The organism is Streptomyces sp. NPDC014733 (genome assembly GCF_043083385.1).
Lineage (GTDB): Bacteria > Actinomycetota > Actinomycetes > Streptomycetales > Streptomycetaceae > Streptomyces.
On the sequence record NZ_JBIBYO010000006.1, the window covers coordinates 1 to 57,671 of the forward strand.

Here is a 57,671-nt window from a genome sequence, read left to right on the forward strand (position 1 = left end):
TCGCCGTCTACGGACAGGGCCGCATCGAGCAGTTCGACACCCCCGCAGCCGTCCTCGGCACACCCGCCACCCCCTACGTCGCCGAATTCGTCGGCAGCGACCGGGCGCTCAAGCAGCTGTCGGTCACCGGGATCGACCGGGCCGACCTGGAACGCCCGCCGCTCGCCCGGCTCGGCGAACCGGCCACCGAGGCGGCGGCCCGGCTGCGGGCCCACGGCGCCCGGTGGGCGGTGGTCCTGGACGACTCCGGCGCGCTGCACGGCTGGGTCGGCGCCGCGGAGCTGGCGGACGCGGCGGGGCCGGTGTCCGGGCACGCCCGCCGGATGGAGGCGTGGGTCCCGGTCGGCGCCACCCTCAAGCGGGCGTTCGGCGAGATGCTCCAGCACGACGCGGGCTGGGTCGCGGTCCTGGACGGCGACCGCTTCCTCGGCGTCCTGACCCCGGCCCGGCTCCACGAGGCGCTGCGCCGCACCATCGTCCCGGGGGAGCGCGGGGAGCGGCGGGGGCTGGGGGAGGTGGAGTCGGTACCCCTGGGGTGAGGCGGGTCGCCGCCCACGGGGTGAGGGGGGATCAGTGCCTCTCGGGCAGCAGCCCCTTCTCCGTCAGATAGGCGTGGGCGACGTCCTCGGGGAGGCGGCGCCAGCTGTCGACGCGTTCGCCGAGGCGCCCCAGGTCCGCGGTGGTCAGGACGGTGTTGAGGCGGCCCAGCGCGGCGGCGGCGCGGCCGCCCCCGGCCCGGGAGCGGTTGACTAGGGGCACGACGTAGTCGGCGTTCTGGAGCTTGCGGTCGTCGGCGAGGACCACCAGCCCGAACTGGTCCAGAGTGGCGTCGGTGGTCGTGGTCAGCACCATCTGGTCCTGCCCGTTCTGCACCGCCTGTTTGGCCGGGGTGGTGCCGACGCCCTTGGGGTCGACGGCCGTGATGTCGATGCCGTACGTCTTCCGCAGCCCCGGCGCGCAGAACGGCCGGCGGACGCACTCGTCGCCCGCGGCGAGCCGCACCGGCAGCTTCGCCCGGCCCAGGTCGCTGAGGGTGCGCAGCCGGTGGCGGGCGGCGTAGGAGGCGCTGACGGCGAAGGCGTTGCGGTCGACGGCGCGCCCCGGGGCGAGCACCGTCAGCCCGCGCGGGGCGGCGAGGGCGCGCAGCGCGCCCATGGTGGCCTTGAGGTCGGGGGAGGCCACCGGGCGGGCGCCCGCGCCGTGCGTTCTGGCCTGGAGCCAGTCCGCGAAGGTCGCGGCGTACTCGGGGACGACATCGATCCGGCCACTCTCCAGGGCCGGTTCGTACAGCTCGCGATTGCCGACGGTGACGAGGTCGGCCCGGTATCCGGCGTGCCGCAGCAGCGCCGCGTACATCTGCGCAAGCAGCTCGCTCTCGGTGAACCCGGCCGAGCCGACGGTCAGGTGGTGCCGGTCCCCCGGCGCGGCGGTGACGGCACCCCGGTCCTCCAGGGAGGGGCCGCCCCCGCAGGAGGTGAGGAGTCCGGCGGCGAGGACGAGGGCGCAGACACGGCGGACGGCTCGGGGAGCGCGCGCGGCGGTGGCCCGCGCCCCGGGCGGCGGCGGGGCGCCCCCGGCGCGCGGCGCCGCTGCGGGCGCCCCCGGCGGACGGCGGACGTCCCCGGCGCGCGGCGCCCGGCCGCACGCCGGGCCGGGCTCCCGGACGCGCCCCGCCGCCTCCGGTACCGTCGCCCGCCCGCGCCCCCTCACCGGGCGGCCCGTTTCCGTGACCACCTGGGCCCGCAGCGCGTCCCGATCTCGAACGCCGCCTCCATGAGCAGCGCGAACACCGCGACGACGACCGCTCCGGCGACGACCTGCGGGGTGGAGGCCAGGTTGAACCCGGCGGTGATGATCCGGCCGAGGCCACCGCCGCCCACCAGTGCGGCGAGGGTGGCGGTCGCGACGAGCTGGACGGCGGCGATCCGTACGCCGGTGAGCAGCAGCGGCAGCGCCAGCGGCAGTTCGACCCGCCACACCAGCTGACCGCCGGTCATCCCCATGCCGCGCGCGGCCCGCACCACGTCCCGGTCGGCCTCGCGCATCCCCACGTACGCGTTGGTCAGCAGCGGCGGCACGGCGAACAGCACCAGGGCGATGACGGTCGGCCAGGCGCCGTGCCGTCCCAGGGGCGTGAGCAGCAGCAGGACCAGCACGGCGAAGGTGGGGACCGCGCGGCCGACGTTGGCGAGGTTCACGGCGAGCGCCCCGCCGCGCCCCAGATGCCCGAGGACCACCGCGACCGGCAGCGCGAGCAGACAGCTCAGCAGCAGGCAGCCGATGGTGAGCGCGGCATGCTCGGCGAGCCGGTGCCCGATGCCGTTCTCGCCGGACCAGTGGGCGGCGGTGGTCAGCCAGGCGACGGCGCCGGAGACCGCGTTCACGGCTGCCGCCCGGCCACGACCGGACGGCGCGCGGCCGTCCGCACACGCCCCCGCCGGGCGGTGCGCGCCCCGCGCCGCCACGGGGTCAGCAGCCGCTCCGCGCCCAGGAGCAGCAGGTCGAAGGCGACGGCGAGCAGCACACAGAGCACCGAGGCGGTCAGCACCTGCGCCTTGAAGTAGGAGTTCATCCCGGCGTAGATGAGGTTGCCGAGCCCGCCGTGTCCGACGATCGCGCCGACGGTGGTGAGCGCGACGGCGGAGACGGTGGCGATCCGCACCCCCGCCATCGCCGCGGGCAGCGCCAACGGCAGCTCCACGGTGAGGAGTTGCCGGGTCGGCCCGTACCCCATGCCACGCGCGGCGTCCTTCGCCCCGTCCGGTACACCGTCGAGCCCGGCCAGCAGATTCCGCACCAGCAAGGTCAGCGAGTACAGCGCGAGCCCGACGACGACCAGGGCGGACGAGAGGCCGTAGACCGGCAGCAGCAGGGAGAACATCGCCAGCGACGGGATCGTGTACAGCACCGTCGTGAGCCCCAGCACGGGCCCCGCCGTCCACCGGTACCGGCGGGCCAGCAGCGCCAGCGGCACCGCGACGACCAGCCCCAGGGCGACCGAGACCGCCGTCAGCTGCACATGCTCGGCCACCGCGCCGAGCAGGATGTGCCGGCGGCTGCTGAGGTAGTCGCCGCAGATCCAGTCGTTGCGGGCCAGGCAGTCGTCCGGCGGTGCGGTCACGGTACGAGTCCACCGCGGGGCGGGGCCCGCTGTCGCGCGGGACGCGTCCGAACGGGCCCGCCTCCCAGCAGGGAGCCGAGGCCCCCGGCCCGCACCGCCCCACCTCCGCACAGCACGTAGACATACCGTGTAGACACCGCATCTCTACACGCTATGTATAGTTCCCGGCAGCCGGCGGACACCCATCCGGCCGGCCACCGCCGTACCCCCGCGCCGCCCGGAGAGTTCCATGCCGAAGACCGCCCGACGCCCCCTCATAGCCGGGCTGCTGGCCGCCACCTCCCTGGTGCTCGGCGGCTGCACCCCCGCCAACCAGATCGCGCCCGTCGACGCCCGGGACGACGCCCCGGCGGCCGACGTCAAGGCCCGCGACGCCCAGCTCGCGGGGGACGGCAAGAACAGCAAGGACGGCACGGACGTCGACTGCCGCGAGGTCAAGTGCGTGGCACTCACCTTCGACGCGGGCCCCAGCGAGAACACCAACCACCTGCTGGACATCCTCAAGAAGGAGAAGGCCCACGCGACCTTCTTCATGCTCGGCAAGAACCACATCGCCGAGCGCCCCGCCGAGGTGAAGCGGATCGACCGCGAGGGCCACGAGCTGGCCAACCACACCTGGTCGCACCAGATCCTCACCGACGCCACCCCGGCGGAGATCAAGAGCCAGCTCTCCCGCGTGCAGAAGGCGGTCCACGACCTCACCGGCAAGACCCCGACACTGATGCGCCCGCCCCAGGGCCGCACCGACGAGAAGGTCGCCAAGGTCAGCAAGGAGCTGGGGCTCGCCGAGGTCCTGTGGAGCGTGACGGCGAAGGACTACCAGACCAACGACTCGAAACTGATCACCAAGCGGGTGCTCGACCAGACGGAGCAGGACGGCATCATCCTGCTCCACGACATCTACCCGGGCACCGTCCCCGCCGTCCCCGGCATCCTCAAGGAGCTGAAGCACCGCGGCTTCACGCTCGTCACCGTCTCCCAGCTGCTCTCGCCCGCGAAGCCGGAGCCGGGGATGGTGTACCACCCCTGAGCACGGCGGCGCGGGCCCCGGACACACGAACGGGCCGGACACCGGGTGACCGCTCACCCCGTGCCCGGCCCGTTCGCGTACGCCGTCAGTCCTGCGCGTCGGGCGCCACCGCGTCCCGGCGGCGCTCCGCCTGCGCCGGGGCCTGCTGCCCCGTGTGGTGCTCGCCCGGCTTGTCCTCGTGCGGCGCCTGCGCCCCCTTCGGAGCCGTGGGCTTGTGCGGCGCCGCGATGACGTCCTGCGGGAACGTCAGCTGACGGCTCTGCCACTCCAGCGCCGGAACCACCTCACGCCGCCAGGTGGCGAACTGGTGGCTGCCGCGGGGCAGGATGATCGAGTCGACCGTCATCGGCGCCTTCGCCGCGTGGATGAAGTCCATGGTCGCGCCGTAGTCCGGCTCACCCTGGCGGCTGCTGGCCACCAGCGCGGAGATCTGCGGGACGGGCAGGTGCTTCATCCGCCAGATCAGGTCGTGCTCCCGCTCGCGCTTCGCGCCCTCCGGACCGGTGCCGAAGAGGCTGCCGGTCGTCAGGTCGTCCTTGATCGCGTAGTCGCCGGAGAGCGAGACGGCGGAGGTGTAGATCTTCGGGTTGCGCATCGCCAGCTGGAGCGAGCAGGTGCCGCCCGACGAGTACCCGAACGCGCCCCACGCACTGGCATCGTGGCCGACCCGGTACGCGGACCGCATCGCGTCCGGCAGGTCCTTGGTGAAGAACGTCTCGGCCTGCGGGCCGCCCGGCACGTCCACGCACTCGGTGTCCCGCGGCGGCGCGATCGTCGGCCGCACCATCACCATCACCGTCGGCTGCATGGTGCCCTTGGCGATCAGCCGCCCGGCGTTCTGCGGGATCTGGAGGTGCTGCGCGAGGTTCATGATGCCGCCGGGGTAGCCGCTGATCACGACCATCACGGGGAACCGCTGCCGGCGGAACTGCGGCTGGAAGTACTGCGGCGGCAGATAGACGAACGCCGGGTTGATCGCGCCGCTGCGGCGACCCACGATCCGTACCGACTCCATCTTCCCGACCTTGTCGGCGGGGCCCTGCGGCAGGCCCGTCACCCGGTCGAGGCCCTGCGGCCCGGCGGGCTGGATCAGCGCGCCCTTCGCGGTGCCGACGGAGGCGTACTGGCCGCCGTTGTCGCTGACCGCGACCGGCGCCTTGTCCTCGTTGCCGAGCAGATCGTCCCAACTGCCGTAGAACTCGAAGCTGTTGTTGACCGCGAGGGCCAGCGCGCACACCAGTGTCACCTGGGTGAGCACGATGGCGCCGAGCCTGCCGAAGAGAACTCCTACGCCGCGTCCCGACAGCCGCGGCCACTGCCACACCGTCAACGCGACGAGCACCACCGCCAGCGCCACCACCGCGATTTCGAGCGACCGACTGGTCAGCCCCATGCGCCCCACATCTCCCGTCACCCTCGCAAGGGCTCTCGCCCGGCTCCCGGCTTGCGACCGCCTTGACCAACAACGGGCGGCTCGGACCGATGGTCACCGGATAAGAGGGGACCGACCGGACATCGGATACCAGTCCGGGCCCATTCCTTACCCGCACCTTGCCGACCTGTGTCCGCACCGTGATAAGAACCCACCCCCGCGCGGCCGCATTCACACACCAGGGAGGCGCGGTGATCATACGGGAACCCGCATAACGAAAAGGAATCCGGTCGGCCGGAAAGAGACCGGAAAGAGGGGCATGTGAGAGCGTGCCGCCGGAGAGGGGAACTCCTTGCGTCCGGCTCCCACCGGACACCGCACCACCCCCGGGAGCGCCCCCTCGTACGGGCAACGCGGCGCCCGAGATCCCACTGTGACGCCGGGGCGGGCCGCTACCCTTACGTATCCGTCCTGGTCAGGGACATGTCCGCAGCTTCACGGACATACGCCGCACCCACCACACCCCAGAGAGGTCCGCCGATGGGCATTCGGAGTCTGCTGCGCAACGCTTTCGGTCGCTCCAAGGCGACCCGGGAGGAGTCCGGCACCACACCGAGCGGCACGGAAACGCCGGAACCGGCCACCCCCGCCACCACCATCCCCGAGGCCCGCGAGGAGTCCGCCCCCGGCACCCCCGCCGACCGGCCCGCCGCCGAGGCCCCCGCGACCGAGGAGCCCGCGCCCGAAGCGCCCGCCACCGAGGCCCCCGCCGCCGAACAGCCCGCGCCGGAACGCCCGGTGGCCGAGGTCCCCGCCGCCCGGACGGCCCCCCAGGAATCCACCACCGAACCGGAAACCCCGACCGTCCCGGCCCAGGCGGGCCACGTGGACGACCGCGTCGAGCAGTCGGCTCCGGAGCCGGAGCCGCAGTCGGCCCCGGAGGCCGCGGCGACGCCGGATGAGGCCACGGAGAGCGCGAAGGACGCAGAGGTCACGGAGGACACGGAGGGCGCGAAGGACGCGAAGGACGCAGAGGCCACGGAGACGACCGCGGAGAACGCGAAGGTCACAGAGGCCCCGGAGGCCGCGGAAACTGACACGGCGCCCACGGAGCCCAAGACAACCGAGGTAACCGAAGCGACTGAAGCGACTGAAGCTGTCGAAGCGACCGAGCCCGTCGAGGCGGCCGAGGCTGTCCAGGCAATCGAGGCTGTCGAGGAGGCCCCCGCGGGCGACCGGTCCGCCGCGGCGACCCCCGGCAGCTCCGCCCTCCGCAAGGCCGAGGCGGCCGCGCCCGCCCTCGTCAGCCTCGTCAAGTCCGCCGCCGCGACCCTCGACAAGCACGGCCTCGGCACCCAGCGCGCCGCCGTGTACCTGGTGCTCGACCGCTCCGGCTCGATGCGCAACTACTACAAGGACGGCACCGTCCAGCACCTCGCCGAACAGGCCCTCGGCCTCTCCGCGAACCTCGACGACGACGGCGTCGTCCCCGTCGTCTTCTTCTCCACCGACGTCGACGGCACCGCCGAACTCGACCTCACCCGTTACGAGGGCCGGATCGCCGAACTCCACGCCGGACTCGGCCACATGGGGCGGACGAATTACCACTGGGCCATCGACGCGGTCGTCCAGCACTACAAGAAGTCCGGCAGCACCGCCCCGGCCTTCGTCATCTTCCAGACCGACGGCGCCCCGACCTCCAAGCCGGCCGCCGAAAAGGCGCTCTGCGAGGCTGCCGGGCTCCCCATTTTCTGGCAGTTCGTCGGCTTCGGCGACCCCGAGGCCAAGGGCTTCGACTTCCTCCGCAAGCTCGACGACCTGGCCGTACCGGAAAAGCGCGTCGTCGACAACGCCGGTTTCTTCCACGCCGGACGCGACCCCCGCGCCCTCTCCGCCGACGAGCTCTACCAGCAGCTGATGGTCGAGTTCCCCGAATGGCTCACCGAAGCCCGTACCGCGGGCGTGCTCAAGGACAACTGACGCCCGCACACCACCTGCACACTCCTTCCGGCCGGCCGCGGCGCCGGGCCCACCACGGGCCTGGCACCGCGGCCGGCCGGCGTTTCCGTCCCCGGTATTCCCCACCGCAATAACCGACCTGTGGGCCGGTTATTGCGGGGAAATACCCACGTCTTTCAGCCGCCCACCAGATCCTCGAACACACGACCCACCCCCTGTGACAAGGTGTCTTCGGCGACCCGGGGGGGCGCCCATGGCAAAAGGGGAAGGAAAGACGCAATGGGGGGCGGCATGTCCTTGCTTTCGGAGATTTCACGCATACGCGACGGCCAGGGCAATCCGGCGGCTCTCGTCGGGGAATTCCGGCGCACTCCGGTATTGATCCCGCTCAGCGGCGGCGACAACCTGATGTCGGCGGAGTCCGACGGCATCCGCTGGATCTTCGCCTTCTCCGACGAGGACGCCCTCACACGGTTCCTCGCCCACCGCGGCATCGCCGCCGATGACGCCCCGGACCATGTGACGGCCGTCGGCGCCCGCCTGCTGGACGTCGTCATCCCCGCCCTCGGCAGCCCGGCGGGCGTGGCGCTGAACGCCGGGAGCGAGCTGGGCATGCTCTTCCCGCCGGTGACCGGCATCGTCCCGGACGCCGTCGCCGTCGACCGCGCCGGCACCACCGGCGGTGCCGCATGAGCCCCGCCGACGGCTACGAGGTCGACCCGGCCGCCCTCCGGCAGATCACCAAGGGCCTCAACGGCGCGATATCCGAGCTGAAGGAATTGGGCTTCGACACCGACGCCCAACTCGGCCACGGATTCGACAAATTGGCGCTCTCCGGCCTGGAATGCGGGCATCCCGACGTGGCCGCGCCATTCGACACCTTCTGCGAACGCTGGGGCTGGGGCATACGCGGCCTCATCCACGAGGCCAATGAATTCGCCCGCCGCCTCGACCTCTCCGCCGGTCTCTACCACGAACAGGAACAGTACGTTTCGACGACATTGAAGATCGGCGTCAATGCGGCCATGGGCGACCCGACCAAGACCGCCGAACAGCTCCACGACACATCCTGGGACGGGGTGCTGGAAGAGAACCCCTACACCCAGTTCCAGCACGCCAACTGGGACCCCAGCTCCGCCGCGTCCATGCAGGAGCTCATGAAGGGGCGCGAGGCACTCAGCCGCACCGCCGACGACCTCCGGTCCAGCAAGTTGCGGCACCTGCTGCCCGACCCCGCCGGAGACGAACCGGCCGACCCGGACGACGCCGGAGCAGGCGGGGAGCAGCACTGATGGGTATCGGCGACGCCCTCGGCGCGATCAAGCACGGCATCGACTCCGCAGCCGACAAGGCCGGAGAAGCCATCGACGAGGTGAAGGAGGCGGCCGGCGAGACCGTCGAATACGCGACGGACAAGACCGCCGGCGCGCTCCACGCCGTCGGCGCGGACGGCGCCGCGCGCGCCGTCCGTTCGGCTGGGGACGACGTCGCCGACACCCTCGGCGCCCAGGTGGCGGAGCGGCAGCTCGGCGAGACCGACGACCCGAGGGAACTGATCCACGGCGACCCCGCCAAGATCAACGAGACCGTCTCGCACCTCAAGGACTTCTTCGCCGCCTTCGAGCGCGTCGGCCAGGGCATGCGGAAACTCGACGCGAGCGCCTGGAAGGGCAAGGCCGCGGACCGTTTCCGGGAGGAGTTCGACACCCACCCGAAGTCGTGGCTGCACGCCGCGGACGCCTGCGAGGCGGCCGGCAAGGCCCTGGACGCGTACGCCGATACCGTCACCTGGGCCCAGGGCCAGGCCCGGACGGCCATCGCCCGCCACCGCCACGCCCAGGACGCCACCGAGAAGGCGTCCGAGGCGTACAACCACAAGGTCGACGCGTACAACCGGAAGGTCGAGGCGTACAACGCGGGCGGCTCGGCAAGCGCCGACAAGCCGGAGAAACCGGGCAAGTTCACCGACCCGGGCGAGGAGGGCCGCACATCCGCCCGGCACCTGCTCACGGAGGCCCGGCGCCAGCGCGACGAAGCGGCCGAGCGCGCCCACCACGCCCTCACCGCCGCGCTGGAGCACGCCCCGAAGGCCCCGAAGTTCACCGAGCGGACCGTGCTCGACGCCGCCGACGGGGTCGCCGGCGGCGCGATGAACCTGATGCATGTCGGCGGCGGGCTCGTCAAAGCCGGGGCCGAGACCGTGAACCTCGCCCGGACGTTCAATCCGCTCGACCCGTACAACGTCAGCAACCCCATCCGGTTCATGAACAACACGACCACCGTCCTGATGGGCTTGACGAGCAGCGCCGCCCACCCCGGGCGGCTGGCCAAGGGGATGCTCGGCGAGGGCTGGGGCAGCGACCCCTACGAGGCGGGCGGCGCCTTCCTCGGCAATCTCGTCGGCGGCAAGGGCGTCGGCGCCGTCGGCAAGGGGCTGGTGCGGGCGGGCGCGCGGGACGCGGCCCGCACCGCCGCACGCACCGCCGCCCGGGACGCCGGCAAACTCACCCTCCGCGACCGCGCCCGCATCGCCTGGTGCAAGACCTTCGGCAACGACCCGATCGACATGGCCACCGGCCGGATGGTCCTGCCGCAGACCGACATCCAGCTGCCCGGCAGCCACCCCCTCGCCTTCACCCGCACCTTCGAATCGTCGTACCGCACCGGCCGGTGGTTCGGTCCCACCTGGATGAGCACGCTCGACCAGCGGCTGGAGATCGACGCGGAGGGCGTGATCCTCATCGGCGAGGAGGGAAACCTCGCCACCTACCCGCATCCGGCCGTCGGCGTCCCCACCCTCCCCACCGACGGCCCGCAGCGCCCCCTGGAACGCACCCCGGACGGCGACTACGTCCTCACCGAGCCGTCCACCGGCATGCGCTGGTACTTCACCTCGTACACCGAGGATCTCGCCGTCCTCGACGAGATATCCGACCGCCGGGGCCACCACCACACCTTCGACCACGACGAGGAAGGCACCCCGACCGCCCTCACCCACAGCGCCGGGTACCGGCTCCTCTTCACCACCGAGGGCGAGCGGATCACCGCCCTCCACCTGGCCGGCGGCGCCCCCGACGGCGGCGACCAGCTCCTCGTCCGCTACGGCTACGACGGCGCCGGGAACCTCACCACCGTCACCCGCTCCTCCGGGCTCCCGCTCCGCTTCGGCTACGACGACGCGGGCCGCATCACGTCCTGGACGGACACCAACGGCAGCAGCTACTCCTACCGCTACGACGAGCAGGACCGGTGCACCTGGCAGAGCGGCGTCGACGGCCATCTGCACGCCCACTTCACCTGGGGCGACGCGGACCCGGCCACCAGCCTGCGGACCAACACCCTCCGCAACTCCCACGACCAGGTCACGACGTACCAGGTCAACGACCGGCACCAGATCGTCGCGGAGACCGACCCGACCGGCGCCACCACCCGCACGGTCCGCGACGCCCACCACCGCGTCCTCGCCGTCACCGACCCGCTCGGCCGCACCACCCGCATCGAGTACGACGACGAGGGCCGCCCCACCCGCCTCACCCTCCCCGACGGCACCGGCTCCACCACCGAGTTCGACGGCGACAGCCACCCGATCCGCACCACCGGCCCGGACGGCACCACCTGGACCCACACCTACGACGACGCCGGCAACCGCACCTCCTCCACCGACCCCACCGGCGCCACCACCACCTACACCCACGACGGCAGGGGCCACCTCACCGCGGTCACCGACGCCCTCGGCAACACCACCCGCCTCGACTGCGACCCGGCGGGCCTCCCGCTCCGCGTCACCGACCCGCTCGGCGCGAGCACCCACTACGTCCGCGACGCCTTCGGCCGGGTCGTCTCCGTCACCGACCCGCTCGGCGCCACCACCCGCCTGACCTGGACCGTCGAGGGCAAACTCGCCACCCGCACCGACCCCACCGGCGCCACCGAGACCTGGACCTACGACGGCGAGGGCAACCGCACCTCGCACACGGACGCGGTCGGCCGCACCACCCGCTTCGAGTACGGCCACTTCGACCTGCTGGTGGCCCGCACCGACCCCGACGGCGTCCGCCACGAGTTCACCCACGACACCGAGCTGCGCCTCACCCAGGTCACCAACCCCCAGGGCCTGACCTGGGACTACGCCTACGACGCGGCCGGCCGGCTGATCTCCGAGACGGACTTCGACGACCGCGTCCTGACCTACACCCACGACGCGGCCGGTCAACTCGCCACCCGCACCAACGCATTGGGGGAGGTGACGACCTACACCCGCGACACCATGGGCCGCATCACCACCAAGGACGCCGCCGGACTCGTCACCACCTACGCCCACTCCCCGTCCGGCGCCCTCCTGACGGCCGCCAACCCCGACGCCACGGTCAGCTACACCCGCGACACCCTCGGCCGCGTCACCGCCGAAACGGTCAACGGCCGCACCATGACGTTCACCTACGACGCCCTGGGCCGCCGCACCTCCCGCACCACCCCCTCCGGCCACACCAGCACCTACGCCTACGACGCCGCCGGCAACCGCACCACCCTCAACACCGGCGGCAACCTCCTCACCTTCACCCACGACCTGGCCGGCAACGAACGCACCCGCACCATCGGGGACCACCTGCGCCTGGACTCGACGTGGGACGCGACGGGACGGCTGACGGGGCAGTCGCTGCTGCGGGTGGATGAGGTGGCGGGGCCGGGGACGGGAGTTCCCGGGAGCCCGGTGCCTGGCGGTTCACACGGCGCCGGAGTGCCTGGCGGTTCGCCGGGGGCCGGGCTTCCCGGTGCTGGGGTGCCTGGCGGTGCGCCGGGGGCCGGGCTTCCGCGCAGCCCGTTCGATCCGAGCAGTCCGTTGGATGCGGGCAGTCCGTTCGATGCGGGCAGTCCGTTCGATCCGGGCGGGCCTGACGGGGTGCATGGCCCGGGTGCCGGAGCATCAGGGGCCGGGACGCCCGGCAATCCGGCGGGCGCCGCGGCTCCGGACGGCATACCCGGCCTGAACGGTGTACCTAGCCTGGACGGTGTACCCGGCCTGGACGGTGTATCCGGCCTGGACGGTGTATCCGGCACCGGAGAAGCATCCGGCACGGCGCACGGCTCCGCGGCGACTCTCCTCCACCGCCGCTCCTACACCTACCGCGCCGACGGCCACCTCATCGCCCTCGACGACTCCTACTCCGGCCCCCGCACCTTCGACCTCGACCGCGCGGGCCGCGTCACCGCCGTCCACGCCACCAACTGGACCGAGACCTACGCCTACGACGAGGCCGGCAACCAGACCCACGCCACCTGGCCCGACCAACACCCCAACCCCACGGCCCGCGGCGACCGCACCTACACCGGCACCCGCATCACCAGGGCCGGCGCCTACCGCTACGAACACGACGCCCTCGGCCGCGTCACCCTCCGCCAGAAAACCCGCCTCTCCCACAAACCGGACACCTGGCGTTTCACGTGGAACACGGAGGACCGGCTGACGTCGGTCACCACGCCTGACGGCGAGGTCTGGCGGTATCTGTACGACCCGTTCGGGCGGCGGGTTGCAAAAATTCGGAAGCACGAGAACGACTCGGTCGCCGAACTGAGAGAATTTTCATGGGATGGCCCTAACCTCGCCGAGGAAGTCAGCGGCGCCAAAAATGCAACGAAAAGCATATCCATCACATGGGACTTCCACTCCCTGACCCCTATAACCCAGACCGAACGGAAAATAACCCACCCCAAAGGACCCCTTGCGGCGAAGATCGAAAAAAGATTTTTCGTTGTTCAATCCGACCATCTCGGGGCACCCATTGAACTACTCACCCAAGGGGGTGAAAAATGCTGGACCCCCAGGAAGTCCCTTTGGGGGAAAACCGCATGGAGACTTGACGCCACAGCGCACACGCCACTTCGATTCCCAGGGCAGTACTTTGACCAGGAAACCCACCTTCACTACAATTTCCAACGGTATTACGATCCAGATCTAGGCGCCTACATCTCGCCCGACCCGCTCGGGCTGGCAGCAGGACCAAACCCCGTCTCCTACGTTCGGAACCCCCATGCGGCAACCGACCCTCTGGGTCTATCGCCGTGCGAGAACATCAAGCCCGTATACAGGGGAGACACCAGGGCCCCTGAAGAGATCGCACGTGCCGGCGGCTTCATGCCGAAGGCCCCAGGCTCCGACACTTCGTTGCTGGATTACGTAAAAAAGAACATAGATAGCGATTACGTCTCCACTTCACAGTCCAGCGACATAGCAACCAGCATGTTCTCCAAACCCGGAGGATACGTCTACGAGATAGAAATGCCGGGAGGTATCGACGTCAACAAGGAGCTCGGAAAACTCAATCCAACACCCTACGAACAGGAAATCGCCTTCAAGGGCGGAATTCCCGCAGAATACATCAAAAAGGCTTGGGAATTGGATGAATTCTGGGAACTCGACGACGAATGCTTGGTGTACCCATGAATGGCAGTGAACGCGTCAAGACCATCCGTATATCGAATGGAACTCCAGGGCCAGAGGCTCTCATTGAGTGGAGCGTCGAAGATGTTGCGCACATTTCAGTCACGCTTTACGACGGACACAACGTATCGTCTTCAGCGCCCGACCTCTTCGAGAGCCTGATTGACCTTCGAAGGGACCTCGCAGCGCGGGACCTGCTGCTCTGCTGCAACGGGGCACGCCTCGACTGTTATCCGTCGCGAATGTCCCGAGAGATGGGGAAAGCCCAAAAGGTCCTTGTCCTCGAAAAAGGGAAGCCTCCTTCCGCACGATCTATGGTCGATATTTTCGGAGAGGCGGACGGGGCAAAAATTGGAACTCCTGAAGAGCAGGAATCGCACTACCGAGACTGGCTCGACAGCATCGCGTAGCCAGAGGCCACACCCTAGGAATTCGAACATATTGGAGAAAGAAGAGCTTCGCGCCGCACTCTTTCGCAAGGCCATCCGAATTTAATTTCCAGTAAATCAACCAAGGAAACTTAGCCCTCGCATGATCCAACGAGGCCGGAGCCCTCGCCCCACACCGGGCACTCCCACCCCATCCCTCCTACCCTGAGTGGGTGAACTGATCCAGTTGCCCCGACCTGTCCGTACGGGTGGCAGAGCCGGGGCGGCGGCCGGCGGAAGCAGGTCGGGCGATGGGTGGAGACGGCCAGGGGGATACGAGGACCGGCGGGGAACAGCCGCGGAAAGCCCCGCCCCGGCCCGGGCCGGGGGGCTGCCACCCCGCCCCCCGCCGCTGGTGGGCCCTCGTCACCATCGCTCTGGCCCAGCTCATGGTCGTCCTCGACGCCACGATCGTGAACATCGCCCTGCCGTCCGCGCAGCGGGAGCTGGGCATTTCGGATGCGGACCGGCAGTGGGTGATCACCGCGTACACGCTCGCGTTCGGTGGGTTGTTGCTGCTGGGCGGGCGGATCGCGGATCTCGTCGGGCGGAAGACGACGTTCATGGTGGGGCTCGTGGGGTTCGCGGTGGCGTCGGGGCTCGGGGGTGCGGCGGGTGGGCCGGGGTTGCTGTTCGGGGCGCGGGCGTTGCAGGGGGCGTTCGGGGCGGTGCTGGCGCCGTCCGCGCTGTCGTTGCTGACGACGACGTTCCGGGGCGGAAAGGAGCGCGGCAAGGCATTCGGGATCTACGGGGCCATCGCGGGCGGCGGGGCGGCGATCGGGCTGATCGTGGGCGGGCTGCTGACCGAGTACCTGGACTGGCGCTGGTGTCTGTATGTGAACGTGCCGATCGCGGCGCTGGCATTCCTCGGCGCCGCGGTGTTCCTGCGTGACCGCCCGGATCGGGGCGGCGCCCGCCTCGACGTCCTCGGGGCGGCGCTGGGCTGCGGCGGGCTCGTCGCGATCGTGTACGGGTGCGGCGAGGCGCGGCCGCGGGGCTGGGGCGATGCGCTGGTACTGGGGTTGCTGTGCGGGGGCGTGGCGCTGCTCGCGGCGTTCGTGCTGTGGCAGGCACGGGCCCGTCATCCGCTGCTGCCGCTGCACCTCGTGCGGGACCGCAATCGCGGCGGTGCGTTCCTGACGATGGCGCTGGCCACCCTCGCGCTGTTCGGGATGTTCCTTTTCCTGACCTATTACTTCCAGATCGTGCTCGGCTATTCACCGGTGAAAGCCGGATTGGCGTTTCTGCCGATGACCGCCGCCATCGTCACCGGTTCGACGCAGATATCGGCGCGGCTGCTGCACCATCTCCCGCCGCGGCTGCTGATGGTGCCCGGGGCGCTGCTGGCGGCCGGCGGGCTGTATCTGCTGACGTTCCTGACCGCACGGTCCGCGTACGCCCCGCGGGTGCTGCCCGCCGAACTCCTCGTCGGCCTGGGCATGGGACTGACCTTCATGCCGGTGACGGCGACCGCCACCGCCGGGGTCGCGCCGCGGGACGCCGGGGTCACCTCGGCGACCGTCAACACGGCGCAGCAGGTGGGCGGTTCGATCGGAACGGCGCTGCTCAACACCGTCGCGACCTCGACCGGGGCGGCGTACCTCGCGGCCCGGCTGGCGGCCGCGGAGCGGGCCGGGCGGCTGTCACCCGCGGTGCGCGCCGCCCTCGTCAAGGAGGGGGTGGTGCACGGTTTCACCGTCGCGATCGGCGTCTCCGCGGCGATCATGCTGCTGGCAGCCTGCGTCGCGGGCCTGCTGATCACCGCCCGGGCCCCGCGCCACGGCCCGGCCCCGGACCGCTCCACCGCGCCCGCCCCGGACACCGCCCGCTGACCGGGACAGCAGTACCGCACGCCCTCGCGCCCGCGGCATTGCCTGCGGAAATGCCGGCGAAAACGCCTGCAATCCAGTCTGGGCAAGTCCAGTACGATATTGACGTTCCGTAAAGCAATTCCTCACTCACCGTAGCGACTTGGGAGCAGCCGGCAATGGCTCGACACCTCATCACCAGCGCCCTTCCGTACATCAACGGGATCAAGCACCTGGGCAACATGGTGGGGTCCATGCTCCCGGCCGATGTGTACGCGCGGTATATGCGCAAGCGCGGGCACGACGTCCTCTACATCTGTGCGACGGACGAGCACGGCACCCCGGCGGAGCTGGCCGCGAAGGCCGCGGGCCAGTCGGTGGCCGCGTTCTGTGCCGAGCAGCACGACAAGCAGAAGGCGATCTACGAGGGCTTCGGGCTGGAATTCGACCACTTCGGCCGCAGCTCCTCGCAGCAGAACGTGGAGCTGACGCAGCACTTCGCGCGCAAGCTCCACGAGAACGGCTTCATCGAGGAGCGGGCGATCCGCCAGGTGTACTCCAACGCCGACGAGCGGTTCCTGCCCGACCGCTACATCGTCGGCACCTGCCCGCACTGCGGCTACGACAAGGCCCGCGGCGACCAGTGCGAGAACTGCACCCGGGTGCTCGACCCGACGGACCTGATCGACGCCCGCTCGGCGATCAGCGGCAGCGGTGACCTGGAGGTCCGCGAGACCAAGCACCTCTTCCTCCTCCAGTCCAAGCTCCAGCACGAGGTCGAGGGCTGGCTGGAGGGCAACGGCAGCAAGGAGTGGCCGACGCTCGCCTCCTCCATCGCCCACAAGTGGCTGACCGAGGGCCTCCAGGACCGCGCCATCACCCGTGACCTCGACTGGGGCGTCCCCGTCCCCGCCGACGTCTGGCCGGAGCTGGCCGCCGAGGGCAAGGTCTTCTACGTCTGGTTCGACGCGCCGATCGAGTACATCGGCTCCACCAAGGAGTGGGCAGACGCTGCGCGAGACACAGCTCCGGAGAGCCGCGACTGGAAGTCGTGGTGGTACGAGGCGGACGACGTGCGCTACACGGAGTTCATGGCCAAGGACAACGTCCCGTTCCACTCCGTGATGTTCCCGGCGACCCAGCTCGGCACCCGTGAGCCCTGGAAGAAGGTCGACTTCCTCAAGGCGTTCAACTGGCTCAACTACTACGGCGGGAAGTTCTCCACCTCCCAGCAGCGCGGCATCTTCACCGACGCGGCGCTGGAGCTGCTGCCCGCCGACTACTGGCGCTACTTCCTGATGGCGCACGCGCCGGAGTCCGACGACACCTCCTTCACCTGGGAGCTGTTCTCCTCCTCCGTCAACAAGGACCTCGCCGACACCCTCGGCAACTTCGTCAACCGCGTGCTGTCGTTCTCCCGCAAGCGGTTCGGTGACGAGGTCCCGGCCGGCGCCGAGGCGGGCGAGGCCGAGCAGAAGCTGGGCGAGGAGATCGCGCGGCTGCTCGCCGAGTACGAGGGCCACATGGAGGCGCTGCAGTTCCGCAAGGCCGCGGCGTCGCTGCGCGCCCTGTGGAGCGCGGGCAACTCCTACCTGGAGGAGAAGGCCCCCTGGCTGGAGATCAAGACCGACAAGGACGCCGCGGCGCTGACCCTGCGCACCGCGATGAACCTCATCCACCTCTACGCGGTGATCTCCGAGCCGTTCATCCCGGCGTCCGCGAAGGCCATGCGCAGCGCGTTCGCGCTGGCCGACGACACCGCGGCCTGGGTGACCGCCGAGGAAGCCGCGGCGCTGGCCTTCGTCCCGGCCGGTACGGCGTTCACGGTGCCGCCGGTCCTCTTCGCGAAGATCACCGAGGACGACCTGGAGGCGTACCGCACCCGCTTCGGCGGCGGTGACGACGCCTGATCCCGTCCGCCGCACACGGCGAAGCCCCCGCGGCCTTCCGGAAGGTCGCGGGGGCTTCGCCGTGTGCGGTGCGCGTCAGCCCTGGGTCTTCACCTGCGGCTTGCGGATGTGGAGGTGCAGCTCCTTGAGGCGCGCCTCCTCGACCTCGCTGGGCGCGCCCATGAGCAGGTCCTGGGCGTTGCCGTTGAGCGGGAAGGCGATGGTCTCGCGGATGTTGGGCTCGTCGGCCAGCAGCATCACGATGCGGTCGACGCCCGGGGCGATGCCGCCGTGCGGCGGGGCGCCGAACTTGAAGGCGCGGAGCATGCCGCCGAACTCCGCCTCGACGGTCTCCTTGTCGTAACCGGCGATGGCGAACGCCTTGTACATGACGTCCGGCTCGTGGTTACGGATCGCGCCGGAGGACAGCTCGGTGCCGTTGCAGACGATGTCGTACTGCCAGGCGAGGATGTCCAGCGGGTCCTTGGTCTCCAGCGCCTCCAGGCCGCCCTGGGGCATGGAGAACGGGTTGTGGGAGAACTCGATCTTGCCGGTGTCCTCGTCCTTCTCGAACATCGGGAAGTCGACGATCCAGCAGAAGCGGAACTCGTCCTCGACGAAGTGGCCGGTGCGCTTGGCCGCCTCGACGCGGACCGCGCCCATGATCTTGGAGACCTCGTCGAACTCGCCGGCGCCGAAGAAGACGGCGTGGCCCGGGGCCAGGCTCAGCGCGTCCACGAGCGCCTTGGTGTCCTCGTCGGTGAGGAACTTGGCGATCGGGCCGGTCAGCTCGTTGTTCTCGCCGACGCGGATCCAGGCGAGGCCCTTCGCGCCCTGCTGGACGGCGAAGTCGCCCATCTGGTCGAAGAACTTCCGGGACTGGCCCGCGGTGTCCGGCACGGCCAGCGCGCGGACGTGCTTACCGGCGAACGCCTTGAAACCGGAACCGGCGAAGACGTCCGAGACGTCCACCAGCTCCAGCTCGGCGCGGAGGTCGGGCTTGTCGGAGCCGTACTTCAGCATCGACTCGCGGAACGGGATGCGCGGGAACGGCGAGGTGACCGTGCGGCCGTTGCCGAACTCGGTGAACAGCTCGGTCATGAGCTTCTCGATCGGCTGGAAGACGTCCTCCTGCTCGACGAAGCTCATCTCGACGTCGAGCTGGTAGAACTCGCCCGGCGAGCGGTCGGCGCGGGCGTCCTCGTCGCGGAAGCAGGGCGCGATCTGGAAGTAGCGGTCGAACCCGGCGATCATCAGCAGCTGCTTGAACTGCTGCGGCGCCTGCGGCAGCGCGTAGAACTTGCCGGCATGCAGCCGCGAGGGGACCAGGAAGTCGCGGGCGCCCTCGGGGGAGGTGGCCGACAGGATCGGGGTGGCCATCTCGTTGAAGCCGAGCGCGGTCATCTTGTGCCGGATGGCGGAGATGACGGCGGTGCGCAGCAGGATGTTGCGGTGCATCCGCTCGCGGCGCAGGTCGAGGAAGCGGTACTCCAGGCGCTTCTCCTCGTTGACGCCGTCCTCGGCGTTGATGGTGAACGGGATCTGCTCGGCGGCGCCCAGCACCTCGACCTCGGAGACCTCGATCTCGATCTCGCCGGTCGGCAGGTCGGGGTTGACGTTGTCCGCGCCGCGGGCGGAGACCTTGCCGTCGATACGGACGACGGTCTCCTTGGTCAGCGAGGAGAGCGCCTCGTTGGCGGGGGTGCCGGGACGGGCGACGAGCTGCACCAGACCGTAGTGGTCGCGCAGATCGATGAAGAGGATGCCGCCCAGGTCACGTCGATTGTGCAGCCAGCCGCTGAGGCGGACGTCCGTGTCGACGTCCGCGGCCCGAAGCTCGCCGCAGGTGTGGGACCGGTACCGATGCATCGCTCATCCAAGTCGTCGCGAGTCGAGGTGGGGAGGCCGCACACGGACGCTGTCCGTCCGTGGCCGAACCGCTGCCGTCCGTGGAGGACCGCCCCGGGTATGTGATAACCGCTCCAGGTTACCGTCCCGGGGCCGACGGCTGGATTGGCATATACGTGACACCGGGCGCGGGGCGGACGGTACGGGGCGGGGGCCGGGCGCGGGCCCGGCGCGGGCCGGGCGCTTCCACCGTCCGCGGGCCCGCGGCTTCCGCCGGCTCCGCCGCCGCCCCGGCCGGTGGGCCGCACCGTGGCGGCGCACCGCGTTGGAGACCGTCGGAGGAATCAACTTAAAGTGAGGCAATGCGCACGAAGGATCTCCTGGCCGCCCTCGCGACCGGCCTGTGGCGCTGGGACGACGCCTCGGGACGGGTCCGGCTCGACGCCGAGGCCGCCCGGCTGCTCGGGCTCCCGGCGCGGGCCGTGGAACTCTCCCGGGCAACCGTGCGGTCCCGTTTCCACCCGGTCGACTTCGCCGAGATCAACGGTGTGGTGCAGCTCGCCGTCGCCGAGCGGAGCCTCGCCGAGTCCCGGCTGCGCATCGTCGACGCCGACGGCCGGGTGCTGCGCACCGTCCGCTCCCGGTTCTGCCCGCTGCGCCGCGACGGCACCTTCACCCTGCTCGGCACGCTCCAGGAAGTGCCCGACCCGCAGCCCGACGCCACCGCCGTACGCACCCCGGTCACCGGCGACTGGCGGCGCTCGCGCGAGGCGTTCCTGCTGGACGCCGGGCGGGCGCTGGCGGAGGCACGGTCCACCGCGGAGGTGCTGCGGGTGGCGGCCGGGCTGTCGATGCCGGGGTTCATACCCGATGGCCTCGCCGTCTTCGGCGTCGTCGGCGGCCGCCTCACCGTCATCGGCCACCACGGGCAGCCGGGCGGCGACGAGCGGCCGTTCACCGACATGACGACGGACACCGACTACCCGGCGGCCGAGGTCGTCCGGACCGGGCAGGCCATCTATCTGCCGACGCCCGAGGCGTACCGCACGCGCTACCCCACCGCCTGGCCGCTCGCCGCCCGCTTCGCGCGCACCTCGTGGGCGTTCCTGCCGCTGGTCAACGCGGGACGCACGATCGGTGCCTGCATGGCCGGGTTCAGTCACCCGGTGACCTTCACGCCCGACGAGCGGGCGGTGCTCACCACCGTCGCGCGGATGCTCGCCCAGGCGCTGGCCCGCGCCGGGACCCAGGAGTCACAGCACGAACTCTCCGTCGGGCTGCAACGCACCATGATGCCGACGGTCCGGCCGGACATCCCCGGGATGACGGTCGCCGCGCGGTACGTGCCGACCGGCGGCGGGCTGGAGGTCGGCGGCGACTGGTACGACATGATCCCGCTGCCGTCCGGCCGGACCGCGCTGGTCATCGGCGACGTCCAGGGCCATGACGTGCAGGCCGCGGGGCTGATGGGGCAGCTGCGGATCGCGCTGCGCGCCTACGCGGCGGAGGGCCACCACCCGGACGGGGTGCTCTCCCGCGCCTCCCGTTTCCTCTCCGGCATCAACGACACCGAGGGCGCCGATCCGCGCTTCGCCACCTGCCTCTACATCGAGGTCGATCCGGCGACCGGGCTGCTGGACATCGCCCGGGCCGGACATCCGGAGCCGGCGATCCGGACCGCCGACGGCACCATGCTGGTCCGCGCCACCGCGGGCGGGCTGCCGCTGGGCATCACACCGGACACCGACTACCCGACCACCCGGCTGGTCCTGGAGCCCGGCGAGACGATGCTGGTCTGCACGGACGGGCTGATCGAGACCGGCGGGCACGACCTGGAGACCGGCTGGGCCCGGCTGCGCGGCGTCGTCGAGTCGCATCCGGACGGGGTGGCCGACGGCGGCCTGGAACGGCTGGCGGACGCGTTGGTGCAGGCCGTCCACGGCCCGCCCTCGCACCACATGACCGGGCCGCTGGTGGACCGGCGGGAGGACGACATCGCGATGCTGCTGCTCTCCCGGGACGCCGCCGCGTGCCGGGTGGGTGCGGGCGGCCCGGAGGCGATGCGGCCGGTGCGGCGCACGGTGCTGACCGTCGCCCAGGCCGAACCGGAGCGGATCGCCGAGGCCCGGGCGCAGATCCGCGACGTGCTGCACGACTGGGCCGACCCGGAGCAGGTGGACGCCGCGGTGCTGCTGGTCTCGGAGGTCGTCACCAATGTGCTGATGCACACCGACGGGGACGCGCTGCTGGTCGTCGAGTTGTCGGGCCCGGCCGGGCACCGCCGGATGCGGGTCGATGTGACCGATGCCAGCGATGAGCTGCCGCACCGCCGCAGCCCCGGCGAGCTGGCGTCCTCGGGCCGCGGGCTGGTGCTGATGGAGCTGCTGGCGGGGGCGTGGGGCGTGGAGCCGCGCGGGGACGGCAAGTCGACCTGGTTCGAGATCTACGAGGACGCGGGCGCCGGCTCCCCGGCGGAGCCGGACGCCGAGGCGCCCTACGCGGGTGCGGAGCCGGGCGGCTCCGGTTCCGTGGCGTCCGGTGAGTCGGTGGCCGAGCTGACGTAGTGGCGGCGCAGTTCGTGCAGCGCGCCGAAGGCGGCGGCGGTCAGCGGCACGGCCAGCAGCATGCCGAGGATGCCCGCGACGCCGGCTCCCGCGGTGATCGCCAGCATGACGATCGCCGGGTGCATCTGGACGGTCCGGCTCTGGATCATCGGCTGGAGGACATGCCCCTCCAGCACCTGCACCGCGAGAACCACGCCGAGCGCCCACAGCGCCTTGACGAAGCCGCCCTCGGCAAGCGCCACCAGAACCGCGACGGCACCCGAGATGAAGGCGCCGAGGTAGGGGATGTAGGCGCCGACGAAGACCAGCGCGCCCAGCCCGAAGGCGTTGGGGACGCCCAGGATCAGCAGCCCCACGGTGATGCAGGTGGCGTCGATCAGCGCGATGAGGGTGGTGCCGCGCATGAATCCCTCGATCGCCTGGAAGCCCCGGCGCGCCATGCCCTCCAGCTGCGGCGCCGAATCGCCGGGCGCCCAGTCGCGCAGCGCGCTCAGCGCCTTGCCCGAGTCACGGAGGAAGAAGAAGGTCAGCAGCAGGGCGAGGACCGCAGCCGCGATGAACTGGCCGACGACACTCACACCCGCCAGCAGCCCCGAGGCGGCGGTGGTGCCGAACTTGCCGAGCAGCGTCTTGGCGTTGGTGGCGAGGTCGTCGAGGGAGGTCCCGGCGGTGCCGAAGTGCCGGGAGAGCTGCTTGGCCGCCTCCTTGAGCGAGGCGATGATCTGGTCGCCGGTGTCGACCAGCGCGCTGACCACGATGTACCCGGCGCCGCCGACCACGATCACCAGCACCGCGCAGGTCAGCCCGGCGGCCAGGGAGCGGTTCAGCTTCATCGCCACCATCCGCCGGTACAGCGGCCCGAGCAGTGCGCTGCCGAGCAGGGCCAGCAGTACGGGCGTGACGGCGGCGCTCAGCTCCACACTGAGCCAGACGCCGACCGCGATCACGCCTGCCACCAGCAGCGCCACCGCACACCAGGCGGCGGTCCGGCGGGCGGCGATCGGAAGCAGCGGCGCCTCGCCGCGGGGCCGGTCTCGTTTCAGGTCGTTTTGCACCCGAACAGTCCACCATGTGCACCGGCCGCCCGGGCACGCTCCGCGTTTCACGTGAAACGTGGCGCGGCCGTGCGGTGTTTCACGTGAAACGCCGCACGGCCGCGCCTGCTGCTCTTGCGGGACCCGCGCTCAGCTCTCCTCTGCGGGTACGGTCCCCAGCCGCCCCGCCTGGAAGTCCTCGAAGGCCTGGGCCAGTTCGGCGTGGGTGTTCATGACGAACGGGCCGTAGTGCCGCATCGGCTCCCGGATCGGCTCCCCGCCCAGCAGCACGACCTCGAAGTTCGGGCTGCGGGACTCCTGGCTCTCGTCCGCCCGGATGGTGAGCGAGTCACCGGAGCCGAAGACGACCGCCTGTCCGGTCCGGAACGGACGGCCTTCCGCGCCCGCCGTGCCGCGCCCGGCCAGCGCGTACGCGAGGGCGTTGAAGTCGGCCCGCCACGGCAGCGTCACCTCCGCGCCCGGGTTGACCGAGACATGGAGCATGGTGATCGGCGTGTGGGTGATGCCGGGACCCTTGTTGCCGTCGAGGTCGCCGGCGATCAGCCGCAGCAGCGCGCCGCCGTCGGCGGAGGTGAGCAGCTTGACCTGGCCGCCGCCGATGTCCTGGTAGCGCGGCGCCATCATCTTGTCGCGCTTGGGGAGGTTCACCCACAGCTGGAGGCCGTGGAAGAGCCCGCCGGACATGACGAGCGACTCCGGCGGCGCCTCGATGTGCAGCAGCCCGGACCCGGCGGTCATCCACTGGGTGTCGCCGCCGTTGATGGTCCCGCCGCCGCCGTGCGAGTCACGGTGCACGAAGGTGCCGTCGATCAGATACGTGACGGTCTCGAAGCCACGGTGTGGGTGCCAGGGTGTGCCCTTGGGCTCTCCGGGCGCGTACTCCACCTCACCCATCTGATCCATCATGATGAACGGGTCGAGGTGCTCGTACTTGATGCCGGCGAACGCCCGGCGCACCGGGAAGCCCTCGCCCTCGAAGCCGCTCGGCGCGGTCGCGACGGCCAGTACGGGGCGGGGACGTGCCTCGGCGGGTGCCGCCACACGCGGCAGGCTCAACGGATTCTCAACGGTCACTGCGGGCATGACGGCCTCCTCGGTCGTTCGGATTTCAACTTAGTTGAATGCTGAACAACCTGCAAGGCGTCTGACATTCCCCGGTGCGTCACCGCAGGTCGGTGCGGGATTTTTCGGCGCCACGGCATACCGAAGGGCCGGCCCGCGGCATGCGGGCCGGCCCTTCGGTCCGGTCAGTGGGGGCGGCTCAGCCGTACATCCGGCGCATCGCGAAGTCGACCATCTGCTCCACGGCCTTCGCGTCGAAGACCATCCGGTGGTCGCCCTCCATGTCGAGGACGAAGCCGTAGCCGGTGGGCAGCAGGTCGAGCACCTCGGCGCCGGTGATGACGAAGTACTTGGACTCCTTGCCCGCGTACCGCCGCAGCTCCTTGAGCGAGGTGAACATCGGGATCACCGGCTGCTGGGTGTTGTGCAGCGCCAGGAAGCCGGGGTTGTCGCCGCGCGGGCAGTAGACCTTCGAGGTGGAGAAGATCCCCTGGAAATCCTCGGCGGACATCGAGCCCGTCGTGAAGGCCCGCACCGCGTCCGCGAGTGAGGGCGGGGACGGCTCCGGATACAGCGGCTGCTCGCCGTAGCCCCCGGAGGGAGGTTGCTGCGGCGGGGGCGGCGCACCGTACTGCTGCCCTGCACCCGCACTCTGGTCGTAGCCGTACATGCGGCACAGCGTACTGAGTCGGGAGGGGACGCTCGTCACAGATGGCCGGATAGGGGTTGCTTCTTATTACCGATGGGTAGCATCATCGGAGCTACCTGCTGGTAATTGCGTGACGGGGCCCTCCACCGCACAGGACCTCGCGACGAGGCGCCACGCGCCACTCTCTTGCTGAACTGATACGGAGCCGTACCCATGGGGCACTACAAGTCGAATCTCCGCGACATCGAGTTCAACCTCTTCGAGGTGCTCGGCCGTGACAGCGTTTACGGCACCGGTCCGTTCGCGGAGATGGATGTCGACACCGCCAGGAGCGTGCTGTCGGAGATCGCCCGGCTCTCGGAGAACGAGCTGGCCGATTCCTTCACCGACGCCGACCGCAACCCGCCGGTCTTCGACCCGGAGACCAACACCGCGCCGATCCCGGACACCTTCAAGAAGAGCTACCAGGCGTACATGGACGCCGAGTGGTGGCGGCTGGGCATCCCGGAGGAGATCGGCGGCACCACCGCGCCCCGCTCGCTGCTGTGGGCCTTCGCCGAGACGATCCTGGGCGCCAACCCGGCGATCTGGATGTACGCCTCCGGCCCCGCCTTCGCGGGTGTGCTGTACGACGAGGGCACCGAGGAGCAGCACCGCATCGCGCAGCTGATGGTGGACAAGCAGTGGGGCTCCACCATGGTGCTGACCGAGCCGGACGCCGGTTCGGACGTCGGCGCCGGCCGCACCAAGGCCGTCCAGCAGGAGGACGGCAGCTGGCACATCGAGGGCGTGAAGCGCTTCATCACCTCCGGTGAGCACGACATGTCCGAGAACATCGTGCACTTCGTCCTCGCCCGCCCCGAGGGTGCCGGTCCGGGCACCAAGGGTCTGTCGCTCTTCATCGTGCCGAAGTACGACTTCGACCCGGAGACCGGCGAGCTGGGCGAGCGCAACGGCGCCTACGCCACCAACGTCGAGCACAAGATGGGCCTCAAGGCGTCCAACACCTGCGAGATGACGTTCGGCGCCAACCACCCCGCCAAGGGCTGGCTGCTCGGCGAGAAGCACGACGGCATCCGCCAGATGTTCAAGATCATCGAGTTCGCGCGGATGATGGTCGGCACGAAGGCCATCGCCACCCTCTCCACCGGCTACCTCAACGCGCTGGAGTACGCCAAGGAGCGCGTGCAGGGCCCCGACCTCGCGGCCTTCACCGACAAGACCGCGCCGCGCGTCACCATCACGCACCACCCCGACGTGCGCCGCTCCCTGATGACGCAGAAGGCGTACGCCGAGGGCATGCGCGCCCTGGTGCTCTACACCGCGAGCGTCCAGGACGAGATCATCGCCAAGGAGGCCGCGGGCGAGGACGCGAGCGCCGCCAACCGCCTCAACGACCTGCTGCTGCCGATCGTCAAGGGCTACGGCTCGGAGAAGTCCTACGAGCAGCTGGCGCAGTCGCTGCAGACCTTCGGCGGCTCCGGGTACCTCCAGGAGTACCCGATCGAGCAGTACATCCGGGACTCCAAGATCGACACCCTCTACGAGGGCACCACCGCCATCCAGGGCCAGGACTTCTTCTTCCGGAAGATCGTCCGCGACCAGGGCCAGGCGCTGACCGCGCTCTCCAACGAGATCAAGGAGTTCCTGGGCCAGGAGACCGGCGGCGAGGAGCTGGCCGCCGCCCGCGGCGAGCTGGCCAAGGCCGCCGCCGACCTGGAGGCGATCGTCGGCGCGATGCTGACCGACCTCGCCGCCACCGAGAAGGACGTCAAGTCCATCTACAAGGTCGGCCTCAACACCACCCGCCTGCTGCTGGCCTCCGGTGACGTCGTCATCGGCTACCTGCTGCTCAAGGGTGCGGCCGTCGCCGCCGCGAAGCTGGACGGCGCCTCCGCCAAGGACAAGCCGTTCTACACCGGCAAGATCGCCGCGGCGAAGTTCTTCGCGCACAACGTCCTGCCGGCCATCTCCGTGCAGCGCTCGCTCGCCGAGGGCATCGACCAGTCCCTGATGGAGCTGGACGAGTCGGCGTTCTGATCGTTCCGACCCCGGCGGACCCGGCCGCACCCGGACCCGCCTCCCACCGGTGGTGCCCGCCTCCCCCTCCCACGGGGCGGCGGGCACCGCTGTACGCAGGGCCGTCGCGTCCCGCGGTGCAACCCCGGCGAACACCCGCATCCTGGCCGGAAGAGGACGGAGCGGAACACGGTCCGCCTGCATCGGCGCGGACCACCGGGTGCCCTCCTCCTTATGCTGGAGCCATGACCAACTCCGCCCGCTTCGACCGCGGCCACACCGACGATCTGATGTCCTTCCTCGCCGCGAGCCCGTCGCCGTACCACGCGGTGGCGAACGCGGCGGCGCGGCTGGACGAGGCGGGTTTCCGGCAGGTCGCGGAGACCGACGCCTGGGACGGTACGCACGGCGGCACGTACGTCCTGCGGGGCGGAGCGCTCATCGCCTGGTACGTCCCGGAAGGCGCCGACCCCGCCACCCCGTTCCGCATCCTGGGCGCCCACACCGACTCCCCCAACCTCCGGGTCAAACCGCTGCCGGACACCGGCGCGCACGGCTGGCGGCAGGTCGCCGTGGAGATCTACGGCGGCGCGCTGCTCAACACCTGGCTCGACCGGGACCTCGGCCTCTCCGGCCGGGTCACGCTGCGGGACGGCAGCCACCGCCTCGTCCACATCGACCGCGCGCTGCTACGGGTGCCGCAACTCGCCATCCACCTCGACCGCTCGGTCAACACCGACGGCCTCAAGCTCGACAAGCAGCGCCACATGACGCCGATCTGGGGCCTGGGCGAGGTCACCGAGGGCGATCTGATCGCCTTCGTCGAACAGGAGGCGCAGCTGCCCGCGGGGGAGATCCGCGGCTGGGACCTGATGGCCCACAGCATCGAGCCGCCCGCCTACCTGGGCCGCGACCGCGAACTGCTCGCCGGGCCGCGGATGGACAACCTGCTGTCCGTGCACGCCGGCACCGCCGCCCTGATCGCCGCCGCCGAGAGCGGCGAGCTGACCACCATCCCGGTGCTGGCCGCCTTCGACCACGAGGAGAACGGCAGCCAGTCCGACACCGGCGCCGACGGCCCGCTGCTCGGCTCGGTGCTGGAGCGTTCGGTCTTCGCCCGCGGCGGTGCTTACGAGGACCGCGCCCGCGCCTTCGCCGGAACGATCTGCCTCTCCTCCGACACGGGCCACGCCGTCCACCCCAACTACGGTGAGCGGCACGAGCCGGGGCACCACCCGATGCCCAACGGCGGCCCGATCCTGAAGGTGAACGTCAACCAGCGGTACGCCACGGACGGCGACGGGCGCGCGATCTTCGCCGCCGCCTGTGAGCGCGCCGAGGTGCCCTGGCAGTCGTTCGTCTCGAACAACGCGATGCCGTGCGGCACCACGATCGGACCGATCACCGCCGCGCGGCACGGCATCACCACCGTCGATGTCGGCGTCGCCATCCTCTCCATGCACTCGGCACGTGAGCTGTGCGGCGCCGAGGACCCGTACCTGCTCGCGAACGCCCTGACGGCCTTCCTGGAGGGCTGAGTTGGACTTCTCATTGCTGGGCCCGATCGCCGTCACCACCGGCTCCGGGGAGCTGTCGCTCGGGCCGGCGAAACGGCGCAGTGTGCTGGCGCTGCTGTTGCTGCAGCCCAACACCACCGTCCCCCTGGAGCAGTTGATCGACTCGCTCTGGGAGGACGAGCCGCCCGAACACGCCCGTACCGTCGTCCAGGGACATGTCTCGCGGCTGCGCGCCACGCTGGCCCAGGGCGGCGCCGACGCGTTCGGCATCGAGCTGACCACCCATGGCTCGGCCTATCTGCTGCGGCTGCCAGAGGAGCTGATCGACGCCCACCGCTTCGGTGAACTCGTCGCGCTGGCCCGGCCGGAGGAGGCGCCTGCCGACGCGGTGCCGCTGCTGCGGGAGGCGCTGGGGCTGTGGCGCGGTCCGGCGCTGACGGGCACGGTCACCAGCCCGCCGTTCGCCGCGGCCGCGCATGCGCTGGAGGAGCGGCGGCTGACCGCCGTCGAGGCGCTGGGCCGCGCCCACGGCGCGCTCGGTGCCCACGAACAGGCCGCGGCGGTGCTCTACAACGCCGCCGTCAACCACCCGCTGCGCGAGGGCCTGATCGCCGGTCTGATGCAGGCGCTGTTCCGTACGGGCCGTCAGTCCGACGCGCTGGAGTGGTTCCACCGCACCCGACGGCTGCTCAACGAGGAGCTGGGCGTCGATCCGGGCGAGCGGCTGCGTGGGGCGTACGAGGAGATCCTGCGGGCGGAGAAGGCCCGCCCGGCCGCGAAACCGTCCGCTGTTTCACGTGAAACAGGCGCCGGGGCGCAGGCCGACGCCCGGGTGCCCGCGCAGGGCGGTCACGCGTCCGGCGGCGCGAGCGGTTCCGGGCGGAGCGGCGCGGCGCCGCGGCTGCTGCCCCGGCCACCGGCCCGCTTCCTGGGACGGGAACACCAGCTCGCGGCGCTCACCGCGATCCTGACGTCCCGTACGCCGCAGGAGAGTCCGCTCGCGGTGGTCGCCGGTCCGGCCGGGGTCGGCAAGACGGCGTGTGCCGTGCAGTGGGCACATCAGCACGCCGCGGCGTTCCCGGACGGTCAGCTCTTCGCCGATCTGCGCGGGTTCGGGGAGGGCGACGAGGCGGCACCGGCCGAGATCCTCCGTGACTTCCTGCTGGCGCTGGGCACCCCGCCGGAGCGGGTGCCGTCCTCCGCCGAGGCGGCGTCCGCGCTGTTCCGGTCGCTGGTGGCGGAGCGGCGGCTGCTGGTCGTCCTCGACAACGCGCGTGGTTCGGCACAGGTACGGCCGCTGCTGCCCGGCGGCCCGCACTGCGCCACCGTCGTCACCAGCCGCAGCCGTCTCGACGGGCTGGTCGCCACCGACTGGGCCCGGCCCGTCGGGCTGCAGGCGATGGGCCACGAGGAGGGCGCGGCGCTGCTGGGCGCGATGCTCGGCGCCGAGCGGGTGGCCGAGGACCCGGCGGCGGCGCAGGAGCTGGTCGCGCTCTGCGACGGGCTGCCGCTGGCGCTGCGGGCCGCCGCCGCGCAGCTGACGGCCCGGCCGCGCTGGCGGCTGGCCCGGCTGGCCGCTGCGCTGCGCGACGAGCGGCGGCGGCTGGCGCTGCTGTCCGCCGAGGACACCGGCATTGCGGCGGCGCTGCGGATGTCCGTGGCCCGGCTGTCGGCCGACGACGCCCAGCTGCTCAGCGCGCTGGCCACCAGCGCCGACGGGCATTTGAACTCGTCGGTGGCGGCGGCCCTCGCCGGGTACGACCAGGAGCGTACGCAGGACGCGCTGGACCGGCTGGCGGAGATGCATCTGGTGGACGAGGAGTCCACCGACGTCTACACGATCAGCACGCTCACCCAGCTGTTCGCCCGCGACGAGCGGGGGGAGAAGGACGGGCCGGGGGCCTGAGCGGGCCGCGCCGCGGGTCGGGGCCGGTCGGGCGAGGCCCGGCGGGGCCCGGCCCGACGGCTTCCCGGCTGCGGTTCCCCGTGGCGTACCGGCCCACTCCGGTAACTGCTTCCCGGGGCGTACGGCCCCGGTGCCGGCGGTGACCGGCCCCGGTGGGACGGCCGGCCGCCCCGGCTGCGACAGGGCCACGGCCCGGGCTCCGGAGCGCCGGCCGGTCGCGTTAGGCGTCCGTTAGCGTTGCGGCAGCGGCGGTCGGCAAGGTGGTGGACAGCTCGCAAGAGACCAGCCCACCGGGGGAGACCGCCATGACACGTACGTCGCAGCCGCAGTCGGCACCGCGCACCCGGCGGATCGGGATGCGTATCGCGGCGGCAGGTCTCGTCGCCGTCGCCGGGTTCTCCCTCACCGCCTGCGGCCAGTCGGAGGACCGGCTCAAGACCAGCGACGGGCGGCCCTTCGACGCGGCGCCGCAGGACAGCCTCGACACCGGCACACCCGGCAAGAACGGCGGGGTCCACACGGACGGCGGCCGGCCGAGCGGCGCCGGCGAGGAGGCCAAGTCCACCACGTCCGGCACCGGCGGCTCCGGCGGCGGGCGGACCGACTCCGGCGACGCCCCCGGCACCGGCGGCACGGCGCCGTCCCAGGGGGACACCGGCGGCGACAATGCCTGCGACCCGGCGCACCTCAACATCCTCGCCACACAGCTGCCCCGGCCCGCCAACCACCTTCTCCTGAGGGTCAAGAACACCTCCGGCGCCACCTGCAACCTGTACGCCTACCCGATCCTCCGGTTCGACGAGGCGCAGTCACCGGTCGCCCCGCTGGAGGACAGCAAGCCGCAGGCGGTGGTCACCCTGGCCCCCGGCGAGTCCGGCTACGCCGCCATCATGACCTCGTCCCCCGACGGCAGCGGGACCAACGGCCACCAGCGGACATCGCTGGGCGTCAGCCTGGCCGACCGCGACGGGCAGGGCGGCAGCGGAGAGATGCCGGTCACGCTGCCCGGCGGCGCCACGTACCTCGACGACAGCGCATGGGTCACGTACTGGCAGTCGGACATGGCCTCCGCCGCCAACCGGTAGGCCACCCCGGGGCATCCGCCCCCCGAGAACCAGGGCGCCCGCATTCCCCCAGCGGGCGCCCTGCCTGTTGTCCGGACCGTCCCGGGCGGCGCGTGCCGTCGTCCCGTCATGTCCCGGACGCCGCGCCCCACGTCCCGTTCCACCCCCGCTGCGGCCCGCGTCCCCGCAGGTCACCCGGGTGGGACGGTGGCCGGACGTCCCGCGGGACAGCCGCGGCCCCACCCGCCCGCCGGAGCGCTCCACGATTGCTCCGCCGCCGCGCTCCCGGTGCCCCGCCCCGACGGGCCGGACGCCCGCGGCGGCGCTGCACACGGAACGTACGGCACAGAAGGGGACCATCGGATGCGCGGCCACAGCACCACGGAAACGGCGTACGGCACCACCCTCGCGGGCAACGGCGGAGGCCCGGCGGACGGCTCCACGGCAACGGACACCCGGCAGGCCGGACGGCGGATGCTGCGGCGGGTGCTGCCCGCGCTCGCCGCCGCCGGTCTCGGCGTCACCGCCCTCGCCGGCGCGGCCCACGGTCAGACCGTCTCCGCCCGGCCCGCCGCCGCACAGGCACAGCAGGCGGCCGAGGCGTCCTTCCCTACCTGGGGCACCCGCTGGGTGGTGCACTCCTCCGCCGACGCCGGTTCCCCCGCCGTCGGCATGATCAACAAGACCACCGCCGGGCAGGACCGGATCACCGCCGACTACCAGGTCGACACCGGCCGCAAGGTCTGCGAGGGCGACGCCTGCTCCACCTACATGGCGCATGTGACCGGGCCCGTCGAGGGCTTCCTCAGCGTCGTCGCGGTGGCGATACCCGAGAACCGGCTGCCGGGCGTGCCGGTCAAGGACGGCCCGGCGCCGCAGGAGCCGAGCGCCTCCCGGGCGGAGATGCTGCGGCGCGCGGAGACCTGGCTCACCGCGAACGACGGCGCGCAGGTCCCGTACAGCCAGACCACGTACTGGAAGGACGGCTACCGGCAGGACTGCTCGGGCTATGTGTCGATGACGCTCGGCCTGCCGACGCCGGGCACCAACACGGTCGGGCTGGCGAACGACCGCTCGCTGACCCGCCCGATCTCCCTCGGCGAACTGACCCCGGGTGACCTGCTGATCGACGCGGACGGCGACAGCAACACCCGCCATGTCGTGATCTTCGAGAAGTGGAACGACGCCGCGCACAGCTCGTACACCGCGTACGAGCAGCGCGGCGGCCACGGCACCGACCACCGCAGCCTGACGTACGGGCTGAGTGACGGCTCCGAGTTCAAGCCCTACCGCCCGGTGGCCTTCGGCGACTGATCCGCGGGACGCGCCCGTACGGGCGACGGACGCGCGGGGATCACGGCCGGTCAGGTTCCGGTCCGAACCGGGTCACGAGGGGCACTTCCGCCGCAGGGGAGCGGAAGTGCCCCTCGCATGCGGGGGACCGCTGTGCTGGAATGCAGGGCGTGCCTGGCCACCAGAACCGCGCCGCGAACGTCCGCCGCAAGCCGCTCGCGCCACTGCCCACCGAACTCACCGGGCCCGTACGGGACTTCGTCACGGCCCTCCGGCGGATGCACGGCGAACTGGGCTACAGCCTCAAGGAGATGGAATCCCGGCTGCCGGCCAGCCGCTCCTCGCTCTCCCGGTATCTGCGCGGCCAGAGCCTGCCGGACGAACGGCTGCTGGTGGAGTGGTGCAAGCTCTCCTTCACCGGGGAGGACCGGCTGCCCGCCCTCGTCGCCCTGCTCCACGCGGCCTGCGCGGCGCAGGAGTCGGCGGGTGGGCCGGAGGAGGGCACCCCGGCCGGGGGTGCCGCTGCCGCGGCGCCGGTGGATTCCCCGGCGCCGGCCGAGGCCACGCCCGCCGAGGCCGAGGCCGCCGCGCCCGGGCCCGCCACGCCCGGGCCCGCCGTCGCCGTCCCGCAGCCGCCCGGGGCCGTCGCCGTCCCCGGCCCCCGGCCGGCCCCGCCGGTCCCGGTGCCCGCACCGGCCGCGTACGCCGCGCCCGCCGCCGTCCGCACGGGATGGCCCCGTTCCCTGCTCATCGGCCTCGGCGCCGCCGTCGCCGTCGCCGCCGCGCTCACCGTTCTCGCGCTCAGCGGCGCCGGCCGGGACTCCGGAACCGCCTCCGGGACGACGGACGCGACCGACACCGCGGCGCGGAACGACGGGGCGCGAGCCCCGTCCGGCCCGGGTGCCACGGTCAATGTGTTCAACGTCGAGCGCGGCTGCCGCGACGACCGCGGTACGAACTGTGCGCTGGGGCTGGCCCACGACCCGTACGAGTTCTACCGCCGCCCCAACGTCGCCGGTCATGTCTGGCACGGCGACGCCCTGCACGCCCGGTGCCGGATCGCCGACGGGGTCTCCGTCACCGACGAGGCCGGCGGACACAGCAGCATCTGGCTGCGCGTCGACCACGCCGGCGGGCAGGCGTGGATGCCGGGCATCCGCATCCGCCCGGAACAGCTCCAGAACATCGAACTTCCGGTGTGCCACCACTGACCCGGGCCGGTCTCCGAAGACCCTGGCGCGGTGGGCGCGAATCGATATCGTGGCGGTGCCATGACAGACAGCTCGCTGTGCGCAGCGAACCACTGGGGGAACCACTCATGACCGCACGCCGCCGTACTGTCGCCACCGCGACGCTGGCCGCAGCGCTCTGCGGCACGCTCGCGCTGACGGGCTGCAGCCACTCCAAGTCCTCGAAGTCTCGGAGGCACTCTTCGTCCTCTTCGTCCTCCTCTGTCCACAAGGACAAGAAGAACAAGAAGAAGCACCGCTTCATCGGCGCGGGGGCGGCGGGCGCCGGCGCGGGCGCGGCGGCCCACCGGGCCCGGCCCACCCAGTGCGTGGCGGGGCCCAGCAAGCTCAAGGCGATGTCCGAGACCAACCCGTCCGTGCTGGTGATCACGTATCACAACCCGCTCGGCCGCCCCTGCATCCTGCACGGCGCCCCGCAGGTGTTCGTCAACGACTCCACCACCCCGCTGGGCTTCCTGGAGGGCGACCCCAAGGACGACTTCATCGGCCGTCAGGTCACCGTCCGGCCGCGCTCCGACGCATACGCGCTGATCCCCACCACCACACCGGCCACGAAGGGCACCAGGCCCCTCAACAAGCTGACGATCAGCCTCACGGACAGCCGCGGGGTGAAGCGGGGCGGCGGGGCGTACCTCTCCTTCTCGCAGTACCAGCCGCGGTACGCCACCCAGCAGGCGAAGGTCGGCCACTGGTACTCCAGCCTCCCCGAGGCCCGGATCAAGGCGGGCGTCTCCCGGTGAACCGCGGCCGGTGACCGGACGGCTCCGCGCCCCCGGTCACCGGCCCTCCGTCAGCCCTCCGCGTCGAGCCCCGCGAGCACCAGACCCAGCCGGGCCCGGCCGCCGTCGGTGACCCGCACCGGCACGCCCCAGTCCTGCTGGTGCACATGGCAGGCCGGGTACTCGATCGCCGGGTCGTCGTCGCAGGACGCGGCCATCGCCGAGACGTGCAGCACGCCCTCGGTGACGCCGTCGGCGAGCGTCAGCTCCCGGGCCAGGTCGGTGCCCGGACCCGCGCCTCCGGCCAGCAGTTCCGGCGGGGTGGCGCTGACCAGCAGCCGGGTCGAGGGTCCGTAGCGGGTGTCCAGCTTCTGCCCGGCCGGTGCCTGGAAGACGATGTCGAGGCGGAGCGCACCGGGCGCCACCTCCGTCGCCGCGCGCTGCGTACGGTGCGCGACCGCCGCGACCCGGACCGCCTCCTCGGGCAGCCGCAGCCGGGTCAGCCGGTGCCGCGCCGACTCCACCACCACGATGTCGCCGCCGACGAGCACCGCGCCGGACGGCTCCCGCAGATCCGTCGCGAGCGTCGTCACCTCACCGCTCTCCGGGTCGAAGCGGCGCAGCGCGTGGTTGTACGTGTCGGCGACGGCGACCGACCCGTCCGGCAGCGCGGTGACGCCCAGCGGGTGCTGGAGCAGCGCCTGCTCCGCCGGGCCGTCCCGGTGTCCGAAGTCGAAGAGTCCGGTGCCGACGGCCGTCCGCACCACGTAGCCGCCGTCCGTGCGCTCCACCCAGCGCACCGCGCTGGTCTCCGAGTCGGCGATCCACAGCCGGTCGCCGCCGGCCGCGAGCCCGGACGGCTGCGCGAACCACGCCTCCGCGGCGGGCCCGTCGACCAGCCCCTCGTTGGTGGTACCCGCGACCGCCTCGACGGTGCCGGTGGCCGGGTCGTACGCCCACAGCTGGTGGACACCGGCCATCGCGATCCAGAGGCGCTCCTGCCACCAGGCGAGGTCCCACGGCGAGGAGAGGTCGATCTCGCGCGCCGGGCCGGAGACCGGCGAGCCCTGCCACCACTGGCGGCCGGTGCCGGCGACGGTCGTCACCGTGCCGGTCTCCGGGTCGAAGACGCGCAGGGCGTGGTTGACGGTGTCGGCGACGGCGACCGTGCCGTCGGGCAGCAGCGCCAGGCCCTGCGGTTCGTTGAAGGCGTCGGGGCCGAAGCCGCGCTCACCGCTGCCGATCCGGCGGACCACCTGCTCACCGTCGGGCGCCAGCTCCACCAGCTGATGGCGGGTGGTGTCCGAGACGAGGAGGTTCCCGGACGGCAGCACCACCGCCTTGCCGGGGAAGCGCAGATCGGTGGCGACCGGCTCCGGCGGGACGTACGGGCCGTCGCCGCGGCGCAGCGTGCCCTTGGCGGTGTGCTCCGCGATCAGCTCCTCGACCAGCGTCGCGAGGGCGTGGGCGTGGCCCTCGCCGGCGTGCTGGGCGACGACGTACCCCTCGGGGTCGATGACGACGAGGGTGGGCCAGGCGCGGACCGCGTACTGCTTCCAGGTGGCCAGCTCCGGGTCGTCCAGGACCGGGTGCTCGACGCCGTACCGCTCGACCGCGTCGACGACCGCCTGATGATCGGCCTCGTGCACGAACTTGGGGGAGTGCACGCCGACGATCACGACGGTGTCGCGGTGGCGTTCCTCCAGCTCCCGCAGCTCGTCGAGGACGTGCAGACAGTTCACACAGCAGAAGGTCCAGAAGTCGAGGACGACGATGCGTCCCCGCAGATCGGCGAGGGTCAGATCCTTGTCGCCAGTGTTCAGCCAGCCGCCCTCGCCGATCAGCTCGGGGGCCCTGACGCGCGCACGTGAAGCCATGACCCCATTCAACGTCACCCACCTGACCACGCATTCCGGCGGGGCGGCGGGGAACACGTCAGCAATGCAGCCATTCTCCGGGGGCCACGCCCCGCCCTCCCGCACCTACCGCGTCCGCGACCGGATCTTCGGCATCGGCGACGACTACTGGATCGACGACGAACACGGCCACCACGCCTTCCTCGTCGACGGCAAGGCACTGCGGCTGCGGGAGACCTTCGAGCTGAAGGACACCGACGGCCGGGTGCTGATCACCCTGCGCAAGAAGATGCTGAGCCTCCGCGACGCGATGACCATCGAGCGGGACGACCAGCCGCTCGCCACCATCCGCCGCAAGCGGCTGTCACTGCTGCGCAATCACTACCGCGTGGAGCTGGTCGACGGCACCGAACTGGACGTCAGCGGCAAGATCCTGGACCGCGAGTTCGCCATCGAGTACGAGGGCGAACTGCTCGCCGAGATCTCCCGGCGCTGGCTGACGCTGCGCGACACCTACGGCCTCAAGGTCGTCCGCGAGGACGCCGATCCGACGCTGCTGATCGGGGTCACGGTCTGCGTGATCCGCATGGCGGAGCGAGAGCGGGAGGACGGCTGACGGCCCGCCGCGACACGGGCGTGACGAGGGCGGGGCACAGTACCACCACAGCTGCGGGAAGACCTGGCTGCTGCCGGAAAAGTGCCTACGATGGTCATCCGAAAGCACTGCCGGGGTGCCCGTGCGCAGCGTAACTTAACTGCCAGACAGCAGCCCGCGTACGAATCGTCCGAGGGGTCACGTGACCGTCCATCCCAGCCTTCAATCCTCCATCGATGCCTGGACCCACTCCATAGAAGCGATAACCGAGCTGGTGACACCGCTCGCCGAGGGTGAGTGGAGCAGGGCGACGGACCTGCCGGGATGGTCGGTCCGCGATGTGGTCTCGCACATCATCGGCCTGGAGTGCGAGATGCTCGGCGACCCGCGGCCGATCCACTCGCTGCCGCGCGATCTCTACCACGTGCAGAGCGAGTCGGCCCGGCGCATGGAGGTGCAGGTCGACGTCCGCCGTCACCACACCGCCCTGGAGATGGTCTCCGAACTGGAGTACACCGTCATCCGGCGCTCGCGGCAGCTGCGCAACGAGACCCGGCAGCCGGACGCGCTGGTGCGCAGCCCGTTCGACGAGGACCGCACACTGGACTTCGTGCTCCGGCTGCGGGCGTTCGACGTCTGGGTGCACGAGCAGGACCTGCGGCGGGCGCTCGGGCAGCCGGGCAATCTCGACTCCCCCGGCGCACAGGTGGCCCGGGACATCCTGGTGAAGACGCTGCCGATCGTCGTCGCCAAGAAGGCGCAGGCGCCCGCCGGTTCGGCGGTGGTCTTCGATGTCACCGGTCCGCTGGAGTTCATGCGGACGGTCCGGGTGGACGCCGAGGGCCGCGGCACCGTCGACGGCAGCGTGTCGCTCGGACCGACCGTGACCTTCGCGCTGGACTGGGACGTCTTCGCCCGGCTGGCCTGCGGCCGGACCCGCCCGCAGGCGGTGGCGGACCAGGTCAAGATCGACGGTGACCAGGAGCTGGCCGCGACGATCCTGGAGCGGTTCGCCATCACGCCGTGACCCGGCGGCCGGTCGGCAGGACCGCCGCCACGGTGTTTCACGTGAAACGCGGCGCGCGTTTCACGTGAACACCGCAGGCGATCAACCGGCCGTTCCCGCAGGGACGTTGGCGATCCGACGGACGGCGGGGTCAGGCGGGGACATGGACCGCCTCGACACGGCTGACGCCCTGCCGCTCGCGCTCCCGGAGCACCGCGCGGCGGCGCAGCCGCAGGATCTGCGAGACGCCGAGCGCCTCCAGCACGAAGACCGACGAGAACGCGGTGCTGTAGTCGTCGCCGGTCGCATCCAGCAGCACGCCGACCGCGAGCAGCGTCGACATCGAGGCCATGAAGCCGCCCATGTTGACGATGCCGGAGGCGGTGCCCTGGCGCTCCGGCGGGTTGGCCGGACGGGCGAAGTCGAAGCCGATCATCGAGGCGGGACCGCAGGCGCCGAGCACCACGCAGAGCACGATCAGCAGCGCCATCGGCGCATGCGTGCCGGGCCAGAAGAGAGTGATGGCCCACAGTGCGGCGGTGACGCCGACGGTGCCCAGTGCCAGCGGCAGCCGGGCCGCGTGGTGACGGGCGATGATCTGGCCGTAGACCAGGCCGACCACCATGTTGGAGAGAACGATCAGGGTCAGCAGGGTGCCCGCGGTGGCCCGGGACAGGCCCTGCGCCTCGACGAGGAACGGCAGCCCCCACAGCAGCAGGAAGAACATCGCGGGGAACTGCGTGGTGAAGTGGATCCACATGCCCAGGCGGGTGCCGGGCTCGCGCCAGGCGTCCGCGATCTGCCGGCGGATGAAGGCGGCGCCGGTGTGGGTGGCGGGCGCGGGCGCCGGGGCGAAGCCCTCGGGGTGGTCCTTGAGGAAGAGCAGCAGCAGGACGAGGACGACCACACCGCCCGCCGCGCTCCCCGCGAAGGTCACCGTCCAGCCCGCGGAGTGCAGCAGCCGGGCGAGGAGCAGCGTGGAGATGAGGTTGCCCGCCATGCCGACGAGCGCGGCGATCTGCGCGACCAGTGGCCCGCGCCGGGCCGGGAACCAGCGGGACCCCAGCCGGAGCACGCTGATGAAGGTCATCGCGTCACCGCAGCCGAGCAGCGCCCGCGACCCGAGCGCCATCGCGTACGACTCGGAGAACGCGAACCCGAACTGGCCGACGGTGTAGAGGACGACGCCCATGGCCAGCACCTTCTTGGTGCCGAGCCGGTCCACGAGCAGGCCGACGGGTATCTGCATGCCCGCATAGACCAGCAGCTGGAGGATCGAGAAGGTCGACAGCGCCGAGGCGTTGATGTGGAAGCGGTCGGCGGCGTCCAGACCGGCGACGCCCAGGCTGGTGCGGTAGGTGACGGCGACGAAGTAGACGGCGACGCCGATGCCCCAGACGGCCACGGCACGGGCGCCGCCGGGTGGATCGCCGGGCAGGGACCGTGCCGTGGTGGTGCCGGAATCGGCGCTCATCGGACGTCTCCCTGCGCGAGGTTGCGGACCCAGCTGACGTGGCGGTGCACGGCGGCGGTGGCCGCCTCGGAGTCACCTGTGCGCAGCGCCTCCAGGATCTCGGCGTGCTCGGCGACGTTCTTGGCGATGCGGTCCGGATGGGCGTGCATCACCGCGACGCCCATCCGCAGCTGACGGTCGCGCAGCTGCTCGTAGAGGCGGTTGAGGATCTGGTTGCCGGTGTTGCGCACCAGGGCCGCGTGGAAGCAGCGGTCGGCGACGGAGACCGCCGCGAGATCGCCTGCCGCGGACCGCTCCTGCATGGTCCGCAGATGCCCGTCCAGCTCGTCGAGGAGCGCCTCGGACGCCGGAACGGCTCGGGCCGCGGCGTACTGCTCCACCAGCAGCCGGGTCTCGACGACGTCGGCGATCTCCTGTGCGGAGACCGGCAGCACCATCGCGCCCTTCTTCGGATAGAGCTTGAGCAGCCCCTCGACCTCCAGCCGGAGCAGCGCCTCGCGCACCGGCGTCCGCGAGACCCCGACCGCCTCGGCCAGCTCGCCCTCGGTGAGCAGCATGCCGCCCTCGTAGCGGCGCTGGAGCACGGCGTCCTTCACATGCGTGTAGACGCGTTCGGCGGCGGGTGGCTGTTTGGCGTGCGGGGTCCCGGCGGACTGCCGGCCGGGAGCGACGGGTGCGGAGGCAGATGGCATGCACACAGGATAGATACAACAGGTATGCGTGCGTCGGGGCTTCCAGAATGCGGACAGGGAGTGCCCGGGGCGCGGTACCGAAGGCGCAGGTCAGAGGCGGGCACCGGGCCCGGCCCCAGGCCGGCGGCCGGGGCCGGGCCCGCCCGGTCAGTCCGCCATCAGCCCCTGGGCGACCAGCCGGTCGACGACCTGACCGTGGGCCGGGGCGCAGCGCTCCCGCGCCTCCGCGCGGCCGAACCAGGCGTACTCGGCGATCTCCCGGCCGGGGCGCGGCGTGATGTCCTGCGGGCCGCCGGTGAAGCAGGTCATGTGCAGCCGGCGGCCGCCCTGCCCGTGGGCCACGTCATGGATGACGAACGCCTCGGTCAGCTCAGCCGCCGGAACCGTCAGGCCCAGCTCCTCCGCCAGCTCGCGCGAGAGCGCCTCCGGTGCGGTCTCGCCATCCTCGTACTTGCCGCCGGGCAGGTAGAACGTGTCGTTGCCGCGCGTCCGCACGCTGAGCAGCCGCCCCTCGCGCACATGTAGCCAGGACACCGACCGCAGCGGCGCGACGCGGTCCAGGGCGATGAGGGTCTCGCCCGTCTCCTCCTCGGACCGGCGGGAGCGCTCGGTGAAGCCGACGTGGTCGTAGAAGCGACGGGCGCGGTCGTTGCGCTCGTAGACCTCCAGGGTCAGCGCGCCGTGCAGCGTCGCGGCGTGCTCGATCAGTGCGCGGCCGGCGCCACGTCCCTGCGCCTCGGGATCGACGAAGAGCCCGCCGATCTCCGCGCCCATGAGCCCCAGCAGCCCGACGACGGCGCCGTCCCGCTCGGCGACCCAGTTGTCCGCCTGGACGAGGTACACCTCCCGGAGCATGCGGGCCCGCTCCCCGCCGCCCTCACCGGGGAGGAAGGGGTGGGCCTGGCGGACGGCGCGGGACCACAGGTCGACGACGACGCTCTCGTCGTCCTGCCGGTAACGCCGGATGATCAATTCGCTGCTGCTCATGGCACCGAAGCTAAACACCGCCCTGGCCTGCGGCAAGTCCTTTCCGGACCGCTCCGGAGGGCCGCTCCCACCGGGGTGCCCGTGCGCCGTCGATCCTCCGGAGGTGCGGTACGGGGTCCCTCTTAAGTCGTAGCCGAATCCGTACCTGACGCGTACGGGCGGGCCCGGAATCCATGGGTGAATGGAGGCCTGACGCCGGGAAGGTTCCGGCACCCGAGGGGGAGAGACCATGCAGAGCAGTACGAACACCACCCGCCGTGTCCGGACCACCGCCGTGGTGGTGCTGATCGCCGCCGCCGTCTGGGCAGGCACCACGGTGGTCCGCAACTCCTCGCACGCGGACACCTCCGCGCCGACCGGCCCGGTCGCCCATCTCCGGAACGCCGTCGAGCTCATCCGCGGCTGATCCGCGCCACCGGACGACCACCGGGTCACGGCGCACGCAGCACAACGGCCGGCCTTCGCGGATGCGGAGGCCGGCCGTGCTGCGTGCGCTACCGGGTCAGCCCCAGGTGATCAGCCGCTTCGGCTTCTCCAGGACGCCCGCGATGTCGGCGAGGAGCTTCGAGCCCAGCTCGCCGTCGATCAGCCGGTGGTCGAACGAGAGCGCCAGCGTGGTGACCTGACGGGGCTTGACCTTCCCCTTGTGGACCCACGGCTGGAGCTTGACCGCGCCGAAGGCGAGGATCGCCGACTCCCCCGGGTTGAGGATCGGCGTACCGGTGTCGACCCCGAAGACGCCGACGTTGGTGATGGTGACGGTCCCACCGGACATGGCCGCCGGGGAGGTCTTGCCCTCGCGGGCGGTCGCCACCAGTTCGCCCAGCGCCTCGGCGAGCTGCGGCAGCGTCTTGGCGCCCGCGTCCTTGATGTTCGGCACGATCAGCCCGCGCGGGGTGGCCGCGGCGATACCGAGGTTCACCTCGTGCTTCAGCACGATCTCCTGGTTCGCCTCGTCCCAGACCGCGTTGACCTCCGGGTGCCGCTTGAGGGCGACCAGGAACGCCTTCGCGACGAAGAGCAGCGGGTTGACGCGCAGACCCGCCATGTCCGGGTCCTGCTTCAGCTCCTGGACCAGCTTCATCGTGCGCGTCACATCGACGGTGACGAACTCCGTGACGTGCGGCGCGGTGAAGGCCGAGGCGACCATCGCCTGCGCGGTGGCCTTACGGATGCCCTTGACCGGGATCCGGGTCTCCCCGGCCGACGGCACGGCGACCGCCTCCGGCAGCGCGGCGGACACCGGCACCGTTTCACGTGAAACAGGCGCCGCGGCGGCCGCGGCGGCGTGCACATCCTCGCGGGTGACGACCCCGTCGGCGCCGGTCGGCACCACCGTGGCCAGATCGACGCCGAGGTCCTTGGCGAGCTTGCGTACCGGCGGCTTGGCCAGCGGCCGGGGCGCGCCGGGAACGGCCGGTGCGGCCACCGCGGGCGCGGCCGGTGCCGGGGCCGGGGCGGCCGGGGCGGGCACGGCGGCCCGCCCGTTCAGCTCGGCCTGGAGCCCCGCGGTCGCCGGCTGCGCCGCGGACTGCTGCTGCGCCTTGCGCGGCCGCCGCTTCGTCGACGCCGGGGCGGCGCCGTAGCCGACGAGCACCGCCTGGCGGCCCTGCGGTTCCTCGGCCTCGGCGGGCTCCGGCACGGCGGCCGGCGCAATTCCGGCCGACGGCGCGGGGCCGGCGCCCGGGTCGGTGTCCACGGAGATGATGACGGTGCCGACGTCGACGGTGGTGCCCTCGTCGAAGTTGAGCGTGTGCACCACCCCGTCGTAGGGGATGGGCAGTTCGACGGCGGCCTTCGCGGTCTCGACCTCGCAGACGACCTGGCCGTCGGTGACGGTGTCACCGGGCTGGACGTACCACTTGAGGATCTCGGCCTCGGTGAGGCCCTCGCCCACGTCGGGCATCTTGAACTCGCGGAAACGCTGCCCCGAGGCGGTGGTTGCAGTCATGGTCACGGCTCTCCTCTCCCCCTCAGTACGCCAGCGCGCGGTCGACGGCGTCGAGCACCCGGTCCAGGCCCGGCAGGTACTCGTCCTCCAGACGGGACGGCGGGTACGGCGCGTGGAACCCGCCGACCCGCAGCACCGGTGCCTCCAGGTGGTAGAAGCAGCGCTCGGTGATCCGGGCGGCGATCTCGGCGCCCACCCCGAGGAAGACCGGCGCCTCGTGCACCAGGACCAGCCGGCGGGTCCGCTCGACCGACGCCTGGACGGTGTCGAAGTCGATGGGGGAGAGCGACCGCAGGTCGACGACCTCGATCGACTTGCCCTCCTCCGCCGCGACGTTGGCGACGTCCTGGCAGACCTTCACCATCGGACCGTACGCGGCGAGCGTGAGGTCCGAGCCGCTGCGGGCGATCCGGGCGGTGTGCAGCGGGTCCGGGATCGCCTCGGTGTCCAGGCGCGACTTGTCGTGGTAGCGGCGCTTGGGCTCGAAGTAGATGACCGGGTCGTCCCCGGCGATGGCCTGCTGGAGCATCCAGTAGGCGTCCGAGGCGTTCGACGGCGTCACGCACTTGAGGCCCGCGACGTGCGCGAACAGCGCCTCCGGGGACTCCGAGTGGTGCTCGACCGCACCAATGCCGCCCGCGTACGGGATGCGGATGACGACGGGCACCTTGACCTTGCCCAGCGCCCGGGCGTGCATCTTCGCGAGCTGGGTGACGATCTGGTCGTAGGCGGGGAAGACGAACCCGTCGAACTGGATCTCCACGACCGGGCGGTAACCACGCAGCGCCAGGCCGATGGCGGTACCGACGATGCCGGACTCGGCGAGCGGGGTGTCGATCACCCGGTCCTCGCCGAAGTCCTTCTGGAGGCCGTCGGTGACGCGGAAGACGCCGCCGAGTTTGCCGACGTCCTCACCCATCACGAGGACCTTGGGGTCGGCCTCCATGGAGGCGCGCAGCGAGGCGTTGATCGCCTTGGCGATGGTGATCTTCTCGTGGACGGCCATGGTCAGTTCTCCTCCGCGGCGGCATCGGCGTCGGCGAACGACGCCTGGTACGCGGCGAACTGCGCGCGCTCCTCGTCGACGAGCGCATGCCCGTCCGCATAGACGTTCTCGAAGATCGCCATGGTGTCGGGGTCGGGCATCGCCCGGACGGCGTCCCGCACCCGCTTGCCCAGCGCCTCGCTCTCCTCCTCGACGGCGGCGAGGTAGGCGTCGTCGACGAACCCCTCGGCCTCCAGGTACCGGCGCAGCCGCAGGATCGGGTCCTTCGCCTCCCAGGCGCGGGTCTCCTCGTCGGCGCGGTACTTCGTCGGGTCGTCGGAGGTGGTGTGGGCGCCCATCCGGTAGGTGAACGCCTCGACCAGCATCGGGCCCTCGCCGGTGCGGGCGCGCTCCAGCGCCGCCCGGGTCACGGCCAGGCAGGCCAGCACGTCGTTGCCGTCGACGCGGACGCCGGGGAATCCGAAACCGCGGGCGCGCTGATAGAGCGGCACCCGGGTCTGGCGCTCCGTCGGCTCGGAAATCGCCCATTGATTGTTCTGGCAGAAGAAGACCACGGGGGCGTTGTAGACCGCGGAGAAGGTGAACGACTCGGCGACATCTCCCTGGCTGGAGGCGCCGTCACCGAAATAGGCGAGCACCGCGGAATCCGCGCCGTCCTTCTGCACCCCCATCGCATATCCGGTCGCGTGCAGCGTCTGCGAACCGATGACGATGGTGTAGAGGTGAAAGTTGTTGCTGTTCGGGTCCCAGCCGCCGTGGTTCACGCCGCGGAACATGCCGAGCAGGTTCGTCGGGTCGACCCCGCGGCACCAGGCGACGCCGTGCTCGCGGTAGGTCGGGAAGACGTAGTCGTCGTCGCGCAGGGCCCGCCCGGAGCCGATCTGGGCCGCCTCCTGGCCGAGCAGCGAGGCCCACAGACCCAGTTCGCCCTGGCGCTGCAGCGTGGTGGCCTCGGCGTCGAACTTCCGCGTCAGCACCATGTCGCGGTAGAGACCGCGCAGTTCCTCGGGCGACAGCTCGATCGCGTAATCCGGGTGCTCGACCCGCTTCCCCTCGGGGGTCAGCAGTTGTACGAGCTCGTCCTGCTCCGCCGGGCGCGTGGCCTTGTTCCTGGCCGGTGACGCCTTCTTGGCGGTGGTGCGCTTGCTGCCGCCGCGGGTGGTTTTCCGCTGGGCAGTGCCTTCCACGGTCACGTGCTGCTCCTCCGTCTGTCCGGCCCCCGGGGTCCGCCGGTGGCCGTATTGCGGCTCACCCGGTATCCGATACGGCGCACGGGGTGGGTGCGAACGCGGCCGGATCCGGGTGGAACAAAGCGTCCCGGAAGGTGGCCTGCTCATCGCACGTTACCCATTGTCAAAGCCTAAGCGGAAACGGCCCTGACCTGCGATTTTGCTTGGATTTCCAAGTAAAGTCGCGAAAGCTGGGAACAACTCCTGGTCACAGCGTTGCAGGCCGCCGGGACACCGGCACGTTATATCGGTGACCTGGAGCACGGGAAGGGTCGGTGTGTGAGACTGGGGCCGTGCACGCGGATGGAAAAATCAGGGTATTCCTGCTCGATGATCATGAAGTGGTACGGCGCGGCGTCCACGAAATGCTGGCGGGTGAACCGGACATCGAGGTCATCGGCGAGGCCGGAACCGCCGCGGACGCCCTGGTCAGGATCCCGGCCACCCGACCGGACGTCGCGGTGCTGGATGTCCGGCTACCGGACGGCAGCGGCGTCGAGGTCTGCCGCGAGATCCGCTCGCAGAACGACGAGATCAACTGCCTGATGCTGACGTCGTTCGCGGACGACGAGGCCCTTTTCGACGCGATCATGGCCGGTGCGGCCGGTTATGTCCTCAAGGCCATCCGGGGCAACGAACTCCTCGCCGCCGTACGCGACGTCGCCGCCGGCAAGTCCCTCCTCGACCCGGTGGCCACCGCGCAGGTCCTGGAGCGGCTGCGGGGCGGCGGCACCAAGAGCGACGACAAGCTGGCCTCCCTCACCGACCAGGAGCGCCGGATCCTCGACCTCATCGGCGAGGGCCTGACCAACCGCGCCATCGGCGAACGCCTCCACCTCGCCGAGAAGACCATCAAGAACTACGTCTCCAGCCTGCTGTCCAAGCTCGGCATGGAGCGCCGTTCCCAGGCCGCCGCCTATGTCGCCCGGCGCCAGGCCGAGCGCCGCTGAGGAACGCCGCCGCACCGACCCGGCGGGACCAACGTCCCGGCCAGGTGAGGGCCGCTGCCCCTGTCGGCGGCGGCCCGCCCGGCGGCAGGCTGGGAACCATGCCCTGCGACGACCCCCGCGCCACGGAACTGCTCGACCGCACCCCCTACGGACGGATCTCGTCGAGCCTGCGCGCACTGCCCTTCACCGCGGTCTCCCGGCACCTGGTCACCGGCGACCGGCTGATCGTGCGCCTGCACAGCGGCTACGGATACCACCGCGCCATGGACGGCGCGGTCGTCGCGTACGAGGCGGACACCCTCCACAGCGGGGCCGAGGACGCCTGGTCGGTGCATCTGACCGGAACCGCGCGGCTCACCGAGCCGACCGACGCCGAACACCAGCGTTTCGGCCGGACGCCACGACTGGCGGACGGCGTTCCGTTCGACCCGGTTTTCCTGCGGATTGAGCCAGAATTCATCGCCTTGCACCACCTGACCGATGTACCGGATTTCAGAACCGTCCCTTGGAGCCCTGGCCAGTGATCTAACATCTGGCGCGTGCTGCGCTCATCTGTAGTCCGGACGGCGGCCGCCCCCGACGGCCGCACGCTCGGCTCCTTACTCGCCCACTACGCCGACGCCGGGGAACCGCTCTCCTGCGAGCCCGTCGCCGAGGGCCTGCTCAACCGCGGATACACGCTGGTCACCACGGACGGCAGATACTTCCTCAAGCACCACCTCGACGGAGACCGCGGCTCCATCTCCCGCCAGCACCGCGCCACCCTCCGGCTCGCCGCGCTCGGACTGCCGCTCGCCCCGCCCCTCGCCCGCGCCGACGGCCGCACCGTCACCGTGCTCGACGGCCGCTGCTACGCCCTCCACCCCTGGGTCGACGGCGAACACCTCGGCGGCACCGCGCTCACCCTCGCCCAGTCCCGCCGCCTCGGCGCGCTGCTCGGCCTCGTCCACACCGCGCTGGAACGGGTCATGCCGGCCCAGCGGCGGCCGGGCCCCGTCCCGCGCGCCCAGCCCAGCGCCGAGCCCGCGCAGACCTTCGACGTCATCGACGAGCTGCTGGCGCTGGCCCGGGTGACCCGCCCGCGTACCAGCTTCGAGGAGCTGGCCGAGCACCGGCTGCGCGAGCGCCGGGCGCTCCTGGAGCGCCACGCCCACCGCCGCCCCGCCGACCCGGGCGCCGCGGCCGTCGGCTGGGTGCACGGCGACTTCCACCCGCTCAACGTCCTCTACCGGGGGGCCGCGCCCGCCGCGATCGTCGACTGGGACCGGCTGGGCGTCCAGCCGCGCGCCGAGGAGGCGGTCCGCGCCGCCGCGATCTTCTTCGTCCGGCCCTGCGGCACGCTGGACCTGGCGAAGGTGGCGGCGTACGCGGGCGCCTACCGCGGCGCACGCGGCGCGGACGCCGGGGAGCTGGCCGCGGCCGTCCACCGGGTGTGGTGGGAGCGGCTGAACGACTTCTGGATGCTGACCTGGCGCTACCGCCTCGGCGACCGGCGCACCGACCCGCAGTTCCCCGCCGCGTCCGCGCTGGCGGTGTGGTGGACCCGCGAGTACCAGGCGGTCCGGGACGCGTTCACGGGATGAACGACGGCCCCGGACGGGCGATCGCCGTCCGGGGCCGTGCAGCCGTGCGGGGAGGTACGGGCCTCCCGTGCGGTCAGGGGGTGGTGCCGGCCGCCGTGCCCGCGTCCGTACCGCCCGTGTCGGTGCCACCGGCGTCCGTGCCACCGGCGTCCGTGCCACCGGCGTCCGTGCCACCGGCGTCGGTGCCACCGGCGTCCGTACCGCCCGTGGCCGTACCGCCGCTGGCGCTGCCGCCGTTGTTGCTGCCGCCGCCGTGCGTCGAGGTCGGCGGGGGCGTCTGCGGGGCCTGGGTCGGGGTGGTCGGGTACTGCGTGGTGGGCTCCCGGGTCGGCGGCGAGGTGTCCTCGGTCGGCGGGGTGTAGCCGCCGATGCCACCGGGCTCGGTGGTCTCGTCCGTCGGCTCGTCGCTGGGCTCTTCGGTCTGCTCGTCCTTGGTGCTGGACGAGGACGTGGGCGACTTGGTCGTCTCGGGCGCGGAGCCGCCGCCGCTGTCGCTGTTGCGCACCGCGAAGGCCACGCCCACCGCGATGGCGATCAGCGCGAGCACGGCGATCAGCCAGATCTTGCCGCGGCTGCGCCGTGCCGGCCGGTGACCGCCTTCGAAGCCCCCGTCGTCGGCGTGCATACCGGGCGGCAGGATCGGGTTGGCCGCGGTCTGCCCGGCGTCCGCGTGCGGCATCGCGGTGGTCGCGGCGACGCCCATCGCGGAGGTGCCGCCCTCGTGCGCGGCGACCGGGCCGGTGCTCCAGGTGCCGGTGTGGCCGCCCTGCTCGTGCAGCATCTGCAGCGAGTACTGCACCAGACCGCGCATCTCCTCGGCGCTCTGGAACCGGTCGTCCGGGTCCTTGGCCAGGGAGCGCATGACGAGGCCGTCCAGCTCCGGCGGCACGTCGGCGACCTGCGACGGCGGCACCGGCATGTCCTGGACGTGCTGGTAGACCACCGACAGCGGCGTCTCACCGGTGAACGGCGGCCGCAGCGCCAGCAGTTCGTAGAGCAGACAGCCGGTGGCGTACAGGTCGGAACGGGTGTCGACGGTCTTGCCGAGCGCCTGCTCCGGGGAGAGGTACTGCGGAGTGCCCATGACCATGCCGGTCTGGGTCATCGTCGACTGCGCGCCGTGCAGCGCACGGGCGATGCCGAAGTCCATGACCTTGACGGCGCCGCTGTTGGTGATGATCACGTTCGCGGGCTTGATGTCGCGGTGCACGATGCCGTGCTGATGGCTGTAGGCCAGCGCCTCCAGCACACCCGAGACGATGATCAGCGCCTGGTCCGGCGGCGGCGCATCGGCGTTGAGCAGCAGGTCACGGATGGTACGGCCCTCGACCAGCTCCATCACGATGTACGGCACGGTGTTGCCGCCGACGTAGTCCTCGCCGGAGTCGTACACGGCGACGACGGCGTGGTGGTTCAGCCCGGCGACGGACTGTGCCTCACGCGTGAAGCGGGCCTTCGACACCGGGTCCTCGGCGAGGTCGGCGCGGAGCAGCTTCACTGCGACCGTGCGGCCCAGCCGTACGTCCTCGGCGGCGAACACCTCCGCCATGCCGCCGCGGCCCAGGCGGCGGGTGAGTCGGTAGCGGCCGTCGCCGACCAGTCCGCCGTTGCCCCACGTCTCCGGTGCGTCGGAGGTGTGGGAGCCGGTGGCGTCAGGGTCGGACGGGCCCTGGGGGCCCTGCGTCGGTGCCATCGGTCCTCGCCGTCGAAATCGATCCGCCTGAGCGGTAAGGTCTCGGTCCTCGCCGGGGCGGACGCGCTGATCGCACCGCCCCTCCGGAGCACGCTACAGGCTCGGGAACGCCCGCCGGTCCGAGCGGACCGGCCATCAAACCTTCCGGCCGCCCCACGTCGCAAGTTGACCATCGGCGGACCGCCTCAGGACGCCCCATCGGCATCGGGCGTAACTGTCACGGAACGGGCACACAGCTTGACGTGTCACTGCCCTGGGGCAGACTTGGCTGCGCAATCACCGGATTTGATCGCCACACGTGCGGGCACTGCGCCTAGGGGGAAGCGGAACGATGAGCCAGGACGGCGCTCAGGGCCCATACGAGGGCCGTTCGGTCGGCGGAGGACGTTACCAGCTCCGTGCGCTTCTCGGCGAAGGCGGTATGGCCGCCGTCCACCTCGCCTACGACAGCGTCCTCGACCGCGAGGTCGCGATCAAGACCCTGCACAGCGAACTCGGCCGTGAGCAGGCATTTCGTGAGCGTTTCCGGCGCGAGGCACAGTCCGTCGCCAAGCTGACGCACACCAACATCGTCTCGGTCTTCGACTCCGGTGAGGACGAGCTCGACGGCGCCATGGTGCCGTACATCGTCATGGAGTACGTCTCCGGTCAGCCGCTCCGCTCGGAGCTGGACGGCGACATCGCCCAGCACGGCGCGATGCCGACGCAGAAGGCGCTGAAGATCACCGCCGATGTGCTCGCCGCGCTGGAGGCGAGCCATGAGATGGGCCTGGTCCACCGGGACATCAAGCCGGGCAACGTCATGCTGACCAAGCGCAACGTCGTCAAGGTCATGGACTTCGGCATCGCCCGCGCCATGCAGTCCGGTGTGACATCGATGACACAGACCGGCATGGTCGTCGGCACCCCGCAGTACCTCTCGCCGGAGCAGGCGCTGGGCCGCGGCGTGGACGCCCGCTCGGACCTCTACTCCGTCGGCATCATGCTCTTCGAGCTGCTCACCGGGCAGCTGCCGTTCGACGCGGACTCCCCGCTCGCCATCGCCTACGCGCATGTGCAGGAGGAGCCGCCGCTCCCGTCGAGCATCAACCAGTCGGTCCCCCCGGCGGTGGACGCGCTGGTCGCCCGGGCGCTCAAGAAGAACCCCAACGAGCGGTTCCCCAATGCCGAGGCGATGCAGGAGGAGTGCCGGCGGATCGCCGGTTCCGCGCAGTCCGGCGGTTCGCCGCTGATCATCAGCGAGGGTCCGCGGGCGCGCACCAGCGGCGCGTCCGTCTCCTCGGCGGTCTTCCCGACGGCCACCGGCACCCCGCCCACCCCCGCGCCGCCGAACGTGCAGCAGCCGTACCAGCCGATGCCGACACCCGGGTACGGCCCGTCGACGCCGCCGCCGGTGAACAACGCCTTCCCGACCCCGGCCCCCGGCCCCGCGCCGTTCAACGCGGGCGGGTACCCGACGCCGGCCCCGGCGCCGTTCGCGCAGCCGCCGGTGGCGCCGACGATGCCGCCGGCGAACGGCGGACCGCGGCCCCGCAAGAACAACACCCCGGTGGTCGTCGTCGCGACGATCGTGGGTGTGGTGGTGGTGACCGCCATCGCGATCGGCATCGGGCTGAACGCCGGTAACGACAACAGCAAGAACCGCGCGGACTCCGCGTCGACCTCGACGTACTCCGCCCCCGAGCCCTCGTCGACGGTCAGCACCCGGCCCGAGGACAAGTCCCTGACGATCCAGTCCACCCAGTGCACCAACCCCTCGCACCCCTACGGCGAGAAGCAGAAGATCTATGTCCCCTCCTTCCTGTTCAAGAACCTGGAATCGGTGAAGGAGTGCATGGACGCGGCGGGCTGGAAGTACACCGTCAAGGAGAAGAACGACGCGCTCTGGGGGAAGAACACCGTCACCAAGCAGTCGCCGTCCGGCTTCAGCTACTGGGACCCGGAGAGCGGCGACCCGCTGGAGCTCACGGTCTCCTCGGGCCACATGGACTGATCCACCGGTCGCGCAGACGCCGAGGGCCGGGCACACGGAGTGTGTGCCCGGCCCTTCGTGGTTCCCCGGCGGTCTGCGCCGCCGCTCAGAGGTAGGGGCCGGAGCGGGCGCCGCCGTGGCCGGACTGCTCGCTCTCGTCGGCGGGGGCGACGCCGGGCGGCAGCGCGCGGCGCATCGTCTCCAGCTGGGCACGGGCGGCCATCTGCTGGGCGAACAGCGCGGTCTGGATGCCGTGGAACAGCCCCTCCAGCCAGCCGACCAGCTGGGCCTGGGCGATGCGGAGTTCCGATTCGGTGGGCACCGACTCGTCGGTGAACGGCAGGGACAGCCGCTCCAGCTCCTCGACCAGCTCGGGCGCGAGCCCGTCCTCCAGCTCCTTCACCGAACTGGCGTGGATCTCCTTGAGGCGGACCCGGCTGGCCTCGTCGAGCGGCGCGGCCTTCACCTCTTCCAGCAGCTGCTTGATCATGCTGCCGATCCGCATGACCTTGGCGGGCTGCTCGACCATGTCCGTCACCGGTGTCTCCCGGGACTCCCCGTCACCCTCGCCGCCTCCGGCGGCGGCGCTGCCCAGCGCCATGCCGTCCGGGCCGACTACCAGGACGTGCTGGTTCTCCTGCGACCGTTCGTTCATCGGCATATCCATACCGCCATTCTCTCGTACACGGGTACGCCGGAGGCGGTGACCCCACCACGCCGCAACGGCCGGCCGGGGCTGCGGGCCGGGGCTGCGGGAGCGGTGGTGAGCGCGGGCCGGTGGTCGGGGGACAGCGGCTTCCGGGGGTGAGCGGTCGGTCGAGGCGGTCCGTCGGTCGTGTTTCACGTGAAACGGCGCACCGGTCCGGGCCGCCGGGTCAGCCGCGCCGCAGCCGGAGCGCGAGAAAGGCCAGCCCCAGGCCGGTGAGGGCCATGCCCGCGCCCATCGGGAGCACCCGCTCGGCGTGGGAGCCCGTCCCGACGAAGGGGTACGACCTGCCGTCGGACGGCGGCTCGGCCTGGGTGTCCGGCGCCTGGTGATCGTCCGCCTCCCGGGCCGTCCGGGCGCTCGGCGCGGGAGTCTCCTCCGCGGGGACCGTATGCGGTACGGCGGTGGGCACACGCTTCGGGTGGTGCGGCGGGGCAACGGTGCGGTGGTGGGCGGAGTGGTGGCGCGACGGGCGGGCCTCGCGGTGCGGGGTGGCGGTCTTGGCCGGGTGGTCGTCCGGGGTGCGCTGTGGTGCGGGTGCACGGGTGGGCGGGGCCGGAGGGCGTGGGGCGGCGGAGCCCGGCGCGGGGGGCGTGGGCGGCGTAGGAGCAGGTGGCCGGTGCGGCTTGTGCGTCGGTGCGGGCGGCCGCGGCGGGCCTGCTGTGGCCTCCGCGGGGAGGTGCGGCCTTGGCTGCCCACCGGGCAGCGCGGCGCCGCCGGGCAGCCCGGTGAAGTCCGGCACCAGGTCTCCGACACCGGCGACCCCGAAGGCGCCGGAGAGGCCGAACAGGCCGGTCCTCTCACCCAGGCGGTGGCGGCGCTCGGCGAGCTGGGGGTCCCTGACCTCCGGCGTCCCGGGCGCGAGGGCCCGGGACGTGCGCAGCGCTCCCTGCCCCGGGGACGCGGCCGCATGAGCCGTCACCGTGCCGAGCGCCAGGGAGAAGGGCAAGGCCACCGTGACCACCAGCAGGCCGCCGGGGATACGCGTAGGGATTCGAGCCACGGATGTGCCCCTCCCGTGCCGAGCCGCCATGTGACCTACTCAGCGTCACATGACGCCACAAATCCGGCATCTCGGGCGGTCCGATGGGGGGAGGGGAGAGCTGGTCGGGTGGCAGCGGGCGGGCTGGGTTCACGCGTCAGGCCGGAGCCGTGACGCCGGTGCGCCCGGCGTCACGTTCGGCACGGGCGCCTGATTCAGGAACCGTCCGCCTCCGCCACCCGCCCCGTATCGCTGCGGTAGCCGCCGCTCAGACCGTCAGGACGACCTTGCCGATGTGGCCACTCGCGTCGACCACGCGGTGGGCCTCGGCGGCGTCCGCCATCGGGAGGGTGCGGTCGACGACCGGGCGGACCTGGCCATTGCCGATCAGCGGCCAGACATGTTCACGGACCGCTGCCACGATCGCGGCCTTCTCCTGCAACGGGCGGGCACGGAGTCCGGCCGCGGTGATCGCGGCACGCTTGGCCAGCAGGGCGCCGATGTTCAGTTCCGCCTTCACCCCGCCCTGCATGCCGATGATGGCGAGGCGACCGTTGACCGCCAGCGCCTTCACATTCCGCTCCAGGTACTTCGCGCCGACGATGTCGAGGATGACATCGGCGCCCTTGCCGCCGGTGGCCTCGCGCACCTCCGTCACGAAGTCCTGCTGGTGGTAGTCGATGAGCACATCGGCACCCAACTCCGCACAACGTGCCAGCTTTTCGGCGCTGCCCGCGGTGACCACGACGCGGGCGCCGACCGCCTTGGCGAGCTGGATCGCCATGGTGCCGATACCGCTGGACCCGCCGTGGACCAGCAGCGTCTCACCGGGGCGCAGGTGGGCGATCATGAAGACGTTGGACCACACGGTGCAGGCAACCTCGGGCAGCGCGGCAGCGGTCACCAGGTCGATGCCGTCCGGCAGCGGCAGCACCTGCCCCGCCGGGACCGCCACCTTCTCCGCGTAACCGCCACCGGCCAGCAGCGCACAGACCTCGTCGCCGACCGCCCAGCCGTGCACCCCCGGGCCGAGGGCCGCGACCCGGCCCGCGCACTCCAGCCCGGGATACGGGGAGGAGCCGGGCGGCGGGTCGTAGAAGCCCTGACGTTGCAGCAGATCGGCGCGGTTGACGGCGCTCGCCGCGACATCGATCAGGATCTCGCCCTCGGCGGGCTGCGGATCGGGCACCTCGGCCCAGATGAGGGCCTCGGGGCCACCGGGTTCGGGAATGGTGATCGCTCGCATGGCCGCGAGGCTACTCGCCGGGGGTGCTCGCGGCGACAGCGCACGCACCGTCGACGCCCGTACGGCCCCCGAAGGGACGCCATATGACGAACCGCTCGGCCTGTTTCACGTGAAACAGGCCGAGCGGCAAGGGAGTTGATGCCCCCTCCGACCCACCGTGTTTCACGTGAAACGGCTCGTTTCACGTGAAACGAGCCGGATCGCGGGAGGGGAGTCCGGCCGGGGCCGGCGGTCAGTCGTCGGCGCGACGCATCGGGGAGACGCCGGAGCCCGGCAGCGGCGCCTTGGGCGCACCCGGCTTGCCCGGCACATCGGCGTCCTCCGTGGCAGCTGCGCGGACGATCGTGATCAGCCGGTCGGCGGCCTGCAACGGACTGGCCGCCGGGTCGTCGTAACCGAGGAGCCGGTGGCCGCGCAGCACGGAGACGACCAGGTCGTCGGTCTCCCGCACCGACTTGCCGACCTCGGACTTCACGACCGGGCGCTCGACCAGGTCGAGACCGCTGCCCTGCTGGATGAGGTCTTCCATAACCGTTCCGGCGCTGGGGCTGTGGACGGAGAGGCCCAGCAGCCGGCCGGCGGCGCTGGCAGAGGTGATCACGGAGTCGGCGCCGGACTGCCGCAGCAGCGGGGCGTTCTCCTCCTCCCGTACCGCGGCGACGATGTTGGCCTTTTTGTTCAGCTGCCGGGCGGTCAGCGCGACGAGTACGGCGGTGTCGTCGCGCTGGGTGGCGATGACCACCTGAAGCGCACGCTGGATCTCCGCCCGGACGAGGACATCACTGCGGGTGGCGTCACCGACCACACCCACGAAACCCTCGGCTACGGCGGAGTCGATCACCTTCGGACTCGGATCGACGATGACGATGCGCTCGCGGGTCAGTCCGGTGGCACAGAGGGTCTGGACGGCGGACCGGCCCTTGGTGCCGAATCCGACGACGACGGTGTGGTCACGCAAGGTTTTTCTCCAGCGTTTCAGTTGCCACTGCTCACGGGTGCGTTCCGTCAGCACCTCCAGTGTGGTGCCGACCAGGATGATCAGAAAGAGCACCCGCAGCGGCGTGATCAGCACGATGTTCAGCAGCCGTGCCGTGTCGCCGTACGGGACGATGTCGCCGTAACCGGTGGTGGAGAGCGTGACGGTGGCGTAGTAGACGCAGTCGAGGAAATCGACCGTGTTGTCGGCGCTGTCGTGGTACTCGTCGCGGTCTATCCAGACGATGAAGACCGTCGCGACGAGGACGAGCAGAGCCATCAGGAGCCGTCTGGCGACCTGACGGAGCGGCTCCACGGGTGTCCGGCGCGGCAGCAGGACCCGGTGGGAGTTGTCCTCGGGGACCTCGCGCGCCGCGGCGTCGTGGGAGGGGAGCTTCACGCGGCGCCTCCGGTCGGGGGTGCGGAAAAGGTGGAGCGTACGGGACGGCCGCCGCCCGGGTGCGCGCCGGGTCCGTACGACGGCCCGGCGTCCTCCGGGCCGTATGCCGCGTTCCCCGTCGGCCAGGGCAGTTCCAGCACGTCGACCAGGTCGCCGCGGTCGGCGCCGCCGGGCGGGACGACGGCCAGCGCATCGGCGACGGCGACGCCGCGCAGCATGGCGGGTCCGTGGAACGGCAGCGGTGCCGCGGTACGGCCGTGGCGGGGGTCGTCGCCGTAGGCGACCGGGACGAGCCGGGTGTCGTGCGGATGCCCGTCCACCCTCGCGCTCAGGGGGGCACGGAGCGGCGTCGCGGGCGGGCGTGCGGCGAGGGTCCGCAGCAGCGGTTCGGCCAGGGTCAGCAGGCCGGAGACCGCGGCGAGCGGGTTGCCCGGCAGTCCCACGAGGTGCCGGCCCGGGGCGATCCTGGCCAGCAGCATCGGGTGTCCCGGGCGCACCGCCACCCCGTCGACCAGCACCTCGGCGCCGATACGGCGCAGCGCCGGATGGACGTGGTCGACGGGCCCGGAAGCGGTGCCGCCGGTGGTGAGGACAACATCGGCGGTGGAGCCGGTGATCGCCGCGTGGAGGGCGTCGGCGTCGTCGCCGAGCGACCGGGGCGCGAGGGCTTCGGCGCCCAGCGCCCGCAGCCAGGGCCCGAGCATCGGCCCGAGGGCGTCCCGGATCCGGCCCTCCCGGGGCAGCCCGCTCCCGAGCAGTTCGTCGCCCAGGACCAGGACCTCGACGCGGGGCCGGGGATGGACGGTCAGCCGGTCGTATCCGGCGGCCGCGGCCAGCCCGAGCACGGCGGGCGTCACCGGTACTCCGGCCGGCAGCAGCGGTTCGCCGTGGCCGCACTCCTGGCCGCGGGGCCGGATGTCCTGGCCGAGCGGCACGGCACGCGCCGCGGCGAGCCGGCCCCGCCCGTCGCCGCGGTCGTGCACCTCGCCGTGCTCACTGCGCAGCACCGCGGTGGCACCGTCCGGGACCCGCGCCCCGGTGGCGATGGCGACGGCGTGCCCGTCGGCCAGCGTCGTGGCGGCGTGACCGGCGAGGATCCCCTGGTCGACACCGTCGCCATCAGCCGCACGGTCGAGGTCCCAGGGGCCGGGCCCGGAGACGGCCCAGCCGTCCATGGCCGAGGTGTCGAACGGCGGCAGGTCGGTCAGCGCGGTGAGCGGCTCCGCCAGCGTCCGCCCGAGCGCGTCCTCCGGCGCACAGGATTCCGGGGCCCGGGGGCCGTCGGCCGCCCGCGCGGCCCGCTCCCGGGCGAGCGGCCAGGCAACGGGGGCGGCAGCGCGGCGCCGGGTGCCGGGCGTGGGGCGGTCGCCCGAGGT

Annotated in this window: 45 protein-coding genes (1 of these 45 running past the window's edge); 24 read left to right on the forward strand and 21 right to left on the reverse strand. The window is 71.7% G+C overall.

Annotated features, from left to right (window positions below; all coding sequences use genetic code 11):
• On the forward strand, positions 1-539 hold a 539-nt coding region (locus ACF1BH_RS15985; RefSeq protein WP_391643083.1), incomplete at its 5' end, for a CBS domain-containing protein.
• 31 nt (positions 540-570) lie between these two features.
• Here ACF1BH_RS15985 and ACF1BH_RS15990 read toward each other — a convergent pair.
• From ACF1BH_RS15990 to ACF1BH_RS16000, 3 genes are read right to left on the reverse strand one after another with little or no spacing between them, the layout of a single operon-like run.
• Positions 571-1,710: an ABC transporter substrate-binding protein gene (locus ACF1BH_RS15990; protein ID WP_391643084.1), complete on the reverse strand. Its 1,140-nt coding sequence runs from the start codon at positions 1,708-1,710 to the stop codon at positions 571-573.
• Entirely contained in the window at positions 1,707-2,384 is a 678-nt protein-coding gene (locus ACF1BH_RS15995; RefSeq protein ID WP_391643085.1) for an ABC transporter permease, read from the reverse strand. Before ACF1BH_RS15995 ends, ACF1BH_RS15990 begins: the two co-directional genes overlap by 4 nt.
• A complete protein-coding gene (locus ACF1BH_RS16000; RefSeq protein WP_391643086.1) occupies positions 2,381-3,121 on the reverse strand; it encodes an ABC transporter permease in 741 nt (246 codons plus the stop codon). Before ACF1BH_RS16000 ends, ACF1BH_RS15995 begins: the two co-directional genes overlap by 4 nt.
• A gap of 229 nt (positions 3,122-3,350) precedes the next feature.
• Between ACF1BH_RS16000 and ACF1BH_RS16005 the strand changes: the two genes are divergently transcribed.
• The gene (locus ACF1BH_RS16005; RefSeq protein WP_391643087.1) at positions 3,351-4,151 is read left to right on the forward strand and encodes a polysaccharide deacetylase family protein; all 801 of its coding nucleotides are present in this window, start codon (positions 3,351-3,353) and stop codon (positions 4,149-4,151) included.
• Between the two features lie 85 nt (positions 4,152-4,236).
• On the opposite strand, the gene ACF1BH_RS16010 is transcribed toward ACF1BH_RS16005, so the two are convergent.
• On the reverse strand, positions 4,237-5,544 hold the full coding sequence (locus ACF1BH_RS16010) for an alpha/beta hydrolase (RefSeq protein ID WP_391643088.1): 1,308 nt from the start codon (positions 5,542-5,544) through the stop codon (positions 4,237-4,239).
• Between the two features lie 519 nt (positions 5,545-6,063).
• Between ACF1BH_RS16010 and ACF1BH_RS16015 the strand changes: the two genes are divergently transcribed.
• From ACF1BH_RS16015 to metG, 7 genes are all read left to right on the forward strand, one after another.
• Positions 6,064-7,503 (forward strand): VWA domain-containing protein, encoded by a 1,440-nt coding sequence (locus ACF1BH_RS16015; RefSeq protein ID WP_391643089.1) that lies wholly within the window; start codon positions 6,064-6,066, stop codon positions 7,501-7,503.
• A gap of 270 nt (positions 7,504-7,773) precedes the next feature.
• Positions 7,774-8,175 (forward strand): SseB family protein, encoded by a 402-nt coding sequence (locus ACF1BH_RS16020; RefSeq protein WP_391643090.1) that lies wholly within the window; start codon positions 7,774-7,776, stop codon positions 8,173-8,175.
• Positions 8,172-8,774: a hypothetical protein gene (locus ACF1BH_RS16025; RefSeq protein ID WP_391643091.1), complete on the forward strand. Its 603-nt coding sequence runs from the start codon at positions 8,172-8,174 to the stop codon at positions 8,772-8,774. Before ACF1BH_RS16020 ends, ACF1BH_RS16025 begins: the two co-directional genes overlap by 4 nt.
• Entirely contained in the window at positions 8,774-13,924 is a 5,151-nt protein-coding gene (locus ACF1BH_RS16030; protein ID WP_391643092.1) for a putative T7SS-secreted protein, read from the forward strand. Before ACF1BH_RS16025 ends, ACF1BH_RS16030 begins: the two co-directional genes overlap by 1 nt.
• A complete protein-coding gene (locus ACF1BH_RS16035) occupies positions 13,921-14,331 on the forward strand; it encodes a hypothetical protein (RefSeq protein ID WP_391643093.1) in 411 nt (136 codons plus the stop codon). The genes ACF1BH_RS16030 and ACF1BH_RS16035 overlap by 4 nt, the downstream gene beginning before the upstream one ends.
• Positions 14,332-14,600: 269 nt before the next feature.
• Entirely contained in the window at positions 14,601-16,181 is a 1,581-nt protein-coding gene (locus ACF1BH_RS16040) for a DHA2 family efflux MFS transporter permease subunit (protein WP_391643094.1), read from the forward strand.
• A 155-nt stretch (positions 16,182-16,336) separates the two neighbouring features.
• A complete protein-coding gene (gene metG, locus ACF1BH_RS16045) occupies positions 16,337-18,067 on the forward strand; it encodes a methionine--tRNA ligase (RefSeq protein WP_391643095.1) in 1,731 nt (576 codons plus the stop codon).
• A 75-nt stretch (positions 18,068-18,142) separates the two neighbouring features.
• Here metG and aspS read toward each other — a convergent pair whose 3' ends face one another.
• Positions 18,143-19,915, reverse strand: coding sequence for an aspartate--tRNA ligase (aspS, locus tag ACF1BH_RS16050; protein WP_391643096.1), 1,773 nt, complete (start codon positions 19,913-19,915; stop codon positions 18,143-18,145).
• A 341-nt stretch (positions 19,916-20,256) separates the two neighbouring features.
• Between aspS and ACF1BH_RS16055 the strand changes: the two genes are divergently transcribed.
• Positions 20,257-22,458 (forward strand): SpoIIE family protein phosphatase, encoded by a 2,202-nt coding sequence (locus ACF1BH_RS16055; RefSeq protein WP_391643097.1) that lies wholly within the window; start codon positions 20,257-20,259, stop codon positions 22,456-22,458.
• Here the strand turns inward: ACF1BH_RS16055 and ACF1BH_RS16060 are convergent.
• The 3 genes from ACF1BH_RS16060 to ACF1BH_RS16070 all read right to left on the reverse strand — a co-directional run bounded on the left by ACF1BH_RS16060 (position 22,389) and on the right by ACF1BH_RS16070 (position 25,245).
• Positions 22,389-23,513: an AI-2E family transporter gene (locus ACF1BH_RS16060; protein ID WP_391643098.1), complete on the reverse strand. Its 1,125-nt coding sequence runs from the start codon at positions 23,511-23,513 to the stop codon at positions 22,389-22,391. The two genes, ACF1BH_RS16055 and ACF1BH_RS16060, sit on opposite strands and share 70 nt — an antisense overlap.
• A gap of 129 nt (positions 23,514-23,642) precedes the next feature.
• Positions 23,643-24,596: a pirin family protein gene (locus tag ACF1BH_RS16065; RefSeq protein ID WP_391643099.1), complete on the reverse strand. Its 954-nt coding sequence runs from the start codon at positions 24,594-24,596 to the stop codon at positions 23,643-23,645.
• A 178-nt stretch (positions 24,597-24,774) separates the two neighbouring features.
• Complete coding sequence (locus tag ACF1BH_RS16070; RefSeq protein WP_391643100.1) at positions 24,775-25,245, reverse strand: SseB family protein; 471 nt, start codon at positions 25,243-25,245, stop codon at positions 24,775-24,777.
• A gap of 192 nt (positions 25,246-25,437) precedes the next feature.
• On the opposite strand from ACF1BH_RS16070, the gene ACF1BH_RS16075 reads away from it, so the two are divergent.
• The 7 genes from ACF1BH_RS16075 to ACF1BH_RS16105 all read left to right on the forward strand — a co-directional run bounded on the left by ACF1BH_RS16075 (position 25,438) and on the right by ACF1BH_RS16105 (position 35,013).
• A complete protein-coding gene (locus tag ACF1BH_RS16075; protein ID WP_391643101.1) occupies positions 25,438-27,264 on the forward strand; it encodes an acyl-CoA dehydrogenase in 1,827 nt (608 codons plus the stop codon).
• 224 nt (positions 27,265-27,488) lie between these two features.
• Positions 27,489-28,781: a M18 family aminopeptidase gene (locus ACF1BH_RS16080; protein WP_391643102.1), complete on the forward strand. Its 1,293-nt coding sequence runs from the start codon at positions 27,489-27,491 to the stop codon at positions 28,779-28,781.
• 1 nt (position 28,782) lies between these two features.
• Complete coding sequence (locus ACF1BH_RS16085; protein ID WP_391643103.1) at positions 28,783-30,666, forward strand: BTAD domain-containing putative transcriptional regulator; 1,884 nt, start codon at positions 28,783-28,785, stop codon at positions 30,664-30,666.
• A gap of 305 nt (positions 30,667-30,971) precedes the next feature.
• On the forward strand, positions 30,972-31,751 hold the full coding sequence (locus ACF1BH_RS16090; protein WP_391643104.1) for a DUF4232 domain-containing protein: 780 nt from the start codon (positions 30,972-30,974) through the stop codon (positions 31,749-31,751).
• Positions 31,752-32,093: 342 nt separating this feature from the next.
• Complete coding sequence (locus ACF1BH_RS16095; RefSeq protein ID WP_391643105.1) at positions 32,094-33,044, forward strand: hypothetical protein; 951 nt, start codon at positions 32,094-32,096, stop codon at positions 33,042-33,044.
• Positions 33,045-33,193: 149 nt separating this feature from the next.
• Positions 33,194-34,234 (forward strand): helix-turn-helix domain-containing protein, encoded by a 1,041-nt coding sequence (locus tag ACF1BH_RS16100; protein ID WP_391643106.1) that lies wholly within the window; start codon positions 33,194-33,196, stop codon positions 34,232-34,234.
• Between the two features lie 107 nt (positions 34,235-34,341).
• Complete coding sequence (locus ACF1BH_RS16105) at positions 34,342-35,013, forward strand: hypothetical protein (protein ID WP_391643107.1); 672 nt, start codon at positions 34,342-34,344, stop codon at positions 35,011-35,013.
• Positions 35,014-35,063: 50 nt separating this feature from the next.
• Here ACF1BH_RS16105 and ACF1BH_RS16110 read toward each other — a convergent pair whose 3' ends face one another.
• Entirely contained in the window at positions 35,064-36,869 is a 1,806-nt protein-coding gene (locus tag ACF1BH_RS16110) for an NHL domain-containing thioredoxin family protein (protein ID WP_391643108.1), read from the reverse strand.
• A 64-nt stretch (positions 36,870-36,933) separates the two neighbouring features.
• Here ACF1BH_RS16110 and ACF1BH_RS16115 point away from each other — a divergent pair, with 64 nt between their 5' ends.
• Both ACF1BH_RS16115 and ACF1BH_RS16120 read left to right on the forward strand, forming a co-directional pair.
• On the forward strand, positions 36,934-37,464 hold the full coding sequence (locus ACF1BH_RS16115; protein WP_391643109.1) for an LURP-one-related/scramblase family protein: 531 nt from the start codon (positions 36,934-36,936) through the stop codon (positions 37,462-37,464).
• Between the two features lie 181 nt (positions 37,465-37,645).
• Entirely contained in the window at positions 37,646-38,470 is an 825-nt protein-coding gene (locus tag ACF1BH_RS16120; protein WP_391643110.1) for a maleylpyruvate isomerase family mycothiol-dependent enzyme, read from the forward strand.
• Between the two features lie 130 nt (positions 38,471-38,600).
• On the opposite strand, the gene ACF1BH_RS16125 is transcribed toward ACF1BH_RS16120, so the two are convergent.
• The 3 genes from ACF1BH_RS16125 to ACF1BH_RS16135 all read right to left on the reverse strand — a co-directional run bounded on the left by ACF1BH_RS16125 (position 38,601) and on the right by ACF1BH_RS16135 (position 41,602).
• Positions 38,601-39,923: a nitrate/nitrite transporter gene (locus ACF1BH_RS16125; RefSeq protein ID WP_391643111.1), complete on the reverse strand. Its 1,323-nt coding sequence runs from the start codon at positions 39,921-39,923 to the stop codon at positions 38,601-38,603.
• Complete coding sequence (locus ACF1BH_RS16130; protein WP_391643112.1) at positions 39,920-40,615, reverse strand: GntR family transcriptional regulator; 696 nt, start codon at positions 40,613-40,615, stop codon at positions 39,920-39,922. Before ACF1BH_RS16130 ends, ACF1BH_RS16125 begins: the two co-directional genes overlap by 4 nt.
• A 147-nt stretch (positions 40,616-40,762) precedes the next feature.
• Positions 40,763-41,602, reverse strand: coding sequence for a GNAT family N-acetyltransferase (locus ACF1BH_RS16135; protein ID WP_391643113.1), 840 nt, complete (start codon positions 41,600-41,602; stop codon positions 40,763-40,765).
• Between the two features lie 229 nt (positions 41,603-41,831).
• Between ACF1BH_RS16135 and ACF1BH_RS16140 the strand changes: the two genes are divergently transcribed.
• Positions 41,832-42,008, forward strand: coding sequence for a hypothetical protein (locus ACF1BH_RS16140; RefSeq protein WP_391643114.1), 177 nt, complete (start codon positions 41,832-41,834; stop codon positions 42,006-42,008).
• Positions 42,009-42,104: 96 nt separating this feature from the next.
• Here the strand turns inward: ACF1BH_RS16140 and ACF1BH_RS16145 are convergent, their stop codons facing one another.
• From ACF1BH_RS16145 to pdhA, 3 genes are read right to left on the reverse strand one after another with little or no spacing between them, the layout of a single operon-like run.
• Complete coding sequence (locus ACF1BH_RS16145; protein WP_391643115.1) at positions 42,105-43,553, reverse strand: dihydrolipoamide acetyltransferase family protein; 1,449 nt, start codon at positions 43,551-43,553, stop codon at positions 42,105-42,107.
• Between the two features lie 22 nt (positions 43,554-43,575).
• Positions 43,576-44,559 (reverse strand): alpha-ketoacid dehydrogenase subunit beta, encoded by a 984-nt coding sequence (locus tag ACF1BH_RS16150; protein ID WP_391643116.1) that lies wholly within the window; start codon positions 44,557-44,559, stop codon positions 43,576-43,578.
• A gap of 2 nt (positions 44,560-44,561) precedes the next feature.
• Complete coding sequence (pdhA, locus tag ACF1BH_RS16155) at positions 44,562-45,752, reverse strand: pyruvate dehydrogenase (acetyl-transferring) E1 component subunit alpha (RefSeq protein ID WP_391643117.1); 1,191 nt, start codon at positions 45,750-45,752, stop codon at positions 44,562-44,564.
• 329 nt (positions 45,753-46,081) lie between these two features.
• Between pdhA and ACF1BH_RS16160 the strand changes: the two genes are divergently transcribed.
• From ACF1BH_RS16160 to ACF1BH_RS16170, 3 genes are all read left to right on the forward strand, one after another.
• Positions 46,082-46,738, forward strand: a complete 657-nt coding sequence (locus ACF1BH_RS16160; RefSeq protein ID WP_391643118.1) for a response regulator — start codon at positions 46,082-46,084, stop codon at positions 46,736-46,738.
• 98 nt (positions 46,739-46,836) lie between these two features.
• Positions 46,837-47,262: a pyridoxamine 5'-phosphate oxidase family protein gene (locus ACF1BH_RS16165; protein ID WP_391643119.1), complete on the forward strand. Its 426-nt coding sequence runs from the start codon at positions 46,837-46,839 to the stop codon at positions 47,260-47,262.
• A gap of 15 nt (positions 47,263-47,277) precedes the next feature.
• Positions 47,278-48,321, forward strand: a complete 1,044-nt coding sequence (locus tag ACF1BH_RS16170) for a phosphotransferase (RefSeq protein ID WP_391643120.1) — start codon at positions 47,278-47,280, stop codon at positions 48,319-48,321.
• A gap of 73 nt (positions 48,322-48,394) precedes the next feature.
• Here ACF1BH_RS16170 and ACF1BH_RS16175 read toward each other — a convergent pair whose 3' ends face one another.
• Positions 48,395-50,014, reverse strand: a complete 1,620-nt coding sequence (locus ACF1BH_RS16175) for a protein kinase (protein WP_391643121.1) — start codon at positions 50,012-50,014, stop codon at positions 48,395-48,397.
• Between the two features lie 331 nt (positions 50,015-50,345).
• On the opposite strand from ACF1BH_RS16175, the gene ACF1BH_RS16180 reads away from it, so the two are divergent.
• Complete coding sequence (locus ACF1BH_RS16180) at positions 50,346-52,007, forward strand: protein kinase (RefSeq protein ID WP_391643122.1); 1,662 nt, start codon at positions 50,346-50,348, stop codon at positions 52,005-52,007.
• Between the two features lie 85 nt (positions 52,008-52,092).
• Here the strand turns inward: ACF1BH_RS16180 and ACF1BH_RS16185 are convergent, their stop codons facing one another.
• From ACF1BH_RS16185 to ACF1BH_RS16205, 5 genes are all read right to left on the reverse strand, one after another.
• Positions 52,093-52,653 carry a bacterial proteasome activator family protein gene (locus ACF1BH_RS16185; protein WP_391643123.1) on the reverse strand — a complete coding sequence of 187 codons (561 nt, stop codon included), beginning with the start codon at positions 52,651-52,653 and terminating at the stop codon, positions 52,093-52,095.
• A gap of 208 nt (positions 52,654-52,861) precedes the next feature.
• Positions 52,862-53,695: a hypothetical protein gene (locus tag ACF1BH_RS16190; protein WP_391643124.1), complete on the reverse strand. Its 834-nt coding sequence runs from the start codon at positions 53,693-53,695 to the stop codon at positions 52,862-52,864.
• A gap of 247 nt (positions 53,696-53,942) precedes the next feature.
• Positions 53,943-54,920: an NAD(P)H-quinone oxidoreductase gene (locus ACF1BH_RS16195; protein WP_391643125.1), complete on the reverse strand. Its 978-nt coding sequence runs from the start codon at positions 54,918-54,920 to the stop codon at positions 53,943-53,945.
• A gap of 232 nt (positions 54,921-55,152) precedes the next feature.
• On the reverse strand, positions 55,153-56,295 hold the full coding sequence (locus ACF1BH_RS16200; protein WP_391643126.1) for a potassium channel family protein: 1,143 nt from the start codon (positions 56,293-56,295) through the stop codon (positions 55,153-55,155).
• Positions 56,292-57,671: the 3' portion of a molybdopterin molybdotransferase MoeA gene (locus ACF1BH_RS16205; protein WP_391643361.1), read on the reverse strand. It continues 267 nt past the right edge of the window; 1,380 of the gene's 1,647 nt are visible here — the last part of the coding sequence; the start codon falls outside the window, past its right edge — the gene reads right to left on this strand; its stop codon occupies positions 56,292-56,294. Before ACF1BH_RS16205 ends, ACF1BH_RS16200 begins: the two co-directional genes overlap by 4 nt.

Coding starts and splice junctions, on each gene's coding strand:
- ACF1BH_RS16005 (WP_391643087.1), top strand. CDS start 3,351: ATGCCGAAGACCGCCCGACGCCCCCTCATAGCCGGGCTGCTGGCCGCC.
- ACF1BH_RS16010 (WP_391643088.1), bottom strand. CDS start 5,544: ATGGGGCTGACCAGTCGGTCGCTCGAAATCGCGGTGGTGGCGCTGGCG.
- ACF1BH_RS16015 (WP_391643089.1), top strand. CDS start 6,064: ATGGGCATTCGGAGTCTGCTGCGCAACGCTTTCGGTCGCTCCAAGGCG.
- ACF1BH_RS16020 (WP_391643090.1), top strand. CDS start 7,774: ATGTCCTTGCTTTCGGAGATTTCACGCATACGCGACGGCCAGGGCAAT.
- ACF1BH_RS16025 (WP_391643091.1), top strand. CDS start 8,172: ATGAGCCCCGCCGACGGCTACGAGGTCGACCCGGCCGCCCTCCGGCAG.
- ACF1BH_RS16030 (WP_391643092.1), top strand. CDS start 8,774: ATGGGTATCGGCGACGCCCTCGGCGCGATCAAGCACGGCATCGACTCC.
- ACF1BH_RS16035 (WP_391643093.1), top strand. CDS start 13,921: ATGAATGGCAGTGAACGCGTCAAGACCATCCGTATATCGAATGGAACT.
- ACF1BH_RS16040 (WP_391643094.1), top strand. CDS start 14,601: ATGGGTGGAGACGGCCAGGGGGATACGAGGACCGGCGGGGAACAGCCG.
- metG (WP_391643095.1), top strand. CDS start 16,337: ATGGCTCGACACCTCATCACCAGCGCCCTTCCGTACATCAACGGGATC.
- aspS (WP_391643096.1), bottom strand. CDS start 19,915: ATGCATCGGTACCGGTCCCACACCTGCGGCGAGCTTCGGGCCGCGGAC.
- ACF1BH_RS16055 (WP_391643097.1), top strand. CDS start 20,257: ATGCGCACGAAGGATCTCCTGGCCGCCCTCGCGACCGGCCTGTGGCGC.
- ACF1BH_RS16065 (WP_391643099.1), bottom strand. CDS start 24,596: ATGCCCGCAGTGACCGTTGAGAATCCGTTGAGCCTGCCGCGTGTGGCG.
- ACF1BH_RS16070 (WP_391643100.1), bottom strand. CDS start 25,245: ATGTACGGCTACGACCAGAGTGCGGGTGCAGGGCAGCAGTACGGTGCG.
- ACF1BH_RS16075 (WP_391643101.1), top strand. CDS start 25,438: ATGGGGCACTACAAGTCGAATCTCCGCGACATCGAGTTCAACCTCTTC.
- ACF1BH_RS16080 (WP_391643102.1), top strand. CDS start 27,489: ATGACCAACTCCGCCCGCTTCGACCGCGGCCACACCGACGATCTGATG.
- ACF1BH_RS16090 (WP_391643104.1), top strand. CDS start 30,972: ATGACACGTACGTCGCAGCCGCAGTCGGCACCGCGCACCCGGCGGATC.
- ACF1BH_RS16095 (WP_391643105.1), top strand. CDS start 32,094: ATGCGCGGCCACAGCACCACGGAAACGGCGTACGGCACCACCCTCGCG.
- ACF1BH_RS16105 (WP_391643107.1), top strand. CDS start 34,342: ATGACCGCACGCCGCCGTACTGTCGCCACCGCGACGCTGGCCGCAGCG.
- ACF1BH_RS16110 (WP_391643108.1), bottom strand. CDS start 36,869: ATGGCTTCACGTGCGCGCGTCAGGGCCCCCGAGCTGATCGGCGAGGGC.
- ACF1BH_RS16115 (WP_391643109.1), top strand. CDS start 36,934: ATGCAGCCATTCTCCGGGGGCCACGCCCCGCCCTCCCGCACCTACCGC.
- ACF1BH_RS16125 (WP_391643111.1), bottom strand. CDS start 39,923: ATGAGCGCCGATTCCGGCACCACCACGGCACGGTCCCTGCCCGGCGAT.
- ACF1BH_RS16130 (WP_391643112.1), bottom strand. CDS start 40,615: ATGCCATCTGCCTCCGCACCCGTCGCTCCCGGCCGGCAGTCCGCCGGG.
- ACF1BH_RS16135 (WP_391643113.1), bottom strand. CDS start 41,602: ATGAGCAGCAGCGAATTGATCATCCGGCGTTACCGGCAGGACGACGAG.
- ACF1BH_RS16140 (WP_391643114.1), top strand. CDS start 41,832: ATGCAGAGCAGTACGAACACCACCCGCCGTGTCCGGACCACCGCCGTG.
- ACF1BH_RS16145 (WP_391643115.1), bottom strand. CDS start 43,553: ATGACTGCAACCACCGCCTCGGGGCAGCGTTTCCGCGAGTTCAAGATG.
- ACF1BH_RS16150 (WP_391643116.1), bottom strand. CDS start 44,559: ATGGCCGTCCACGAGAAGATCACCATCGCCAAGGCGATCAACGCCTCG.
- ACF1BH_RS16165 (WP_391643119.1), top strand. CDS start 46,837: ATGCCCTGCGACGACCCCCGCGCCACGGAACTGCTCGACCGCACCCCC.
- ACF1BH_RS16175 (WP_391643121.1), bottom strand. CDS start 50,014: ATGGCACCGACGCAGGGCCCCCAGGGCCCGTCCGACCCTGACGCCACC.
- ACF1BH_RS16180 (WP_391643122.1), top strand. CDS start 50,346: ATGAGCCAGGACGGCGCTCAGGGCCCATACGAGGGCCGTTCGGTCGGC.
- ACF1BH_RS16185 (WP_391643123.1), bottom strand. CDS start 52,653: ATGGATATGCCGATGAACGAACGGTCGCAGGAGAACCAGCACGTCCTG.
- ACF1BH_RS16195 (WP_391643125.1), bottom strand. CDS start 54,920: ATGCGAGCGATCACCATTCCCGAACCCGGTGGCCCCGAGGCCCTCATC.